This window comes from Pseudomonas sp. SWI44, from assembly GCF_002947915.1.
Classification (GTDB): Bacteria; Pseudomonadota; Gammaproteobacteria; order Pseudomonadales; family Pseudomonadaceae; genus Aquipseudomonas; species Aquipseudomonas taiwanensis.
In genome coordinates this window covers 1,065,427-1,121,277 of the sequence record NZ_CP026674.1, presented here as the reverse complement: position 1 = coordinate 1,121,277, position 55,851 = coordinate 1,065,427, and the positions used below count along the sequence as shown (strand labels likewise).

Here is a 55,851-nt window from a genome sequence, read left to right as displayed (position 1 = left end):
GACGCCGGACAGCGAGCCGCAGGGGCGCTTGTGCATCGCCTCGACTTCGGCCTTCGGTCGTCATGTACTGGCGCCCCTGATTCCTGCCTTCAGTGCGCGCTATCCGCGGCTTTCGATAGAGTTGGTAACGACTGATCGGCGCGTGAACCATGCGCAAGAGGGTGTGGACGTGAGCGTGCGTATCGCCCCGCAACTGGAAGACCATTTGCTGGCACGGCATATCGCCCGGGTCCCGTTCATCTGTTGTGCCTCGCCTGGGTATCTGCAGCGCGCGGGGTTACCTTCAACGCCAGAGTCGTTGCGGGAACATCGGTGCCTGGTATTTCGCTACCCGGTCGATGGGCGCTTCTTGCGTTGGGGGTTCATCCGTGACGGGCTTCGTTTCGAGGCCGAATTCGGCACCGTGTTGATCAGCGACGATATCGATGCCCTGACCCAAATGGCCCTGAACGATGGTGGGATCACCCGGCTCGCCGAGTTCATCGTGCGGCCACACTTGGACGCTGGGGCGTTGGTTCCGCTGTTCGAGCAGGGGGAAGCGGGCCGGGCGTATGCCCAGACAGAGCCGATGGATGTCTATGTCTGCCTGGCTGACCGCTTTGCCATGACGCCCAAGGTGCGTGCGTTCATGGATTACCTGCAGGAGTGCCTGGGGGCTGACTGGCAGGTGAGTGCTTGAAGATCGGGGCTGCATAGCAGCCCCGATTCATGCAGCCGATGCGACTCAGAAGCGGTAGGTGAGGGAGGCACCGATACCGTGAGCGCTGTTCTCGTACTTAGCCTGGTAGCTGCCCTTCAAGGCACCTTCCGTCAGCGAGCTTGGTTGGTTGTTCACCTTGGTGTCCTCTTCCCACAGGTAGGAGTAGGCCACGTCGATGGTCATGTCGTCGGTCGGACTCCAGCCGGCACCAAGGCTGAAGACTTTGCGGTCGCCAGTCGGGATGCGCGGGGAGCGGTCATGATTGTTGGTAGGGGACTGGTCGACGGAGAAGCCTGCGCGCAGGGTCCATTCCTTGTTCACCTTGTAAGCAGCGCCAATGGCATGAGCCCAGGTGTCATGCCAATTCTGCTCTTCGGTGATGGTCTGGAGCGGGTACCCAGCAGGTGCGTCGTTCTTGACCGTGATGTTTTCCAGTCGGCTCCAGCGCGTCCAAGTGCTACCCGCGTACAGCGTCCAGTGGTCATCCAGTTCATGGGTGATCGAGAAGTCCACGGATTCTGGCGTCTTGATTTTCAGGCTGGCGTCGAACTTGCCGCTGAGGCCGAGCGCTGGAATTGGATAGGAAACACGGGTATCGCCTTCGAGCTTGTAGTCGACCATCGAGTGATAGGTCAGACCCAGGCGGGTGCGGTCGGTAGCCTGCACAAGCACGCCGATGTTGTAGCCGACGGCAGTGTCGTCGCCCTTGATCTTGACCTCGCCATCGGTGCCGGCTGGGCCCAGGAAGGCTTTGCTGCTCAGGTTCGAGCCCAGTTCACCCTTGATGCGGTTGATGGTCGGGCCGAAACCAACCGACACCTTGTCATTGAACGCATAGCTGACGGTTGGCTGGAAGGTGATCACCTCGACGTGGCTTTTCTTGCCCCAGTAGCGCGCAGCATCGTCGCTACCGTAGTCGGTGACCAGGCCAAACGGTACATAGACACCGAAGCCGACGCTCCAGTGGTCATCGATTGGCTTTACGTAATACCCCATCGGTACGCCAACCACAGGCACCATGTCGCCATCGGTTTCCCCCCCGTAGCTGCTACCTGGCCCTGAGATGTCGGTTTTTGCGATGACGGCGGCACCGCCCACGGTGATCTGCTCGCGTTTCAGGCGTGACATGCCGGCAGGGTTGCCGAACACGGTGCTGGCATCTTCGGCAGAAGAAGAGCGGCCAGCGAAACCTGTACCCATGCCACTGACGCTTTGTTCGTTGAGGGCAAAGCCGCTGGCGAACAGTTGGCTGGAAGCGAGAGCAACGGCTACGCCGAGGGAGGTTTTGAGCATTGCTTTTTTCATTATTAGAAACTCCTTGGTATCTCCGGGGCGGAAAGCTACCAACAATTCACGCGCCGCGCTATAGCCTCAATCACGGGAGATAGAGCGGTTTTGTAGGACAATCCGACCAAAATTCCGTTTTTTCCGGTAAATCTGTAAGGCCTTTCTCAGGAGGCTTGAGGCAATCTCTGATCTATGCAGGTGTGCCAAGCGTGAGTGAAGTCGCGCAGGCGACCTTGGGGGTGGAATATCTGCCGCCAGATGCGCGCCAACCCGAGCAGATCGTCAGCGGCTGGCAACGGCGTTGCCTGCTCTTCGATCAGCATCCAGGCGATGGCAGTGGAGTAACGCAGGTTGACCGTGAGTTCCAGGTGCGGACCACCCAGGAAGGCATGCTGGCTGGCCAGACCCCGTACCAGGCTGGCCAGTTCAGGATCACGCGCCAGGAACTGGTCCCAAAGGGCTTGGTGGCGGCTTTCGCCGATTCGGTACAGACCATGACCGCGTCGGTCATGCAGCGCCGAACCGAGCGCCGACTGGCTGGCGGCTATGCCCAGCAGCAAAGCCTCGGCACTGGCGCAATGACGGTTGAGGTAGACCAAGGTTGGTCGGATCACATACTGACACAATTCATTCGCCGCGATACCCATGATGCCCTCGAGCAATTAAGGGCCGACGGGCGCTGGAGCTTGGCAGCTGGTGGATGATCAGGCCCGCCGGAAGCGGCAAGTACCGCTCGAGTTGAAGTGTAGTGTGATAATCGTGGCGTAAAAGGCTGTTTTTAAATCGTTTGCTGCCTGAGGTCCTTTGCCATATGCCCTGTGGCAATTACAGCAAGAACGATCAGGCAGGCAAATGTCGCAATCATCGATGGGGTGAATACCGCAGTATTCGCCGCTCACGCGGTGAGCGATTGACGGGTCCGGGCGATTACCGCTTGCAGCGGTTCCGACGCGCTGTACTGCTCGGGGTACAGGCGCTCGGTGTGGCAGGCGACGCCATGTTCGTCCACCAGGGTGAAGCTGAAGCTGCCCTTGCGGGGGGCAACGATAAGGCACTTCAACGGCGAGAAGGCCTGGGAAAGGGTGCCAATGGCAGCCTGAATTTGAGGATGAGTATGCATATTGTTGGATGTTCCTGCTTTAAACACGGAAGTTAGGATCCGTGCATGATAGAAACGTTCCAGTGACGCCTTTATTAACGGACGAATGAACCTGACTGGAACAGGGCAGCCAGAGGGGCGCGATCAAAGGTTTGCGCTTGGGCTGACTGGTAGGTACTTCAGAAGGCAGGCAGCACACCGGGGCCAAGGTTCGAGGCCATCGGAGTGGAATCCTGATCAATCTGTCGCGTGATTCGTGCTTGGGCAGCCTTGGCTGGCGAGTGAATCATCGAGGGGGCCGGTCCTGGTTTCAGCAGCGATCACTCGGGAGAGGAAAGGCTGCAAGGACATTTTGGCCAGAATTGACTTTCAGCTTGGTACTAACGAGGCGCACCTTAACGTAAACGAGCACGCTTGGCAAGCGTTGCTGCTTTTCATCAGGCGAGCCGCACAGTATGGCGTTTCTTTTCCAGGCTGTGAAGGGGGGGAAAGTGCCAGCAATCTCCCCGGATGTCCTAATTTCGTGCAGGTCACTGCTGGTTTACGGTGCACTTGTTCACAATTGAGGCAGGCCTTGTAACAGCGTACTAACACCCCGGGAAGGCTTCGCCAATGCCTTGACTGACCCCTTAAGTCAATGAAAAAAAACACTAATTTTTGCTGGTGAAAAAATCGTCAGTTTGTTCGAAAGCCCCATTTCATAGGGGTTTGCGGGGTCTGTAATAGGGTTGTCCACCGAGTTATCCACAGGAATTGTGGATTGTCCCGAGCGCTTGCTCTAGGACGGGCGTGCCAGCAGTTTGTGGAACTGTCCGACAATTGTCGGGCAGTGAACGACCCACGGGTCACTTCTTCGAAACGTCAAGAAAAGAACACCGAAATTTTTTTTCAATACACCATGAATCGACAGGTCATGGGGCAAAAAAAAGAGTAGAGTGGCGCGCTTTTCGAGCTGCCTTCTCCATGGGTCATGAAGTTTCGCGGTAAACACCTCGCCAGCACCGCTGACGCCACGTCAGTGCCTTCCCCAAAACGCTTTTCCCTGAAAGTGGCCCTCTGGCTGCTGGACAGCCCACGCCTGGGGCACAAGCCACAGGTCAAGCACCTGGCCGGACGCCTGCTCAAGCAACCGGCGCGCCAGGGCGTGGTCGTGGCGCAGAGCCGTCTGGGGCAGATGCTCTGCCGCGACTGCGGCAATGCCCGCGATCGGCGCATCGGCCATGAGTTGCTGCGCCAGGCGGCCCGGGCGGGCGACCGCCGTGCCCAACTGGAGTACGCCCGCTTGTGCCAGGCGAACGAGCCGGATCAGGCCCGGTACTGGTTGGAGCTCGCAGCAGGGCAGGGCTCGCAAGAGGCCCGTCGCCTGCTTCGGCAGTGGTTCCCGGATTGAGCCTGGCAGACGCCATGTTCAGCAGGCTGATAAGCTGCGCAGTAAGTGCACAAGACGGATCGGGGAAACCATGGCAGTGGATCTGACCAGCATTCTGCTGGGGTTGGTGTTGGGGGCGGTGCCGTGCCTGGGGTGGGTGATGCAACTGCAGCGGCGTCAGGGGGCCCGCCAGGGCGAGCAGGCCTTGCTGGAGGAACGCCTTGCCAGTGCGCGGCTAGCCCAGGAAGGTTTGCAGGCCCAGCTCGATGGCAGCCGTGACGAAATCAGCGATCTCAGCGAAGCCAACACCCTCAAGCAAACCCAGTTGGCCGCCCAGGGCCGTGAGCTGGAATTGCTGCAGATCGAGCGCGACAATGCCCGCGATGCGGCCCATGCCTGGAGCCTTGAGCGTGCCAATCGCGAAGCCGAGCTGCGCCGTCTGGAATCGCAGACGGCACGGCTGGAGGCCGAGCTGCGTGAGCAACAGGAAAGCCATCAGCAGCGTCTTGATGACCTGCAGGAAGCTCGCGATACCCTGCGGGCTCAGTTCGCCGACCTTGCCACCAAGATCTTCGACGAGCGTGAGCAGCGCTTCGCCCAGACCAGCCAGCAGCATCTGGGGCAGTTGCTCGACCCACTGAAAGAACGCATCCAGGCCTTCGAGAAACGTGTCGAGGAAAGCTACCAGCAGGAAGCCCGCGAGCGTTTCTCCCTGGGCAAGGAACTGGAGCGCTTGCAACAGCTCAACCTGCGCCTGTCCGACGAAGCCACCAACCTGACCCAGGCACTCAAAGGCCAGAAGACCCAGGGTAACTGGGGCGAGCTGATCCTGGAGCGGGTACTGGAGCACGCCGGCCTGGAGAAGGGACGCGAGTACCAGACCCAGGTCAGTCTGCGCAGTGCCGATGGCGAGCGTTTCCAGCCCGATGTGTTGATCATGCTGCCCGGCGATAAGCAGGTAGTGGTCGACGCAAAGGTCAGCCTCACGGCTTACCAGCAATTCGTCAGCGATACCGACAGCGAACGTGCCCAGGCCGCGCTCAAGCAGCACGTACAGTCGCTGCGTAGCCATGTAAAAGGCCTGTCGAGCAAGGATTACAACCGCCTCGAAGGCTTGCATAGCCTGGACTTCGTGCTGCTGTTCGTGCCGATCGAAGCAGCATTCTCGGCGGCCTTGCAGGCTGAGCCGAACCTGTTCCAGGAAGCCTTCGACCGGCAGATCGTGATCGTCAGCCCGACTACCTTGCTCGCCACGCTACGGGTGATCGACAGCCTGTGGAAGCAGGAACGCCAAGGCCAGAACGCTCGTGAAATCGCCGAGCGCGCCGGCTGGCTGTACGACAAGTTCGTGTTGTTCATCCAGGATCTGGACGAATTGGGCAACCGCCTGCAGCAGGTCGACAAAGCCTACGCGTCGGCGCGCAACAAACTCTGCGAAGGACGCGGCAACCTGGTCAGCCGTAGCGAACAGCTCAAGCTGCTCGGCGCCCGGGCCAGCAAGAGCCTGCCCGCCGATCTCCTTGAGCGAGCGCTGTCCGACGAAGCCCTGGCGGACGAGGTGCTTACTGAACCTGGCTCAGATGGCGGTTGAGCAGGGCTCGTAGTGCTGCCGGCTTGACCGGCTTGGCCAGGTAGTCGAGGCCGGCGGCATGCACTTGGGCGATGGTTTCGTTGCGCCCGTCGGCGCTGATCACGACCCCCGGCACTGGCTCGCCCAAGTGGGCGCGTAGCCAGCCCATCAGTTCGGTACCGGTTTCGCCATCGTCCAGGTGGTAGTCCACCAGCGCCAGGTGCGGGCGCATGCCCTTTGCCAGCAGCGCTTCGCATTCGGCGCGGTTGCGTGCCGTCCACACCTGGCAGCCCCAGCGGCTGAGCAGGCTGTTCATGCCGATCAGGATGCTGTCTTCGTTGTCGACGCACAGCACCTGCAACCCGGCCAGCGGCTGGCTGGCCTGTTCCGCAGGGGCCACGGGGGCCGCCACGGCCTGACGGGCGATCGGTACGCTGACACGAAACACCGTGCCCTTGCCAGGCCACGAGCGCACTTGCAGCGTGTGCCCGAGGACGCGACACAAGCCATCGGCGATCGCAAGCCCCAGTCCCAGACCCTTTTCGGCACGGGTCTGATGGCTGTCCAGACGTTTGAACTCTTGGAAGATCACCTGCAACTTGTCGTCGGCGATACCCGGGCCGCGGTCCCAGACCTCCAGCCACAGGCGCTCGCCCTGACGCCTGACACCCAGCAGGATCGGGCTCTTGCCATAGCGCAGGGCGTTGGTCAGGAAGTTCTGCAGCACCCGGCGCAGCAGCCGCATGTCGCTGTCGACCCGCAGGCGGCTGCCGCGCAGGCGGAATTCCAACCCTTTTTCCGCGGCCAGTACCTTGAACTCGGCGCCCAGTGTGTCGAACAACTCGCTCAGGTAGAACGGCTTGGGGTCCGGGGTGATCTTGCCGTTTTCCAGGCGCGAGATGTCCAGCAGGTCGCTGATCAGCTCTTCGGCCGAGCGCAGCGAGCTGTCCATGTGCTGCACCAGTTGCTGTGCTTCTTCGTTCATGCCCTCGGCCTGCTGCGACAGGGCGGCGGAGAACAGTCGCGCGGCGTTGAGCGGTTGCATCAGGTCATGGCTGACCGCGGCCAGGAAGCGTGTTTTCGACTGGCTTACCGCTTCGGCCTGGCTCTTGGCTTCGCTCAGTGCCTGGTTCAGTTTGGAGAGTTCCTGGGTGCGCTCGGCGACCCGTTGCTCCAGCCCTTCGTTGGAATCGCGCAACGCCTGTTCGGCCTCGCGGAACGGGGTGATGTCGGTGAAGCTCATGACGAACCCGCCGCCGGGCATCGGGTTGCCAATCAGTTCGATCACCCGGCCGTTGGGGAACAATCGCTCCGAGGAGTGCGCTCGGCCCTGGCGCATCCAGTGCAGACGCCGGGCTACATGCACCTGTGCCTCACCCGGGCCGCACAGGCCACGTTCGGCGTTGTAGCGGATGATGTCGGCGATCGGCCGACCCACGCTGATCAGCCCGTCGGGGTAGTTGAACAGTTCCAGGTATCGGCGGTTCCAGGCCACCAGATGCAGGTTCTGGTCGACCACGCTGATGCCCTGGTTGATGTTTTCGATAGCCCCTTGCAGCAGAGCGCGGTTGAATTGCAACACCTCGCTGGCTTCGTCGGCGATGCGCACGACGTCCTCGAGTTGCATGTCACGGCCTTCGATGGCGGCCTTGACCACCGCCCGGGTCGAGGAGGTGCCCAGCACACCCGCCAACAGGCGTTCGGTGTGCTCGATCCAGTCACCGTCGGCGTTTTGGTTGGGGTTGAAGCCCTTGCCCTGGCGGTACGCGAAGCGGATGAAACTCTGCCGTGCGCGCTCCTCGCCAACGAAGCGCGAGGCAAGGTTGAGCAGGTCGTCGATCTGCACCGCCAGCAGCGGCTTGCTGCTGGGGCGGGCGCTGGTCTGCTGGCCAATGAAGCGGCCGGCCTGCCAGTGTTCCGAGACCCGGGTGCGCGACAGCATCGAGACCCAGACGAACAATGTGAAGTTGCCCGCCAGTGACAGCACTACGCCTTGGGTCAGCGGGGTGATCGGCAGGTTCAGCGGGTTGCCATGCAGCCAGGCCAGGCCTGGGAACAGCTCCAGCGACCAGCCGACGCTGTGAGCGGCAATGGGCAGTACCAGGGTGTAGAACCACAGGAAGATGCCTGCGGCCAGGCCGGCGAACACGCCACGGCGGTTGGCCTGCTTCCAGTACAGCGCGCCGAGCATGGCGGGGGTCAACTGGGTGACGGCGGCGAAGGCAATCTGGCCGATGGTCGCCAGGCTCGCCGTTGAGCCCAGCAAGCGGTAGCTGACATAGGCCAGCAGCAGGATGACCACGATGGTCACCCGGCGTACCGACAGCATCCAATGGCGGAACGCCTCGAACGGCCGCTCGGCGTTGGTGCGGCGCAGCAGCCAGGGCAGCAGCATGTCGTTGGAGACCATGGTCGACAGTGCCACGGCTTCGACGATGACCATGCCGGTAGCGGCCGATGCGCCACCGATGAACGCCAGCAGGGCCAGGCTCGGGTGGGCTTCGGCCAGTGGCAGGCTGATGACGAAGGAGTCGGAAATCACCGTGCCCGGCAGCAGCATCTGCCCGGCCAGCGCAATCGGCACCACGAACAGCGCCGCCAACGCCAGGTACATTGGGAACACCCAGCGCGCCAGGCGCATGTCCTGGGGCTCGATGTTCTCCACCACGGTCACATGGAACTGTCGCGGCAGGCAGATGATCGCCATCATCGCCACGGCGGTCTGCACCACCATGGACGGCCAGTTGATGGTCTCCTGCCAGTAGTCGCTCAGGTGTACCGACTCGCGCGCCTGGCTGAACAGGTCGTCGAAACCGTCGTACAGGTTGAACACCACGAACACGCCGACGGCGAGAAATGCCAGCAACTTGACCAGCGACTCGAAGGCAATCGCCAGCACCATGCCACGGTGGTGCTCGGTCACATCCAGACTGCGGGTACCGAAGACGATGGCGAACAGCGCCAGCACCAGCGATACCACCAGCGCGGTGTCCTGGACGCGGGTGCCGGTGGCGTCGGCGTTGGCGCCGATCAGCAGGTTGACGCCCAGCACGATGCCTTTGAGCTGCAGCGCGATATAGGGCAGCACGCCAACCAGGCAGATCAGCGCCACCACGACCGCCAGGCTCTGGGACTTGCCGTAGCGTGCGGCGATGAAGTCGGCGATCGAGGTGATGTTCTGCTGCTTGCTGATCAGCACCATCTTCTGCAGCACCCAGGGCGCGAAGATCAGCAGCAGCACCGGCCCCAGGTAGATCGGCAGGAACGCCCAGAGCTGCTCGGCGGCCTGGCCGACTGCGCCGAAGAAGGTCCAACTGGTGCAGTAGACGGCCAGCGACAAGCTGTACACCCACGCACGCAGCCGCGGCGGCAACGGTGTGCTGCGGCGGTCGCCATAGAAGGCGATAGCGAACATGATGGCCATGTAGGCCAGGGCGACCACAGCGATCAGCCCGCTGGACAACGACATGAAAACTCCAGAGCGAAAAAGGTAACGCAGTCCCGATCAACCAGTTTGGCACGCAGGTGCAGCTTCGTCAGTGCAGACGATGGTCGCAGCCCAGCATGATATCCCTGCAGGAGCGGGGTCGCTCGCGAGTGGGCCAGTCCAGCCAACATCAATGACGGCGGGTACCCAACCCGTAGAACACCCCCGCCAGTATCACCGACAACACCAGCAGGTAGAAGATCGCCCCCGGCCACAGATGCGTCAGGGCAAACCCCACCATTACAGGCCCCAGCGCCGCCCCCAGGTTCGACAGGTTCTGCGCGCCGTAATAGACCCCGCGCAGATGTTCGGGAGCGATCAGGTCGATGAACATGTACTCGGCCGGTATCACGATGATCTCGCCTAAAGTGAACACCAGCATCGCCAGGCACCAGGCCAGCACCGAGCCGGCCAGCGCGAACCCCAGCAGCCCAGCGACGAACAGCGCCATGCCGGCAAGCAGCCACGACATCAGGTTCTGGCGGCTGATGCGCCGACCGATCAGGTACTGCAGGGCGATCACCGTCACGGCGTTGGTGGTCACCAGGTAGCCAACCAGGCGTGCGGCCTGCTCAGCGCTCGTGGTCACCACCAGATACTGTGACAGGTAGGCGGTGAACTGGCCGAACACCACGGCGCTGAGCACGCCCCCCAAGGTGAAGTACACCAGGCGGCGGTCGCGTGCCAGGCCCATGGCTACCTGGGCGAACCCGCTGCGCTCCGGGCTTGGGTCTCGGGTCTGCAATCCACGGTCGCCCAGCTGCCAGTAGGCCAGGCTCATGCCCAGGCCAATCAGCGCCGAGGCCAGGAACGGCAGGTGATCGTCGAATTCCAGCAAGGCTACGCCAAGCAGCGGTCCTGCAGCGTAGCCCACATTGCTCAAGGTGTACTTGATGGCGAACACCTCGGCCCGCTCGTCCACCGGTAGCAGGGCACAGAAGCCAGCCTTGGCGGCGATGTCGACCACCGCCAAGGCTAGGTTGATCAGCACCAGGCACAGGAAGAACAGTGCGCTCGAGCGGCTGGCGATGGCGCCGATGAAGGCGAGGGCGAATACCAGGGTGCTGGCGGTGACTACCGTATGGTTGCGCAGGATATCGACCAGGTGCCCGCCGTAGAGGCTCAGCAGCGAAGCGACGATCAGCGCGCCACCGATCAGCAGGCCGATATGGCTGATCGACAGGTGGAAGGTGTGCGCCAGGTAGATCACCAGGTAGGGCAGGGTGAGGGCGCGGGCCACGGTCAGGGTGAAGGTGGTGCTGAGTAGCAGGCGTACGGCAGTGGGGTAGCGCTTGAGGGCGGCGAGCATTGCCACGTCCTTGTCAGGGTGAAGTTGCCGGTGCCTGAGCATAAGGGAGCCCAGGCGCTTGTGTCGCCTGTGTCTGCTGTTTCGTCGCCAGTTCACCTTCGCTGAGCAACGCTTCGGACTCGGGCCAGAGCTGACCGGTGGAGGATTGACATGCCAGCACCCACCGGGAATACTCTCGGAAAAATTCATATATATGTTTATATAACAAGACGAGAGCGACCCATGCACCCACTGTCCGGTGATGCTCGACTTCCCCGCTATCAACTGCTGCGCGACCACCTCGTGGAGCAGATCGCCAACAACCGCTGGCGTCCAGGCGAGGCTATTCCCACCGAAGCGGCGTTGTCGGCCGAGTTCGACATGTCTGTCGGCACCGTGCGCAAAGCCGTCGATGCGCTGGTGGCCGAAGGCGTGCTGGAACGCCAGCAGGGCCGGGGTACCTTCATCCGCCGCCCACAGTTCCAGTCCTCGCTGTTCCGATTCTTCCGCTTCGAAACCGTCAGTGGCGAACGGGTGATGCCGGAAAGCCGAATTCTGTCCATCGAGCCGGTCCTGGCGCCTTCCGCTGTGGCCCAAGCGCTTGGACTGCCGACCGAGGCCGAAGTCATCCGTATCATCCGTACCCGTCTGCTGGGGGCCCAGCCGGTGCTGGCCGAAGAAATCTGGTTGCCGCGCCAGACCTTCCAGCCCTTGCTGGAGGTCGACCTCAACCAGAAGGGCCCGCTGCTTTACCCCATCTATGAAGCGCTATGCGGCCAGGTCGTCGCCTCCGCTGAAGAGACCCTGACCGCCGAAGCGGTCGATGCGGTGCATGCGCGCGTGCTGCAACTGCCGGTCGACAGCCCGGTAGTGGTGATCGAGCGCCTGGCCCGTGATTACGCCGGCAAACCTCTGGAGTGGCGCCGTTCACGCGGCCATGCGCAGCACTTCCGCTACCGCATCGACATTCGCTAAGCCGGTTTCATCCCGTTACCCGTCTGTGCCCTGGCGTCAGGGCGCAGTGGCTTCGCCTGCCCGGTCGACGCGTGCCAAGCGCTTCGGCGCGCCCGACCGTCACACACACGACTAGAAGGATAACAATCATGTTCAGCTGGTATCGCCAGATCACTTCACGGGAACGCAAGACGTTCTGGGCCTGTTTCGGTGGCTGGTCGCTCGATGCGCTGGAAGTGCAGATGTTCGGCCTGGCGATTCCCGCCCTGATCGCCGCGTTTTCCCTGACCAAGGGCGATGCCGGCCTGATCAGCGGCCTGACCCTGGTCACTTCGGCAATCGGTGGTTGGCTGGGCGGTACCCTGTCGGACCGCTATGGCCGCGTGCGTACCCTGCAGTGGATGATCCTCTGGTTCTCCTTCTTCACCTTCCTCTCGGCCTTCGTTACCGGCTTCTACCCGCTGCTGTTCGTCAAGGCCATGCAAGGCTTTGGCATTGGCGGTGAGTGGGCTGCCGGCGCGGTGCTGATGGCCGAGACCATCAACCCGAAATACCGCGGCAAGGTCATGGGCACCGTGCAAAGCGCCTGGGCCGTGGGCTGGGGGCTGGCGGTGGCGCTGTTCGCGCTGATCTATTCGCTGGTGCCGCAGGAATTCGCCTGGCGGGTGATGTTCTTCGTCGGGTTGCTGCCGTCGCTGCTGATCATTTGGGTGCGCCGCAACGTGCAAGAGCCGGACAGTTTCCAGCGCTTGCAGAAAGAGAAGGCCATCCCCGGCAGCTTCTTCACGTCCATGGCCGGTATCTTCCGCCCGGAACTGCTGCGCGTGACGCTGTTGGGTGGCCTGCTGGGCCTGGGTGCCCATGGTGGTTACCACGCCGTCATGACATGGCTGCCGACCTTCCTGAAGACCGAGCGCAACCTCTCGGTGCTGAACTCCGGCGGCTACCTGGCCGTGATCATCTTCGCCTTCTGGTGTGGCTGCGTCGTGAGTGGCCAGTTGATCGACCGTATTGGCCGTCGCAAGAACATCCTGCTGTTCGCGCTGTGCTGCGTACTGACCGTGCAGGCCTATGTGTTCTTCCCGCTGACCAATACCCAGATGCTGTTCCTCGGTTTCCCGCTGGGCTTCTTCGCAGCGGGTATTCCGGCCAGTCTGGGGTCGTTCTTCAACGAGCTGTACCCAGCTGATGTGCGCGGTGCCGGGGTGGGCTTCTGCTACAACTTCGGGCGTGTGCTGTCGGCGGTGTTCCCGTTCCTGGTCGGCCACATGAGCGAGTCCATGTCCTTGGGGTCGGCCATCGGTATCGATGCGGGCATCGCCTATGGCGTTGCCGTGATCGCCGCGCTGTGCCTGCCGGAAACCCGTGGCCGCACCCTCGAAGCCGAACCGGCACCGGCGCTGTCTGGCGCTGTGACCAAGTAATTTCGATCAACCCGTTTCGATGAGAGCCATGCCCGACGTTCCCGCTCCAACCCTGACCGCCATCGACAGCCATGCCCACGTGTTCAGCCGTGGGCTGAACCTGGCCAGCGAGCGGCGTTATGCGCCCAGTTATGACGCCCCCCTGGGCGATTACCTGAGCCAGCTTCAGCACCATGGTTTCAGCCATGGTGTGCTGGTCCAGCCCAGCTTCCTGGGCACCGACAACCGCTACCTGCTGAGCGCCCTGCAGACCGTCCCGGGGCAATTGCGAGGCGTGGTGATGCTTGACCGGGACGTCGAGCGCCAGACGCTCGATGACATGACTCGCCAGGGCGTGAGGGGTGTTCGCCTGAACCTGATGGGCCAGGCTCTGCCAGACCTGACGGATGCGCAATGGCGCCCGATGCTGGAACGCATTGGCGAGCAGGGCTGGCATCTGGAGCTACACCGGCCTGTGGCGGACCTGCCCAGGCTGGTCCGCGCCTTGGAGCCCTATGGCCTGGATATCGTCATCGATCACTTTGGTCGGCCCGATGCCCGTGGCGGTTTGGGCCAGCCAGGTTTCGCCGAGATGCTGACCCTGGGCGGCAAAGGCAAGGTCTGGGTGAAAGTGTCCGGTGTCTATCGACTGGAAGGTTCGCCCGAGCAGAACCTGGCGTTCGCCCGCCGGGCGCTGGTTGCGCTTGAAGCGCACTATGGCGCCGAGCGTCTGATGTGGGGCAGTGACTGGCCGCATACCCAGCATGAGTCGGCGGTGAGCTTTACCACGGTGATAGAGCAGTTCGAGGCGCTGGGTTGTTCGACCGAGTTGCGTCGGGCGTTGTTGGTGGATACCGCTCGATCGCTGTTCGGGTTTGCGTGACCGGTGGGCTGTACTGGCCTTCGCGGGTTCACCCGCGAAGAGGCCAGAAGCCTTACACCCGCATCACAGCCGGAACCGGCTGATCATCTCCTGCAATTGCCCGCCCAACCGCGCCAACTCGACACTGGATGCCGATGTCTGCTGACTCGCTTCTGCCGTTTGCTCTGAAATGTCCCTTACCGTCACCACGCTACGGCTGATTTCTTCAGCCACTGCGCTCTGCTGCTCCGATGCCGCAGCAATCTGCTGGTTCATCGACTGGATTCCGGAAACCCGCTGGGTGATCCCTTCCAGCGCCAGACCTGCTTCGCGCACCAGTGCAACGCTGCTCGCGGTCAAGCTCTGGCTCTCTTGCATCAGCTCACTGACCGAGCGAGTGCCTTGCTCCAGGCTGCCGATCGCCGATTCGATCTCTTCGGTGGACGCCTGGGTGCGCTGGGCCAGGCTGCGCACTTCATCCGCCACAACCGCGAAGCCACGGCCAGCTTCACCAGCGCGGGCGGCCTCGATGGCGGCGTTGAGCGCCAGCAGGTTGGTCTGCTCGGCCACCGCCTTGATCACGTCCATCACCTTGCCGATGCGCTGGCTTTCGCTGCGCAGCGCATCCATGGCTTCACCGGTGGCCGCCACTTGGCTGGCCAGGCGATCTATCTGCACAACCGCGCGGCTCACTACGTGGTCGCCCTCACGGGCTTCCTGGTCGGTGGCGCTGGCGGCTTGCGAGGCTTCACCGGCATTGCGCGCCACTTCATGAACAGTGGCTGCCATTTCCTGCATGGCGGTGGCCACCTGGTCCGTTTCCACTTTCTGGTGAGTGGCGCCAGCGCTGGTTTGCTCGGTAATGGCCGACAATTGCTCGGTGGAACTGGCGATCTGCGAGATGCCGTCACGAACACGGGCAATGAGTTGGCGCAGGTTCCCGGTCATGGTCTTCAGGCTGTTCTGCAACTGGCCCAGTTCATCGCGGCGCTGGCTGGCCGGTTGCTCGCTGAGATCGCCCGCAGCCACTTGCTCCATGGCGCGCAGCACACGCTGCAGCGGCTGGCTGATCTGACGGGCGATGATGACCGCCGCCAAAGCACCCAACAGCAGGGCGAGGGCGGTGGTGACCAACTGCAAGGTCCTGGCGAACTGGCTGTCGTCTCTCACCGACGCCGCCTGGGCATCGAGCAGTTGGCCAATCACGCTGTTCAGGGTTTCGACGTTCTGGCCCATGGCGTTGCGGTAGTCCACCAGTTTGCTTACCTCGCCCCGGAAGGCTTCCACGGCCGCGGCGTAGGCATGTACCTGGCCGTTCAACTGTTCGAACTGCGGGCCAAAGCTGCCGTTGAACTTCGCCACCAGCCCTGGCAGATCATTCACGGTGGTAGCGATCTGCGCGTTCATCAACTGTTCGGTGTCGGCATTGGTGTTACCGGTATAGCCACGCACGTGGTAGCGCAGCAGGATCAGGTTTTCGCGGATCTGGTTGATCGCTTCGCTGCGCTCGAAACGCTGTTCGGCATCCGGCAGCGCACGCACCTGCTGGCGGATTTCTTCGATGCTGGCGAATGAGCGGGTGGCCAGCGCGCCCATTTCCTTCTGCGCTTCGCGCATCTTCTGATAGGACTGGAAGCTCAGCGACTGGTTGTGCGCATAGGCCTGCAAGGTTTGCTCGGCATCGTGCAGCCGCGAGAGATTGTCGCTCTTGACCAGGACGGCCCGCAATTTCGCCATCGGCGCCTGGAAAGCCTCCAGCGCGGCCTGCAACGCCTTGGCCTGGCTTTCCTCGCCATTGGCCATGGCATGGCGCAGGCGGGCCTCGCGCAAGTCGCCGAGCACATCGTTCAGGCGTGAGACATCGTTGACCACCTCGCTGCGGCGCACCAGGCTGCCGAGTCCGTTCCAGCTGATCAATGACTGGGCAAGGGTCAGGCACAGCACCAGGCCAAAACCAAGGAAGAGTTTACTGGCGATCTTCAGGTCGCCGAACCCGATAAACATAAACTGCTGCGCTCCTTTTCTTATGTGTTGGAGGAGACCGGAGGTCCATTCCCGCTACGAGATGTAGTCATCTATATGAATTATCGTCATATGTATCAAAATCTGAACCAGGAATGCATTAAATTTGCTGTCACATGGCCATCATTCTGTGATGAAGCGCCCAAATTCACGGCCTGGCTTGCCAACCCGAGGCTTTCCCGTGCAGATTTGTGGCCTGCCGCGTTGAACGTGCCTCCAATGACAAAAGCACTTCAGGAACATGGACGATGAGTCACCCCTCGCAATTCACCTTGCTCGGCAAACGGCGCTTCCTGCCGTTTTTCGTCACCCAGTTGCTGGGTGCTTTCAACGACAACCTGTTCAAGCAGTCATTGATCCTGGCGATCCTGTTCAAGCTCAGCCTCGGGGACGACGACCGCTCGATCTGGGTCAACCTGTGCGCGTTGCTGTTCATCCTGCCGTTCTTCCTGTTCTCGGCACTGGGCGGTCAGTTTGGCGAGAAATTCGCCAAGGACGCGTTGATCCGCGCGATCAAGCTGGCCGAGATCGGCATCATGGCGATCGGTGCGGTCGGCTTCGTCACCGATCACCTGGTGCTGATGTTGGTGGCGTTGTTCGGCATGGGGACCCACTCGGCGCTGTTCGGCCCGGTAAAGTATTCGATCCTGCCCCAGGCCCTGCGTGAAGAAGAGCTGGTGGGCGGTAACGGGCTGGTGGAGATGGGCACATTCCTGGCGATCCTCGCCGGCACCATCGGCGCTGGGGTGATGATGTCGACCGACAGCTATGCCGCGGTGGTGGCGGGCGGCGTGGTCGGTACCGCGGTGTTGGGTTACCTGGCCAGCCGCTGGATTCCGCGCGCCGCTGCCGCCTCCCCGCAGATGCCGCTGGACTGGAACATCTTCAAGCAGTCCTGGGCGATCCTGCGCCTGGGCCTGGGGCAGACGCCGGCGGTATCGCGCTCGATCGTCGGCAACTCCTGGTTCTGGTTCGTCGGCGCCATCTACCTGACCCAGATTCCGGCCTACGCCAAAGACTGGCTGCACGGAGACGGCACGGTCGTGACCCTGGTGCTGACCTTGTTCTCGGTGGGCATCGCCCTGGGTTCACTGCTGTGCGAGCGCCTCAGTGGGCGCAAGGTGGAGATCGGTCTGGTGCCGTTCGGCTCGTTCGGCCTGACCCTGTTCGGCCTGCTCTGGTGTTGGCATTCAGGGGATGTACCAGCCGCAGCCCCCCCCCACGACTGGTTGACCTTGCTGGGCATGAGCCAAGCCTGGTGGATCATGCTGTCGATCGTCGGGCTTGGTGTGTTTGGTGGTTTCTACATCGTGCCGCTGTACGCATTGATCCAGGCCCGCACGGCCGAAGACCAGCGCGCTCGGGTCATCGCCGCCAACAACATCCTCAACGCCTTGTTCATGGTGGTTTCGGCGATTCTCACCATCCTCCTGCTGGGGCTGGCGGAGCTGACCATCCCGCAGCTGTTCCTGGTGGTGTCGTTGCTCAATGTCCTGGTGAACGCTTACATCTTCCGCATCGTGCCGGAATTCACCATGCGCTTCCTGATCTGGTTGCTCAGCCATTCCATGTACCGGGTGGAGCACCGTGACCTTGAGCGTATTCCTGACGAGGGCGCGGCGCTGTTGGTGTGCAACCATGTCTCGTTCGTCGACGCCTTGCTGCTGGGTGGGGCCATTCGCCGGCCAATACGGTTCGTCATGTACTACAAGATCTACAACCTACCGGTGCTCAACTTCGTGTTCCGCACCGCAGGCGCCATTCCCATTGCCGGGCGCGGCGAGGACGAGGTGATCTACGAGCGTGCCTTTGCCCGCATTGCCGAGTACCTGAAGGCGGGCGAGGTAGTGTGCATCTTCCCCGAGGGCAAGCTGACCGGTGACGGGGAGATCGACGTATTCAAAGGTGGCGTCAGCCGTATTCTCGATGAAACCCCGGTGCCGGTGATTCCCCTGGCACTGCAAGGGTTGTGGGGCAGCTTCTTCAGCCGTGATCCGGCCAAGGGCTTCTTCAAGCGCCTGTGGTCACGCGTGACCATCGTGGCTGGCGCCGCCATCCCGGTGGAGGCGGCGCAGCCGGAAGCCCTGCGTGAGCAGGTCAGTCGCTTGCGAGGGGAGGTTCGCTGAGATGCAGGGGGAAGGTCAGCTGGCGCTGACCTTCAGGCCGACCAGGCCAGTGACGATCAATGCCACGCTGGCCAGTCGCACCAGAGCCATGGATTCGCCGAACAGGATGATGCCAGCGATCACCGTGCCGACTGCGCCGACACCGGTCCAGATGGCGTAGGCGGTGCCCAGGGGCAGTTCCTTCATCGCAAGCCCCAGCAGACCGAGGCTGATGGCCATGGCCGCGACGGTGAGCACGGTGGGCAAGGGTTTGCTGAAGCCGTCGGTGTACTTGAGGCCGACCGCCCAGCCGACTTCGAACAAGCCGGCGAAGAACAGAATGATCCAGGACATGAGTGTGTCTCCATCGTTTGAAAGATGGGGCCGTCCCCGGAATGGTCACGCGGTGCGTCGTGAGGCCGTCCTCACAGTGGGCACTATAGTGCACATTTGCGCGGTTCCGGGCAAGCCTGTGCCGACGTGATCGCCCCCTGTCCGACTGCAGCAGACAACCTGTGTGAACGGGGTTACCCGCGAAGAGGTCGGCACAGGCACGCTGTCAATTCCCGGCCGGTTCAATGTCTCCAACCGCAGGCTTCGGCGCTTCCAGGCGGCGGAACCAGGTGGACAGCAACGCCCCGGAAATATTGTGCCAAACGCTGAACAACGCACTCGGCACTGCCGCCAGCGGGGAGAAGTGCGCCGCAGCCAACGCCGCGCCAAGCCCCGAGTTCTGCATGCCCACCTCCAGCGCCAGCGACTTGCGCTGGGCCAGTGGCAGTTTGCACAGCTTGCCGGTGAGGTAACCCAGCAGGTAGCCGAAGCTGTTGTGCAGTACCACCACCGCCATGATCAGCAGGCCGGACTCGGCAATCTTCGCCTGGCTGGCTGCCACCACGGCGCAGACGATCATCACGATGCTGATCACCGACACCAGCGGCAGTACCTGTACCGCCACTTGGACCCGCGCACCGAGCAGGCGCTGGGCCAGCACGCCGAGCACGATCGGCAGCATCACCAGCTGCAGAATCGACCAGAACATGTCCATGAAGGACACTGGCAACCAGGCCGAAGCCAAGAACCAGATCAGCGCCGGGGTGAGCAGTGGCGCGAGCAGGGTGGTTACCGCTGCGATCGCCACCGCCAAGGCAAGGTCGCCCTTGGACAGCCACACCATCACGTTCGAAGCCGTGCCACTGGGGCAGCAGCCAACCAGGATCACACCCACCGCGATTTCGGCGGGCAGGTGGAATAGCTGGCAAAGCAACCAGGCCATGCCTGGCATGATCACGAAATGCGCCACCACCCCGAGGGCAACGCGCCACGGCTGGCGAGCGAGGGCGGCGAAGTCGTCGAGCTTGAGCGTAAGGCCCATGCCGAACATCACCACACCCAGGAGCGGCACGATGGCCACTTTCAGCGCGATGAACCATTGTGGTTGCAGGAAGGCCAGGCAGGCGAACACCAGTACCCACAGGGCGAAGGTGTTGCCGACGAAGCGGCTGAGGGCGGCGAGTGCACGCATGGGCAGGTCCTTGTTCTGTTAAACGCTGTTTTTTGCAGGCCCTATCGCCGGCTTGCCGGCGATAGGGCCGCTACTGACCCAGACTGAATTCCCGGCCAGCACCGCCAGTCGATGCGACTCAGACCCCTTGTGGGATCTCCTCGCCACCCAGTGCCTCGAACAGCGCCGGCAAGAACTCGGTGAAGGTCATCATCATCAACGTGAAGCTGGCATCGAACTGTTGCTGGGCTTCGTCGCCACCGTCCTGTTCGGCCTGCTCTTGCAGCAACTCCTCGAACTTCAGGCGCTTGATCACCATCTTGTCGTCGAGCACGAACGACAATTTGTCCTGCCAGGCCAGGGCCAGTTGGGTAACCACCTTGCCGGTGCTCAGGTGCAGCTGGATTTCCTCACCGGTCAGGTCCTGACGCTTGCAGCGCACGATGCCACCGTCTTCGGCGGTGTCGCGCAGCTCGCACTCGTCCAGCACATAGAAGCCTTCGGCCGCCTGTTGCGACTTGACCCAGTCGGTCATCGTCGCGGTCGGCGCGATCTTCACGGTCGCCGGGCGAACCGGCAGCGAGCCCATGACTTCACGCAGGGTCGACAACAGGTCTTCGGCGCGCTTGGCACTGGCCGAGTTGACCAGAATCATGCCCAGGCGCGGGGCGATGGCGGCGAAGATCATCGAGCGACGGATGAACGCGCGTGGCAGGAACGCCTGGATGATGTCGTCCTTGATCTGGTCGCGCTCCTTTTTATAGACCTTGCGCATTTGCTCGGTCTCGATCTCTTCGACCTTTTCCTTCACCGCATCGTTGACCACGCTGCTAGGCAGGATGCGCTCTTCCTTGCGCGCGGCAATCAGCAGGAATTCGCCGCTGACGTGCACCAGCGGGGCATCCTCGCCCTTGCCGAACGGCGCGACGAAACCATAGGTGGTCAGCTCCTGGCTGGCGCAGGGGCGGGCCGGCTTGCTGGCCAGGGCAGCTTCCAGCGCTTCGGGCTCGAACGGGACATCCTGGGTCAAGCGGTAGGTCAGCAGGTTCTTGAACCACATGAGGGGGAATCTCTCCTTAGTGCATAAGGCGGGCATTATTCTCCGAGGGGTGGTCCCAGGCCAACCCTGTCATAGGGCCAGTAGCTATATAGAGAGAAGGAAAAGCCAGCTGCTGCTAGGTCTTTGAAAGGCCTGAAAATTTTTTTTAAAAAAGTCGAAAAAAGTGCTTGCCAGGGTGGGAGGTCATCCGTAGAATGCGCGCCACACCGAGACGAAAGGGTGATTAGCTCAGCCGGGAGAGCATCTGCCTTACAAGCAGAGGGTCGGCGGTTCGATCCCGTCATCACCCACCACTCGATGTATAGCGCAGCGGTAGTTCAGTCGGTTAGAATACCGGCCTGTCACGCCGGGGGTCGCGGGTTCGAGTCCCGTCCGCTGCGCCATATTCCAGCTTCCAGGGCCCACTGAACACCCGGAAGCCACAAAGAAAGCGACCTTAGGGTCGCTTTTTTTGTTTCTGCGCCGGCTGAATCGGCGTGGCGGAAGGTGTCGCCGCCGATTTGCCCCTATTGGACGGCATCGCCACCTCGCCAGTCTCAACGATTGCGCTCTTCCTCCCGTAGCGTCAGTACCTCGACGCCGTTTTCAGTCACCGCCACGGTATGCTCCCACTGCGCCGACAGCGTGTGGTCGCGGGTAATCACTGTCCAGCCATCGCGCAGCGTTCGTGTTCCCCGCCCGCCCTGGTTGATCATCGGCTCGATGGTGAACACCATCCCCGGTTGCAACTTCATGCCCATGCCGCGTTGGCCGTAGTGCAGCACTTCGGGCGCCTCATGCATCTGCTTGCCGATACCATGCCCGCAATACTCGCGCACCACGCTGTAGCCCGCCGCCTCGGCGTGGGCCTGGATGGCGTGACCGACATCGCCCAGGGTGGCCCCGGGGCGTACCTGCCCGATGCCTTTCCACAATGCCTCATAGGTGGTGTCGACCAGGCGGCGGGCCTCGTCGCTTATGGCCCCGATGCTGTACATCTTCGATGAATCAGCGATGTAGCCACCCTGTTCGAGGGTGATATCGACATTAATGATCGAGCCTTCCTGGAGCACCTCCTCCGCCTTGGGCATGCCATGACACACCACATGGTCCACCGAGGTGTTGAGCGAGTAGGGGAAGCCGTACTGGCCTTTGCTGGCCGGGCGTGCCTTGAGGGTCTGGGTGATGAAGGCCTCGGCACGGTCGTTGATCTGCATCGTGGTAATGCCGGGGCGAATAAAACAGTCGAGGTCGGCGAACACCTGCGCCAACAGTTGGCCTGCGTTGCGCATCAGGTCGAGTTGGGCGGGCGTCTTGAGGATCACCTTGGACATGGGACAGGAAGCGGCTCTTGATGAAAAGTGCCCCAGCATAGCGCTGCGGGGCTTGATCACGCCACCGCGTGGTGCGCTGCCTGGCCGATACCGGCAGGCGCCGGCTTGCCGGCGATGGTGCCGGTCCAGCTGGCCCAAAACTTGCTCAGCCACTGCCTAGAGGGCCATCAACGTCGATGCCCCCCGACATTCCACGACAAAGGCGCCGTGTTGCCCCCCGCTTGCCAAGCAAGCTCGGGGCAGCCGGCGCCTTTTTCGTTTCTGCCTACAGGAGACTACCCATGACCCGCAGCGAAGTACGCAGTGTCTGCCCGTATTGCGGCGTCGGCTGCGGCATTGTGTTGAGCGTGGCCAATGGCAAGGTCGGCAAGGTCAGTGGCGACAAGCTGCACCCCAGCAATTTCGGTCGTCTGTGCACCAAGGGCCTCACCGCCCATGTGCCGCTGAACGCTGCCGGGCGTATGGAGGAGGCCTTCGTGCGCCAGCAGCGCAACCAGGAGCCAGCCCGCACCCCTCTGGACCTCGCCATCGAACAAGCAGCCGGGCGTTTGCGTGGCATCATCGACCAGCACGGCGCCGATGCCGTGGCACTGTACGTCTCTGGGCAAATGTCGCTGGAAGCCCAGTACCTGGCCAATAAATTGGCCAAGGGTTTCATCCGCACCCGCCATATCGAATCAAACTCGCGCCTGTGCATGGCCAGCGCCGGCAGCGGCTACAAGCTTTCGCTCGGCGCCGATGGCCCGCCCGGCAGTTACCAGGATTTCGAGCATGCCGAAGTGTTCCTGGTGATCGGCGCGAACATGGCCGACTGCCACCCGATTCTGTTCCTGCGCCTGCTTGACCGCGTCAAGGCCGGGGCCAAGCTGATCGTGGTCGACCCACGCCGCACGGCCACTGCCGACAAGGCCGACCTGTTCCTGCAAGTGCGTCCCGGCAGCGACATGGCGCTGCTCAATGGCCTGCTGCATCTGCTGCACCGCAATGGTCATACCGACCCGGATTTCATCGCCCGCCATACCGAGGGTTGGGACGAAATGCCCGATTTCCTCGAGGACTACAGCCCCGAGCGCGTTGCCGCCATCACCGGATTGGCGCAAGCCGATATTCGTCAGGCCGCCGAGTGGATCGGCTCGGCCGGGGAATGGATGAGTTGCTGGACCATGGGCCTGAACCAGAGTGTCCACGGCACCTGGCACAGCAATGCCCTGTGCAATCTGCACCTGGCCACTGGCGCCATCTGTCGTCCAGGCAGCGGGCCGTTCTCCTTGACCGGGCAGCCCAATGCCATGGGGGGCCGCGAGATGGGCTACATGGGGCCGGGCCTGCCGGGGCAGCGCTCGGCACTGGTGGACGCGGATCGGGCCTTTGTCGAGCACCAGTGGGGCCTGGCCCCAGGCAGCCTGCGCAGCGAAGGTGCAGAGGGCACGGTGGCATTGTTCGAGCAGATGAAGGCTGGCGAGGTGAAAGCCTGCTGGATCATCTGCAGTAACCCCGTGGCCAGTGTCGCCAATCGCCAGCAAGTCATCGAGGGCCTGCGCCAGGCTGAACTGGTCATCAGCCAGGATGCCTTTCTCGACACCGAGACCAACCGCTACGCCGACATTCTCCTGCCTGCCGCGCTCTGGGCCGAAGGCGAGGGTGTGATGATCAACAGCGAGCGCAACCTTACCCTCATGCCTCGCGCTGTCGAGCCGCCGGGGCAGAGCTTGCCCGACTGGCAACTCATCGCCCGGGTGGCCTGCGCCATGGGGTATGCCCATGCCTTCGACTACCGCGACGCCGAGTCGGTATACGAGGAGATCCGCCAGTTCTGGAACCCCACCACAGGCTACGACCTGCGGGGTATCGGCTACCCCGAACTGCGCCATAGCCCCCGCCAGTGGCCCTGCGCGCCAGGCGACGAGGGCGATCGCAGCCCAGTGCGCTACCTCAATGACGGTCGCAGCCAGCACCTGGTGAGCGACGCCGAAGGCCTGCGCCCCGCACTGGCTTTTCCTACCCCCAGCGGCAAGGCGCGTTTCTTCGCCAGGCCGTGGCTGCCGGCACCAGAGCTGCCGGATGCCGATTATCCCCTGGTGCTCAACACCGGGCGCGTGCAGCACCAGTGGCACACGCTGACCAAGACCGGCAAGGTGCCGGCGCTGAACAAGCTGGAGCCCGGCCCCTTCGTCGAGCTGCATCCGGAAGATGCCGAGCGCCTGGGCATTCGCGACAAGGACCCAGTGGCGATCCGCTCGCGCCGTGGCCAGGCCGTGTTGCCCGCACGGGTCAGTGACCGGGTCATGCCTGGCAATTGTTTCGCGCCATTCCACTGGAACGATGTGTTCGGCGAGCACTTGGCAATCAATGCCGTGACCTGTGATGCGGTCGACCCCCTGTCGCTGCAGCCGGCCTTCAAGCATTGCGCGGTGGCCCTGGAGCGGGTCGCCGGTGAACGCATCGACGCCCTCGACCTGGGCGCCGCCACCCGCACTTCGGAGCCCGCCACCATGCCGACCGCCACGCTGTCCCGTCTGCTTGGCCTGGATGCGCTGCCTGCCCCGGTTCTGGCCGACGATGAGCGCCACTACTTGCAAGGTTTCCTGCTCGGCCTGGACCAGGCGCGCATTGAAGGGGTGCCGTGCCTGCCAGCCAACGCGCCGCTGGCGGCGGCCCAACGTCTGTTCGTCGATGGGCTGCTGGCGGGGCTTTACGCCCAGTCGGCGCCTGCGCAGGTCGATGTCCCCCGGCACCAAGTGCTGTGGGCATCGCAGACCGGCAATGGTGAAGCCCTGGCCGAGCGTTGCGCTGGGCACTTGCGCAGCGCCGGCCTGGCGGTGCAGTTGAACTGCATGGAGGCGGTCACCCCACGGCAGTTGCAGGGCGCTGCGAGCGTTGTGCTGATTGCCAGCACGTTCGGCGACGGTGATGCGCCCGATACCGGTACTGCGTTCTGGAATGCGTTGCAAGGCGAAGAGGGGGGGCATTGCGCCGATCTGCCCTATGCCGTGCTGGCCCTTGGAGACTCGAGCTACGACCAGTTCTGCGGGTTTGGCCGCAAGCTCGATCAGCGCCTTGCCGAGCTGGGCGGCCGACGCCTGTTGCCGCGTGTCGACTGCGAGCCGGATTTCGACGAAACCTTCGCCAACTGGCTCCAAGCCCTGCTGCCCGAGCTCGGGCCTGCCACCACGCTCGAACCAGCCAGGGAAGCCCTGCCGGCGCCGCTCTACAGCAAGCAACGACCATGGTCGGCGACCCTACTCGAAAACCGCGTGCTCAATGCCCCAGGAGCCAGCAAGGAAACCCGTCAGCTGGTATTCGACCTCGCTGGCAGTGGCTTCACCTATGAGGCCGGTGATGCCCTTGGGGTGTGGCCACGCAACTGCCCGGCATTGGTCGAAGAGCTCTTGGCGTTGATGCACCTCGATGGCCAGGCGTTGGTCGAACTCAACGGGAAGCCAGCCATGCCCTTGGTTGAGGCCCTGGCGCAGCACCTGGAGATCGCGCGGGTCACGCCGCAGCAGTTGCAGGTATTCGGTCGCCACCAGCCGGCCTTGCAGCGTCTGTTGCAACCGGAGCACAAGGCCGAATTGCAGGAGTGGCTGTGGGGCCGGCAGTTGGCCGATGTGCTGCGCGAGTATCCTCAGGACTTACCGCTGGCCAGCTGGCTTGAGTTGCTCAAACCACTGCAACCGCGCCTGTATTCGATCAGCTCGAGCCCGTCCGCTCACCCCGATCAGGTGCACCTGACCGTCTCGACCGTACGCTATGGTCAGCGCAAGGGCGTTTGCTCGGCTTTTCTCGCCGACCGCGCGGACACCTTGAAGGTGGCGATTTTCCCGCAGGTATCGAAGCACTTTCGCCTGCCGGAGGACGACAACGCGCCTGTGATCATGGTCGGCCCCGGTACCGGCATCGCACCGTTCCGGGCGTTTCTGGAAGAGCGTGAGGCTCGCGGTGCCTGTGGCGAAAACTGGCTGTTCTTCGGCGAGCAGTACGCCGCCAGTGATTTCTATTACAAGGAGCAACTGCTGGCCTGGGTGGCAGCCGGGCATCTGCGTCTGGAGACCGCGTTCTCCCGCGACCAGGCCGAAAAGATCTACGTGCAACAGCGTCTGCGTGAGCAAGGCGCGCAGGTGTGGCGCTGGCTTGAATCAGGGGCGTACTTCTATGTGTGTGGCGATGCCCAGCGTATGGCCAAGGATGTGGACGGCGCCCTGCGCGAGGTCGTGGCGGTGCATGGCCAGATGAGCAACGAGGCGGCGGAGGCTTACGTTGAAGCGTTGAGCAAGGCCAAGCGCTACCGGCGAGATGTGTATTGATTGCACTGGGATGGTGAGGGATGCACTTCGGTGGTGCGGTTTTCAATGCCTTATCGCCGGCAAGCCGGCGCCTGCGAAGACCGCACCGAACCTGTGGGCGCCGGCTTGACGGCGATGAATCCAGCGCAGTCACCCCATCGGCAGTGGTCCAGCAGCATTTGGCACACTCCCTGCTACATCCGTTTCACAACATGCCCCACTGATCAACGGCGATCAATCAGGGGCCCACCGTGATGAGTACAGGCAAAGGCGCCTGGAGCTTCGGCTCCAGGCGCTTTTTTTTTGATCGAGGATCGGCTATGAACGCAACAGCGAACGGCGGGCAACGAGAGCGAGTGGTGATTGTCGGCAACGGCATGGTCGGCCATCACTGCGTCGAGCAACTGATCGAACGTGGCGCCCTGGCGCGCTTCGAGGTGCGGGTGTTCGGCGAAGAGCGCCAGCGTGCATACGACCGTGTGCACCTGTCCGAGTACTTCGGCGGCAGCTGTGCCGAAACCCTGGCCCTGTGCGAACACGGGTTCTACGGCGACAACGGTGTGCACCTGCATCTGGGCGAGGCGGTGCTGCAGATCGACCGCGAACGCTGCGAAGTGGTCACCGCCGAAGGCCGTTACGGCTACGACCACCTGGTCCTGGCCACGGGCTCGTATCCCTTCGTGCCACCGATCGAAGGTTCCAGCGGCAATGCTCGACTGGTCTATCGCACCCTCGACGACCTGGACGCCATTCGAGCCGCCGCCAGCGGTGCCCGTCGTGGCGTGGTGGTGGGGGGCGGCCTGCTTGGCCTGGAAGCGGCCAATGCACTCAAGTCACTGGGCCTGGAAGCCCATGTTGTCGAGTTCGCCCCACGGTTGATGCCGGTGCAACTGGACGGCGAGGGCGGTGCTGCGCTCAAGGCACGGATCGAAGCGTTGGGCGTGGGCGTGCACCTGTCCCGTGCCACCCAGTCGATCAGCGCCGGCGAGGCTTATCGCTACCGGATGAACTTCGATGGTGGGGAACACCTGGAAACCGACCTGATCGTATTTTCTGCTGGTATCCGCCCGCAAGATGCCCTGGGGCGGGCCTGTGGCCTCGAGATCGCCCCACGCGGTGGGGTAGTGATCGACAGCCACTGCCGCACCAGCGACCCGCGCATCTTCGCCATCGGCGAGTGCGCTTCGTGGAATGGCAGCATCTTCGGTCTGGTTGCCCCCGGTTACAGCATGGCCCGTAATCTGGCGGCGCTGCTCACCGGTGAGGCGGCCGCCGAGTTCGGCGGTGCCGATATGTCGACCAAGCTCAAGCTGCTGGGGGTCGATGTCGGCTCCATCGGCGATGCCCACGGCGCCACCCCAGGGTCGCGCAGCTACCGCTTCATCGACGAGGCCACCGCCGCCTACCGCCGTCTGGTGGTCGATGCCAGTGGCAAGCGCGTGCTCGGCGCGGTGCTGGTTGGCGACAACAGTTACTACGACACCCTGTTGCAATACGCCCAGAACGGCATTGCCCTGCCAGCGGACCCCGCGGGCTTGATCCTGCCGCAAAGTGCCGGCGCCCCAGCGCTTGGGGCCGACGCCTTGCCTGACAGCGCGACGATCTGTTCCTGCCACAATGTCAGCAAGGGCGCGGTCTGCGCAGCCATCGACAGCGGCTGTAGCGACCTGGCTGCCCTCAAGGGTTGCACCAAGGCTGCGACCGGTTGTGGCGGCTGCGCGGCCCTGCTCAAGCAGGTCTTCGAGCATGAGTTGACTGCCCGTGGCGTCACCGTCGACAAGCGTCTGTGCGAGCACTTCGCCTACACCCGCCAGGAGCTTTACGGTCTGGTCCGCGTCGAAGGTATCCGCACCTTCAATGAGTTGCTCGAACGCCATGGCAAGGGCCATGTCGGCTGCGACATCTGCAAGCCGACGGTGGGCTCGATTCTCGCTTCCTGCTGGAACCAGCCGATCATGGACCCGGCCCTGGTGCCGCTGCAGGACACCAACGACACCTTCATGGCCAACATGCAGAAGAACGGCACCTACTCGGTGGTACCGCGCATCCCGGGCGGCGAGATCACCCCCGACAAGCTGATCGTGATTGGCCAGGTGGCGAAGAAATACGACCTCTACACCAAGATCACCGGCGGCCAGCGTATCGACCTGTTCGGTGCCCAGTTGCACGAACTGCCGCTGATCTGGGGCGAGCTGATCGACGCCGGCTTCGAGACCGGCCATGCCTACGGCAAGTCGACCCGTACGGTGAAGTCGTGCGTCGGCAGCACCTGGTGCCGGTATGGCGTGCAGGACAGTGTGGGCATGGCGCTGCGCCTGGAAGACCGCTACAAAGGCCTGCGATCGCCGCACAAGCTCAAGTTCGCAGTGTCCGGCTGCACCCGCGAATGCGCCGAAGCGCAGAGCAAGGACATCGGCGTGATCGCCACCGACAAGGGCTGGAACCTATACATCTGCGGCAACGGCGGCATGCGACCACGCCATGCCGAGCTGTTCGCCACCGACCTCGACGACGAGACATTGGTGCGCCTGATCGACCGCGTGCTGATGTTCTACATTCGGACCGCCGACAAGTTGCAGCGCACTTCGGTGTGGCGCGAAAGTCTGGAAGGCGGCCTGGACTACCTCAAGCAGGTGATTCTCGACGACAGCCTGGGGCTGGCCGCCGAGCTGGAGGCGCAGATGCAGCATGTGGTCGACCAGTATGAGTGCGAATGGGCCAACGCCCTGAACGACCCCGAAAAGCTCAAGCGCTTCCGTACCTTCGTCAACGACCAGCGGCCCGACCCGGACGTGCATTTCGTTCGTGAACGCGATCAGCGCCGGCCTGCCGCACCGTTGCATCTGATCCCCACCGCCGAGGAGGCTGTCTGATGAACCTGTCCAATGCTGCTGTCGCCAAGCAACCGAACTGGCAAACGGTCTGCCAGGCCAATGACCTGGTCGCCGATTCCGGCGTTGTGGTGTGGTTCGACGGAGCCCAGGTGGCGCTGTTCTATCTGCCAGGCCAGGCACAGACGTTGTACGCTGTGGACAACCGCGACCCACGTTCCGGGGCCAACATCATCGGCCGCGGACTGGTGGGTAGCCTGCAGGGGGAGTTGGTGGTGGCGGCACCGTTGTACAAGCAGCATTTCAGCTTGAAAAGCGGTAGATGCCTGGAAGACGACGACCAGCGGTTGCGGGTATGGCCGGTACGCTTGAACGGTGAGGCGGTGGAGTTGGCGGTGGCCTGACGGTCGATTGCTGGCTGCGCTGGGGCGTTCGCGGGTTATCTACGTTCGTCAATGCGGTAAGCTTGCCGCATGAACCTCGATACCCGCATCAAGTACCGCCACCTGCTGTGTTTCCTGGAGATTGCCCGTCAAGGCAGCCTGGCTAGGGCTGCCGACATTCTGGCCATCAGTCAGCCGGCGATCTCCAAAACCCTCAAGGAGCTCGAAGACCTGCTTGAAACGCGGTTGTTCGAACGTAGCCGCCAGGGCGTCGAACTGACACCGGCCGGCGCACGCTTCATGCGTTACGCAGGCCCCAGCGTGCAGGCGTTGCGCGATGGGGTTAGCAGCCTTCGCGGTGAGGCGCGGGCACCTTCGCAGGTGCGTATCGGCGTCTTGTCCACGGTCGAAGGGCTGTTGATGCCCGAAGTGCTGTGCCGGTTGCATCAGCGGCACGAGGCGCTGGTGATCAGCGTGGTTACCGGGGTCAGCGCGCAATTGCTGGGGCAATTGCACCTGGGCGAGCTGGAACTGGTGGTCGGACGCATGACCGACAGCCCGCAGATCCAGGGCTTGTCGTTCGAGCATCTGTACAGCGAGTCGATGAGCCTGGTGGTGCGGCCCGGCCATCCGCTATTGGCTACAGCCCCGCTGGAGCGCTCGCAGGTCGGGCGTTATCCCTTGGTGTTGCCGCCGGCAGGCACGACCATCCGCCAGCACGCCGACAGCCTGTTCGTGCAATGCGGCATCCAGATGCCGGCCCAGCGCCTGGAAGCCCTGTCGCTGGCGCTGAGTCGGCGTTATCTGCTGGGTAGCGATGCGGTCTGGGTGGCACCGCGCGATGCGGTATTGCTTGACCTGCGCCGTGGCGAACTGGTCGAACTCGACCTGGGCGTGCGCGAGCCGGGCGGCTCGGTGGGCATCTGCCGTAATGCCGCCTTGCCGCAGAGCCTGCCGGGGCAGTGGGTATGCGAGGTGTTGCGAGAGGTGGCGGGGCAGTATCGGGAGGGTGAGTATCCCTGAGGCTTGCCGGGAGGTATTGAGCGTCATTGAGATCGAGCGCCGCCGGGGCGGCGCATCGCGAGCAACGCTCGCTCCTACGGTTATCCGGATGCACCAAACCCTCTTACAGATCCGATGACGAGCACTCTCGGAATCCCTGGAAACATATCGCCATAAAAATCCGGCAGAACCGGTGCAACGGGTCAATACTGGCCATTTACCGCACCCCCATGATGAAGATGTTTTTAATCACTGAACTTCCAAGGCCAAACCCGCTCTTATGCCGGTAGCCATTGGTCATGGCCGCCTGCTAAGCTCGCGGCTTTACCCTGATTGCCCTCATGGCGCATGAACAAGGAAATAGCATGAAACAGCATCGTCTGGCGGCTGCGGTTGCCCTGGTAGGCCTGGTACTGGCTGGCTGCGACCAGCAGGCCAGCACGCCCGAGCTGAAGACTCCGGCACAAAAAGCCTCCTACGGTATCGGCCTGAACATGGGCAAGAGCCTGGCTCAGGAAGGCATGGAAGACCTTGATTCGAAAGCCGTTGCCCTCGGCATCGAAGACGCCGTCGGCAAGAAAGAGCAGCGCATCAAGGACGAAGAGCTGGTAGAAGCCTTCACCGCGCTGCAGAAGCGCGCCGAAGAGCGCCTGGCCAAGGCCAGTGAAGAAGCTGCCTCCGCTGGCAAGAAATTCCTCGAAGAGAACGGCAAGAAGCCAGGCGTAATCACCACCGCTTCCGGCCTGCAGTACGAAGTGGTCAAGAAAGCCGATGGCCCGCAGCCCAAGCCGACCGATGTGGTTACTGTCCACTACGAAGGCAAGCTGATCGACGGCAAGGTGTTCGACAGCTCCGTCGAGCGTGGCAGCCCCATCGATCTGCCGGTCAGCGGCGTGATCCCAGGTTGGGTCGAAGGCTTGCAGCTGATGCACGTCGGCGAGAAGTACAAGCTGTTCATCCCGGCTGAGCTGGCTTACGGCGCTCAGAGCCCGAGCCCGCTGATCCCGGCCAACTCGGTGCTGGTGTTCGACCTCGAACTGCTCGGCATCAAGGACCAGAACCAGCCGCAAGGCGAGGCTCCGGAAGCTCCGGCTGAAGAGCCTGCCAAGTAAGAGCCTTCGCGCTACGAACAACGCCCCGTCCTGACGGGGCGTTTTCGTTTGAGTGGGGGCGAACCTCGTGCCGGGTGAACGGTCCGAGCAAAGGCGAGGGAACGAAGTGGGATGCGTCTGACGCAAATCGTTTGCGGATCTGAAACGACTGTGTAAAAAACGCCCGATCTGAGTGCCGCCCTTGCCTCATGGGCACCTGACGTCGGAAACTTCGCCCTGTTCACAAGGTTATCCACAATAAATGTGGATAACCCATTCGCTGTTGGAGGCTCCATGAGCGCACCTTGGAATTTCGCCCGTTTCCTGCCCCTGGCCGAGCGCCTGCTCAGCCGTGGCCGGTTACCTGCGCTGCTGTTCGCCGTGGCCCGGAAGGGGCCGCGCCTGGGGCAATTGCGTGAGGACGTCAAACTCTTGCAGTCGCTGTGCCTGGCCTGGTGGCGCGGCGAGTATCGCGCTATCAGTCCCAGGGCTTTGGTCACGGTGGTGGCGGGGCTGCTGTACTTCGTCAGCCCTATCGATGCCATTCCGGACTGGCTGCTGGGCGTGGGTTTTCTCGACGACATCGCCGTGCTGGGCTGGGTGCTCAAGACCGTGGCCGATGAGCTGGCACGCTTCAAGGCCTGGCGTGACAGCCAGTCACCCGAGCGCCTGAGGGTGCTCGAACGCTTGCCAGATACCCCGCAAGCGCTGCGCCTAGAACGGAATAAGCACTGAAATCAACCTGATCTGCACAGACTCCCAAGCTTGGTAATATAATTGGCATAAGGATTATGCCTACGGATTACATGCCGTAATCCTACGTGAGGGGGTTGTAATGGGTATTCAGGTTATCAGCCGGGACGGTCAGCCCGAGTACGCAGTCGTTCCATGGGAGCAGTATCAGGCGCTGCTCAAGGCCGCCGGGCAGGCGCCAGCGGTCGCCAGCGTCGCAGCCAGCGAGGACGACAAACCGAGCGCCAGGCTGCCGGATTTCAGTGAGGTTGCCCAGTTGCGCCAGGCCAAGGGCCTGGCACCTGAGCAGTTGGCCCGTAATGTCGGCGTCAGTCCGGCGTATCTGGCCATGATCGAGTCGGGAGAGCGCCAGCCAGACGCTGCGATTCGCCGCGCTCTGGCCTGGCATCTGGGGGTGGCCGGCTGGAGCGAGCCATCATGAGTCAGGTCAGGATCAGCCGCCAGAATTGGGATCACCTGCTGAGCGAGCTTGACCTGGCCCGACGACAGCGCCACTTGCTCACCTACCGCGCCCTGATCGAGCGCCTGCAATTGCCCAGCCCGGCCATGCAGACACTGACCGCCGCGCTCGAGTACCTGGCCGTGCTGGATGCTCGCGCCGAGCAGCCGCTGCGCAGCTCGCTGGTGATCAGCCAGGGCGCCAGCCGACTGCCGCGTACCGGGTTCTTCGAATGCGTCGAGCGCCTGGGGCGGTTTTCCGGACCGGTAGATGGGATGGAGGCAGCCTCCTGGCATGCCTCGGAGGTGGTTCGGGTGTTCGAGTACGCTTACCCCGAAGAGGCGTGAGGTATCGGTACTGGCGCTATCGTCGGTACCGACATCACACTGCGATGAATCTGGCCGCAGGGTTTGCCATCCCCATCGAGCACCGCCAGTGTTTCAAGGTGGGCATGGCGGCGGAACGCATCGAGCATCTGCCCAACCGTCGCATTCAGGCTCACGCTGGGGCGTTCGCTCGGGCGCGTGTGCAAGGGCACCGGCAGGTTGTCCTTCATCCCAAACTCCAGCGGTCTCCCCAACAGATACCCCTGCACCAGGTCCACCCCCATCTCCATCAACACCGCCAGCTCTTCGGCCAGTTCTATACCCTCGGCGATCACCTGCGCCTTCGAGGCGCGGGCGATTTGCAGAATCGAACCGACGAATTCGCGCTTTAGCGGGTCGCAGTGGATACCGTCGATGAAATGGCGGTCGATCTTGACGTAGTCCGGGCGCAGTTCCGACCACAACCGCAGGCTCGAATAACCGGCCCCGAGGTCGTCCAGGGCAATGGAAAAGCCCATGTCGCGGTAATGGTGCAGTGCATTGAACAGCAGCTGGAAGTCATCGGTGGGCGTTTGCTCGGTCAACTCGATCACGACCCGGCTGGGCGACAGCCCCAGCTGTTCCAGCAGCTTGAGGGTACGGCCGGACGGGTAGTGCGGTTCAAGCAGTGACTCCGGCGAGATGTTCAGGAACAACTTGCCTTCAAGGTTCTGCTCGCTGAAGCGGCGGCAGGCGCTTTCCCGGCAGGTGGCTTCCAACTCGGTCAGGCGGCCTGCCTGGCGGGCGATGGTGAACAGGTTAAGGGGCGAATGCAGCGGGCTGTTGGACGGGCCGCGGCTCAAGGCCTCGTGACCGAAAATGCGTCCATCGTTGGGGCTGATGATCGGCTGGAACAGGCTGTGAATACTGCGATGAGCCAGGATGGCGCTCAAGGCACTGAGCTGTTCGGCGACGGTCATGAAAAGTTCCTGAAAAGATTAAGGTCAGGCGTTGACGCGCCAGACTCTGTCATTTCACGACAGGACGATGTCCGTTTGATGACAGGGTGCGTCAATCTGCTATCAATGCAGAGCGCTGATCTGATTGGGTGATATTGAAATGCCATTGATTACTGTGATCCAATCCTCCGAATATTCATGTGTTACTTCATTTTTCGTTCAGGGACGAACGTGACCAGGCTACTTGCCTGCCAGTCGGCCCGAGCTCGTGAATCACTCAGGAGACTGGTTTGTCGCTTTCATCCTTTTCCCCTCGTCCGCCGCACCTGCGAGCTACCGTCCTGGCTGTGTCCGTTGTTTTAGGGATGAGCGGCTGTGCCAGCATCGAAGAGTTCTCCCATCGCCAAAGCCGGACGGTCAACTGCCTGGTCGGCGGTACGGTCGGTGCCCTGGCAGGTGCGGCTGCTGGCGCCCTGACCAACAAGGGGGATGGCGCGATTATTGGTGGGGCACTGGTAGGTGCCGCTGCCGGCTGCGGCGCCGCACTGGCCTACAAGGACCGTATCGATCGTCTACGCAAGCTGGCGGAGGAAGAACAGCTCACGCTTGAAGTGGAACCCCTCAACACGCCAGCGAGTAACCCCAAGGCGGCTCCACAGGAGGCCGGCTTCGTCGCCCAAGTGCAGGACCAGGGCATGTTCGCGGTGGGTAGTGCGCAACTGAGTGCCGACGGTGAACGGCAGGTGCGTAAGCTGGCGAGCGCTTTCACTGGGCAACGAGAAACCGCGATTCTGGTAGTTGGCCATACCGACGCCAGCGGCAGTGCCAGCTTCAATCAACAGCTATCCGAGCGACGGGCCCGGGCAGTAGCGAGCATCCTCGCCGAACAGGGGATTGCACCCCAGCGCATGTATTTCCAGGGCGCCGGTGCCTCCCGACCGGTGGCGGATAATAGTGACCCGCTGCAGCGTGGTAAGAACCGCCGCGTCGAGTTCGTCGAAGTCAACGACACTGCGACCTTGGTTAAACGCATCAATGCCGAGCAGAACAACCCCAAGTATCTTGCCCATGGCACTGCCACGGTAGCCAAGGCCCATGTCGCGCCACCCGCTGCCAAGCGGGCTGCCGCCGTGAAGCCCCGCACAGAGGATGCGGGCAAGTCTGCCAGCGTTGCCAGCGCTGCACCCGCCACGTCCAAGATTGCGCCACATAAAGGCGTTGTGGTCGATTTTGGAGGTCAGGCCGTCTCTGATACCCAGTGGACGCTTGGACAGACCATCACCCCGAAATCAGGTGGTTTCGCGATTATTTCCCCTGCCTATGCCAGCAGCATTCCGGTCAGCAGCTGCGAGGCCGACCAGCCGCGGGAAAGTGGCAAGGTGTTCAATTTTGCCAGCGGTCAATCGCTCGACACTCACCCGACTACCGATTACCTGCCTGGTTACAACAACCGTGTTTGGGCCCAGACGGTCAACGGCCATCTGGTCACCATCTCTCCTGTATCGATCCTACGCGTCGACGCAGCCGTAGATCGGCAGCCGTTCATTCAGGTGGTTACGGACTACAACCAGGGCAATCGCAAGGCGCTGATCAAGGCCGATGCAGTGGCCAACACTTATGAAGGCGAGGACCGGGTGTTGTACAGGGTATTCCTCAAAGACCCGCAAGCACCGGTCTCTTGCATGGACGTCGTGTTCAGCAAGGGGAGTGCGCAAGCCACCGACGGCGCGTTGTTCTATCCGTTGCGCAATGGTGAAACCTATACCGCCCGGTTCGTACCGGTTCGCACCTGAGACAAGGAACCCACATGCAAGAAATGAGTTTCAACGCCTTGATGGCCCTGGCGTGGGCCAACAAGCTGATCAGCGCCGGCGTGTTGTCGGCATTGCTGACCGTCATCCTGATCAAGGTCTACTGGGAACAGGTTGCTTACTTCGCAATGCGTGTCTGGCACGGCCTGCCGTTTATTGGCACTGTCGCGCGCCTGGCCCGGGCCAGCACTACGGCCGACAACCGCAAGTGGCTGCTCAGTGAAACTACGCTGTGCAATGACTACTACGACTACTACCAGGAGGTTGGCGACAAGAACGCCGAGTACTACAACAAGTGCGAGGCGTATTTGGACGCTATAGGCGAAAGCGATCGTCGTGAGCGTCCACTATGGGTGTTGGTGCTGATTTTCCTGTTGATTCTGTTCGAGGCCGTGGGTTTTGCCTACGTGCTAGTACCGTTCATTAACCAGAACTTGTCCAGCAATGACCAGACTTACCTGGGCTGGATGGCCGCCTTCCTGCTGTCGATCATCTCTGCTGGGTTCGCCGAGGCTGCTGGCCGAGCCATTCACCACAATAGTCTGGTGAACAAGGCCCGGCACTGGTGGGAAAGCGATCCTGATCGGGGCAGTCAAGCCCTCAAGCAGCTGCCTGGCATACGTATCAAGGACACATACAGCGACCTAAATGCGAAGGACTACAATCGCATTCTTGCTCGCCTTAACACTAACCATACAGTCACTCCCAAGCGTGGCTGGATAATTGGCTGTGCTTTGGTGGTCGTGATCATGGCCTGTGCGGCGTTCGGCATTCGTGCCTATCAGCTCAAGAGCATTGAGACCGAAATGGTCGGCAACCCCGATGTTTTCGCTCAACAGAGTTTCGAGAGCAACGCCAGCCCGTTCGAGCTACCCGATGAGTCGGCCAGCCTCAACCAGCAGGCAAGCGACAGCACTTTGACAGACAAGATGGACGCGATCCGCAGTGCCTCGCTGATCACCTTCGTGGTGCTTTCGGTGATCTATGTCGCCATCCAGGCAGTCAGTGTGTGGCTCGCTTCGATCTTCGGTTTTGCCGGCGTCGAGTCGAAGAAGGCCTGGGAGTATTCCCATTCCTTCAACAACGCCGCGGAACTGGAACGTTGGATGGAGAACCAGCGCATCAAGATCAGCGCCCATGCCGATCACAAGTTGCGCAAGCTGCAGATGAAACTGTCGCGCCGACCTACTACCGACCCGGATGTCGCTGTTGCCATCAACGGTGCGCAACACCGCGATTTCAATGCCTACGTGCGGCGTATGCAGGAGGACAACATCACCCATCGGACGGTGGCCAGTGAGGCTCCGGTCGTCGCTGTAGCTGCACCTTCGGTGGCGGCTGAACATGCGCCTCAGCCGGAAGCTGCAGGGACTTCCCTCGATGCGCTGCGCAGTAAGGACCTGACGGCCTACACCGAAGAACAGTTGCGTATGGTATGCCAGAGTAAAGGCTACGATGTGGCCGCTGTGCTCGCGTTGCGCGCCGAACAGAAACTACTGAAAGATTTCGAAGGCGTGTAAATGAACTTCAAGACCTTGTGCGCCTTGCTGCTTTGCTTGCCTTCCATTGCGCAGGCAATTGAGCGCAACGATGTTCCTGATTGCTACGGCTACGCAAAGATCGACTCGTTTCGCCAGAAGGGATCCGGTCGTGAGCTGACAGTGATCATCGATCAGACCATTCCAATGCCTGAAGGCATCCAGAAGGCGGCTTGGGCGCAGATCAATCGGTTTGTCGGCCCTGGCGACAAGTTGCGACTCTACAGTTTCTCGGCTTTCGTGCCAGGGCAATACATGCAGCTGCGTTTTGCCGGTGAGCTGAACAAGCCTCTGGCGGGAAAGGTACGTGACGAAGTTGGCATGCAGTCCCTGCGTACGTTCGACAAGTGTGTTGCACAGCAACAGACATTCATGCAAAAGAAATTTGGTCAGGTGTTCGTGCAGACCTTGCGTGAGGCGACCGAAGATATCCCCCGCAGCGAGATTTTCCACTCGCTGCGTGAAATCGGTCATGACCTGGCGACCCGGCCGTCCGAGGAGCGTGTGATCCTGCTGCTGTCAGACATGCTGGAAAACAGTGACTTCGGCAGTTTCTACGCCAACAGCCGGATCCGCGATCTTGACCCGTCTGCTGAGTTGAAGCGGGTTGCCGAGCGGCACCTGTTCGCCGACTTGCAAGGCGCAAGGGTCTATGTCGCGGGTGCTGGACTGGTGACCAAAGGCGTCAAGCACAGTTACCGTTCAGGCAAGACCATGGAGCAGTTACAGCGTTTCTGGAGCGGTTATTTCGAAGGTTCAAATGCCTCCCTGGCGGCATTCGGCACACCCAGCCTGAATGTGGATTTGCAGTAGTCGGGTTGAGCAATGAAAAAGGGGGCCGAACATGAAGATGTTCGGCCCCCTTTTTCATTGCGGCCATGGGGTAGTAGGCATCACTCAGTGCTTGGCCACCGCCGAGCTCAGGCTCAGGTAGTCGAGCAGGATGCGACCGGTTTCGGACAGGTAGGCGTCATCTTCCGGCTTGGTGTTCTCCTCCTCGGCCGGCAGGGCGTCTTCATCCTCTTTCTTCAGCTCCTTGAGCGGTTCCTCACCCTTGGCCTTGCGGCGGATGTTCTCCAGCGCCAGTTGCTTGCCCTCGATCTCGTCGTGGCGGGCACGGCGTGTCTGCTCATTGAGGCTGACGGTTTTCTCGTTCATCAGCTTCTGGGTCAGCGCCAGGCGGTCACGGATATAGGTGAACTCCGCATCCTTGGCGCTGCGTGCTTCATGCTGCGCCTTGAGCTGGGACAGGAACGGCTTGAACGGGTCGGCAGCAGGCCTGACCACCGGACGGATGGTGTCCCACGGCATAGCCTCGGGCAGGGCGCTCTCGCCAATTTCCTTGGTGTCGATGATCGACGGGTAGTCGATGTCCGGCAGCACGCCCTGGTGCTGGGTGCTCTGCCCGGAAACCCGGTAGAACTTGGCCAGGGTCAGCTTGAGCTCGCCATGGTTGAGCGGCTGGATGGTCTGTACGGTGCCTTTGCCGAAGGTCTGGCCGCCGATGATCAGCGCACGGTGGTAGTCCTGCATGGCGCCGGCGAAAATCTCCGAGGCCGAGGCCGACAGCCGGTTGACCAGCAGCGCCAGCGGGCCTTTGTAGAAAGCACCTGGGTTCTCGTCCTCGAGCACATCGACGCGGCCGTCACTGTTACGCACCAGCACGGTCGGGCCTTTCTCGATGAACAGGCTGGTCAGCTCGGTGGCTTCCTGCAACGAGCCACCGCCGTTGTTGCGCAGGTCGATGACCACGCCGTCGACTTTCTCTTTCTGCAGTTCGGTGAGCAGTTTCTTCACGTCGCGCGTGGTGCTCTTGTACTCGGGGTCGCCTGCGCGGTAGGCCTTGAAGTCCAGGTAGAACGCTGGGATCTCGATGATGCCCAGTTTGTACTCACGACCGTCCTGCTTGAGCTTGAGCACCGACTTCTTCGCCGCCTGCTCCTCGAGCTTGACCGCCTCGCGGGTGATCGAAACGATCTTGCTGGTCTGGTCGTTAGGCGCGTTGCTGGCCGGGATGATCTCCAGGCGCACCACCGAGCCTTTCGGGCCACGGATCAGCTTGACCACTTCGTCCAGGCGCCAGCCGACCACGTCGACCATTTCCTTGTTGCCCTGTGCTACGCCGATGATCTTGTCGGCCGGGGCCACCTGCTTGGTCTTGGCCGCGGGGCCAGCCGGTACCAAGCGCACGATCTTGACCTGGTCGTTGTCGCTTTGCAGCACCGCACCGATGCCTTCGAGCGACAGGCTCATGTTGATGTCGAAGTTCTCCGCGTTGTCCGGCGACAGGTAGTTGGTATGCGGGTCGTAGGACTGGGCGAACGTATTGATGTAGGCCTGGAAGATATCTTCGGCACGGGTCTGATCCAGACGCGCCAACTGGTTCTTGTAACGCTTGGTCAAGGTTTCCTGGATCTGCTTGGGATCCTTGCCGGCGATTTTCTGGCGCAGCACTTCGTCTTTCACGCGCTTGCGCCACAGGTCATCGAGCTCGGCCTGGTTCTTCAGCCACGGTGCATCCTTGCGATCGACCAGCAAGGATTCGTTGGCAGTGAAGTCCATCTTGTCGACACCTTTGGCCAGTTCGGCCAGGGCGAAGTCCAGACGCTGTTTCACGCGGTCCAGGTAACGCTTGTAGATGGTGAAGCCTGGGTCGAGGTTGCCGCTCTTGAGGAAATCGTCGAATTGCGTTTTCCATTTGTCGAATTCGGCAATATCGGCCGCGGTGAAGTAGCTGCGCGCAGGGTCCAGCAGCTTGATGTAGCTGTCATAGATGATGACCGAGCGGGCATCATCCAGTGGCGGTTTGCTGTAATGGTGCCGCTTGAGCAGCTCCACCACGTTGAGGCTGGCGACGATTTCGTCGCGGTCCGGCTGCAGGCTGTCCCACTTGTTGGCGGCCGCCGCATTGCCGCCGAGCGTAAGGCTACCCAGGCCAATCATCAGGGCCAGGGCGGTGCTTGGAAGGAAATGCTTCATGCTGATTCGACGTGGAGGCAATTGATCACGCATAGTAGGCCGTCTTTTCCGTTCGCCGGTTCCATCAGAGCCGGACGCATACTGCAAAAAGCCTGGGAAATGCTTGCCCAGGCTCAGTCATATGATTCAACTATGGAGGCACTGTGAAGGCATTGCAAGGCGTTGACGGACATGTGGCCTGGGTCGAGGCGCAGCGCCCGACCTGTGACGCCGGTCAGGTACGTATTCGCGTGGCCGCTGCGGGGCTGAATCGAGCCGATTTGCTGCAAATGAAAGGTCTTTACCCGCCACCGCCAGGCGCCAGCCCCTACATGGGCCTGGAGTGCTCGGGTGTGATCGAGGAAGTGGGTGCCGGCGCCGACTGGCGCATCGGTGACCGGGTCTGCGCGCTGTTGGCCAGTGGTGCGATGGCCGAGGAAGTGGTGGTCGATGCCCGCCATGTGCTGCCGGTACCCGAGGGCCTGAGCCTGCATGAGGCGGCGGCCCTACCCGAGGTGTACGCCACGGCCTGGCTGAACATCTTCCAGCTCGGTGCGGCCAAGGCCGGTGAGAAGGTGCTGGTGCACGCCGGGGCCAGTGGTGTGGGTTCGGCGGCAATCCAGTTGGGCAAGGCGTTCGGCAACCCTGTCTGGGTCAGCGTTGGCTCCCAGGACCGCCTGGCCTATTGCCAGGCGCTGGGCGCTGCAGGTGGCGTCGTGCGCAACGCGAACCTGGAAGACCTGGAAGGCTTCGGGCCGTTCGATGTGATCCTCGACCCGGTGGGCGCCAGCTATGGGGAGTTGAACCAGAAGCTGCTGGCCCGCGATGGTCGATGGGTGATCATTGGCCTGATGGGCGGGCGCAAGGTCGAGTTCGACCTGGCATTGGTGCTGGGCAAGCGTCTGCAGATCACCGGTTCCACGCTGCGTAACCGGGACGATGGCTTCAAGGCCGAGCTGCTGCGTGAGCTGCAACAGCAGGTGTGGCCGCTGTTTGCCGAAAAACGGTTGTCGCCGCAACTGGTCGACACCTACCCCGTGGAGTTTGCCCAGGCGGCCTATGCCGAGCTTGAGAGCAACCAGGTATCGGGCAAGCTGGTCATGGTGATCGACCCAAGCCTGGCCTAAGCAGGCTCTGCCCTTTCGCGGGTAAGCCCGCTCCCACAGGATAAACTGCGGTCCCTCTGGGAGCGGGTTCCACCGCGAGGAAGCTGGTACAGCTCACCTGGCGCTTCAGGCCCAGCTCAGTACCGGCCAGCCATTGGTCTGGGCATGCTCCCGCAATACCGAGTCCGGGTTCACCACGTGCGGGTAGTCCACCTTCAGCAGCAGCGGCAAATCGTTGCGCGAGTCTGAATAGAACGTCGCTCCTTCAAGATTCTCCTGCTCCTGGTCCAGCCACTCCAGCAGCCGCGTGATCTTGCCCTCGCGGTAGGTCAGCACCCCATGGGTCTTGCCGGTATACACCCCGTTCACCGCCTCCAGTTCGATCGCCAGGTATTCGTCTACCCCCAGCCGCGCCGCAATCGGCCCGACCAGATGGGTGCCCGAGGCGGAGATGATGAGAATACGGTCGCCACGCTTGCGGTGCTCGGCAATGCAGCGGCACGCATCGCCGAAGATGATCGGCTCAATCACGTCCTCGACCCAAGGCTCGACCAGGTGCTCGACCTCTTCCAGGGTGCGTCCGGCAATCGGCTCCAGGCTGAAGGCCATGTAGTCCTCCATCGCCAGGTGGCCTTTGCCGTAAGCCTCCATCAGTTCATGGTCGCGCTTGAGGAACGACGTGCCGTCGACCCAGCCGAGGCGGGCCATCTGCTCGCTCCATAGCGACGCACAGTCGCCGTGGATGAGGGTTTCGTCCAGATCGAAAATTGCCAATGCCATAGCGGTAATCTCCTAGGCCACTTCGCGCAGCGCCGTGGGGTCGATCGACAGCGAAACACGCTGGCCGTCGGCATGCAGATCCGCCGACGAACGATTGAGCACGTCCACCACCAGCTCCACATCGCGTACCTGGACCCGGTAGCGGATTACATTGCCGAGCAGGCTGTGGCTGCGTACCTCGCCGTCCAGATCGCCATCTGTGCCCAGGGTGATGGACTCCGGACGGATCGCCAGGCGGCTGTTCACCGGGCGCTGCAGCAGGCGGCTGGCGCTGTCGGCGTCCAGCAGGTTGTAATTGCCAATGAAGCCGGCGGCGAACAGGTCCACCGGCGCGGTGTAGAGGGTCTCGGCATCGCCGCTCTGGACGATGCGCCCCTGGTTCATCAGGAAGATGCGGTCAGACATCGTCAACGCTTCCTCCTGGTCGTGAGTGACGAAAATCGTCGTCAGCCCCAGTTCACGCTGGATGGCGCGGATCTGCTCGCGCAGGTGCTTGCGGATGCGCGCATCGAGCGCCGACAGCGGTTCGTCCAGCAGCAACAGGCGCGGCCGGGTCACCAGCGAGCGGGCCAGGGCCACACGCTGGCACTGACCACCGGAAAGCTGGTGCGGGTAGCGCCCGGCGAAACTGCCCAGCTCCACCAGCTCCAGGGCTTCGCGCACCCGAGCCTGGCTTTCTTCGGCGCGGACCTTCTGGATACGCAGGCCGAAGGCGACATTCTGCTCCACGGTCATGTTGGGGAACAACGCATAGCTCTGGAACACCATGCCGATCCCGCGCTTCTGCGGGCTCAAGGGCACCAGGTCCTGGCCATCGAGCAGGATCTTGCCGCTGTCCACCGGGGTCAGCCCGGCAATGCAGCGCAGCAGGGTGGACTTACCGCATCCGGACGGACCGAGCAGGGTGACGAACTCACCACGTTCGATCTGGCAGTCGATGTCGTGGAACACCGGGCTGCCGGCGTAGCTTTTGTGCAGTTTCTGTACGCTGACGAAGCTCATGTCAGGTTTTGTCCTTGTTCAGTCGGTTGGCGACCCAAGTCAGTACCAGCACGAAGGCGAAGTACGAGATCACCAGCGCGCTGTTGAAATGGCCGCTGCTGTTGCGCATGTTGTTCAGGTATACCTGCAAGGTCTCGTAGCGCGTGCCCACCAGCAGGTTGGCGAACACGAATTCGCCGAACAGGAACGAAAACGACAGCAGCAGCGCCACCATCAGGCCTTTGCGCAGGTTCGGCAGTACTACCAGGAACGCCGCCTGCCAGGTACTGGCACCCAGCAGTTGCGCGGCGTCCATCAGGTCGCGCAGGTTGATGGCCTGCAGGTTGTTGGTGATGGCCCGGTACATGAAGGGCAGGGCGATGGTGAAGTAGCAACCGATCAGGATCCACGGCGTGCCGACCATCGCCATCGGCCCGCTGCCATACAGCTGCAGCAGCCCCACCGAAGACACCACCGGCGGCACCGCGAACGGCAGCAGGATGAGGATGTTCATCAGCGCGTCGAGCTTGGGGAAGTGGTAATGCACCACGAACAGCAGCGGCAGGATCAGCACCACCGACAGCACCAGCGCACCGATGCACACCAGCAGCGACTGGCCGAAGGCGGCCAGGAAACGCGGTTCGCTCCACAGCGCCACGTACCACTTCAAGGTCAGGCCACTGGGCAGCAGGCTGGCCGACCAGCTGGTGGCCAGCGAGTAGAGCAGGGTGCCGGCCAGCGGCAGCAGCAGGATGAGAAACAGCAGGTACACCACGACGCGGTGGTAGAGGCTGCCGCGGGCAGATTCAGCGCGCATGGTAGCTCCTTTTCAGCAGCCATTGATGGACCACGGTCACAAGGGTCATCAGCCCCACCAGCACCATCGCCAGGGCACTGGCCAGGTTCGGGTCGAGGGTGATGTCACCGGCCACCAGCGCCGCGATGCGGATCGGCAGCACGTTGAAGTTGCCGGTGGTCAGGGCATAGACCGTGGCGTAGGCGCCCAGGGCGTTGGCCAGCAGAATGACGAAGGTGCCCAGCAGTGCCGGGGTCAGCACTGGCAGGCCGATGTGTCGCCAGTACTGCCAGGGGCTGGCGCCGAGCAACGCGGCCGATTCGCGCCAGTCCTCGCGCAGGGCGTCGAAGGCGGGGTAGAGCAGCAATACGCCCAGCGGGATCTGGAAGTAGGTGTACACTAGGATCAGGCCGCTCTTGGAATAGATGCTGAAGTCCTCGAGCAACCCGACCTGCTTGAGCAGCAGTGTCAGCGCACCGTTGAAGCCGAGCAGGATGATGAAGGCGAAGGCCAGGGGTACCCCGGCGAAGTTGCTGGTCATGTTGGCGAACGCGCTGACGAAGTCGCGCAGGCGCGAGTCCACCTGGCGCAGCGAGTAGGCACCGAGTGTAGCGACAACGATGCCGAACAGGCTCGACCAGAAGCTGATTTCCAGGCTGCGCTGCAATGCTTGCAGGTAGAACTTCGACGCGAACACTTTGCTGAAATTCTCCAGCCCCCAGCCGGCTTCCGATTGCACGCTGTTGAGGGCGACCCAGCCCAGCGGGGCGATCTGGAACACGATGAAGAACACGGCGAACGGCAGTAGGCAGAGCAGGGCCAGGTAACGGCCGCGATGGCTGGCATTCACTTGAGAAGCTCCCGGCACACGGGTTTGTCGTGGGGGGCACCCAACAGTTCGCAGAGGGTTCCGCACAGCTCGGTCTGCAGCGGCTTGGCCGCCGGGTCGAGGCTGAAGGCTTCGCCGAAGACGAACAGCGGCACTTCGCGTTCCTCGGCCAGCAGGCCATTGTGCGAGCGGTCGTTGTTCATGCCGTGGTCGGCGGTGACCACGACCTGGTAGCCCTCTTCGAGCCAGCGTGGCAAGTAGTCGGCGAGCAGGATATCGGCCGAGCGGGCAGCGTTACGGTACTGGCTGCTGTCCAGGCCATGGCGGTGGCCGGCGTCGTCGATGTTCATCGGGTGCACCAGCAGGAAGTTGGGCGCATGGCGGCGGCGCAGGTACTCGGCGTCGGCCAGCAGGTGCGAGTCAGGGTAATGGTCGGCCCAGTAGAACAGGCCGTGCTGGATCGGCAGCTTCGGCGCATGGGTGTGGCGGTCGCGCAGCGGGTCGAACGGCGAACGGTTGTACAGCTCGCTTATCCAGTGGTAGGCCGCCGCCGCCGTGCCCAGTCCCGCCTCGCGGGCATAGTGGAACACACTGCGCTGGTTGGACAGCCGGTTGACATTGTTGTGCACGATGCCGCTCTCGATGGGCGGAACACCGGTGAGGATGCACTCGTACAACGGCCGCGACAGCGAGGGCAACTCGCATTCCACGCGGTACAGCGCGGCGCGGTCGGCTTCGACGTAGGCATGCAGGTGACCCATGGCATGGTAGGCCACCTGATGGTTGAGGCCGTCGAGCAAGACCAGTATGACGTTGTGGTTCATTCAACACTCCAGGCAAGGGACCGGGGAGGACCATGCCCTCCGATCGCCGCTCCCACAGGCTTCCCGTCGTCCGCTGGGGCGACGCAACGACCTGTGGGCGCGGCCGTGCGTCGCGACGGGCCGCATAGCGGCCCCAGACAGCGAGTGCCTCACTCCATCTCGATGATCACTTGTTCCTGCCACATCTGCGGCAGTTTCTTCGAAGTCGCCTCCCAGGCCTCGGCGTTCTTGATTGGCTGGGCCGCCTTGTACTGCTCGTTCGGCAGCAACTTGGCCTGCACATCTTCCGGCAGCTTCAGGTGCTCGGCACGGATCGGCCGTGCATGGCCCTTGGCCAGGTTGATCTGCCCGGCATCGCTGAAGATGTATTCACGCGCCAGCTTGGCGGCGTTGGGGTGCTTGGCGTACTTGTTGATGATCGTGGTGTAGCCGGAAATCACCGAGCCATCGGACGGGATCAGCACTTCGAAACGCTTGGGGTCGATCTGCTCGCGGTAGCTCAGACCATTGAAGTCCCATACCACGCCCACTTCCACCTCGCCCTTCTCCAGGGTCTGGATGGTCGGGTTGGCCAGCGACAGGCGTTTCTGCTGGGCCAGCTTGGTGAACAGTTGCAGGCCTGGGGCCAGATTGCTCTCGTCGCCTTTGTAGGCAATCGCCGCAGCCAGCACGCCGTTGGCCGCTTGGGCCGCGGTACCGACATCGCCGATGGCGACCTTGTACTTGCCTTTTTCCAGGTCATGCCAGGAGGTTGGGCGTTCGCCTTCCTTCACCAGGTCCTTGTTGATGATGAACGCGATGGTGCCGGTATAGGCCAGGGCCCAGTGGCCGTCCTTGTCCTTGGCCCACTCCGGTACCTGGTCCCAGGTGCTTGGTTTGTAGGGTTGGGTTACGCCCTTGGTGGCGGCGATGGGGCCGAAGGCGGCCCCGACGTCACCAATGTCGGCGCTGGCGTTGTCCTTTTCGGCTTCGAACTTGGCGATTTCCTGGGCCGAGCTCATGTCGGTGTCGCTGTGCTTGAGACCGTACTTGCTGGCCAGGTCTTCCCAGGTGCCTTTCCAGTTGGCCCAGGCATCGGGCATGCCCACGCTGTTGACGGTGCCTTCCTTGCGGGCGGCCTCTTCCAGGGCCTTGAGGTCCGCGGCCATGGCCGAGGTGCAAAACGCGATGGCCGAACCGAGCAGTGACGCCATGAAGAACTTTTTCATCCGAAGCTCCTTGGGTGAGTGCTTAAGCGATCGTTGTTATGAGTGAAACCTGTGCTTGAGGACCGTTGGTCTAGGTCAGCAAACCTTGAGCCAAGGTAGGCTGCTTGCGTGACAGTTTGATGTTGGGGAAGGCCGGTTTGGGCTGGCGTGGCTTCCTGGAACTACAGCGTAGACCAGATGGCGGCCCTGAATTTGCTGGCTTGGCCCGGATCTGGCAACGCGCTGTCAAAGCCTTTGTCACAGGATGTTCATCAGCCCTGCCTAGGCTTGCACTATTCTCCAGATGCCCTGTTATGGGGCTGGACTAGTCCAGATAGGTAACCATTTGATGCAGTCGACGCCACCGCGTGCGGTAACAGCCATCTGTCACGCCCTGCAGGAGCAGATCGAGCACGGCCTGCTGGCGCCGGGTGGCAAGCTGCCGGCGGAACGCAAGCTCAGCGAGGTGTTTGCCACCACCCGCATCACCCTGCGCGAGGCCTTGGTGCAGCTCGAAGCCCAGGGGCTGATCTACCGGGAAGAGCGGCGCGGCTGGTTCGTCGCCCCGGAACGACTGACCTACGACCTGATCGAACGCAGCCACTTCCACGCCATGGTGCGGGAGCAGGGCAGAGAGCCGCGAACCGAGTTGTTGTCGGCACGCTTGCAGCCCGCATCGGCCGCCATCTGCGCCCGCTTGCGCTTGCCAGCGTTGTCCAGTGTGGTGCGCATCTGCCGTTTGCGGCGCATCGATGGGCGTGCGGTGCTGTATGCCGAGCATTACCTCAACCCCAAGTACTTCCCCGATATCCTCGAGCAGGACCTGGCCCAGTCGCTCACTGAAATCTACGGGCGGGTATACGGGATCCGCTATGGGCAGGTCTGCTTCGAGATCTTGCCAACGGCCTTGCCAGTGGATGCGGCCAGCGCGCTGAAAGTGTCCGCGGGCAGCCCGGGGCTGCACATCACCCGGGTCAACAGTGACCAGCATGGGCACCTGATCGACTGTGACCTGGAGTATTGGCGCCACGATGCGATTCGCATTCGGGCGCAGGCGGGGTAGGCGGTGGCCCTTTCGCGGGTTTACCCGCGAACAGGCCCTAACTGGAAGCGCTGGCCTCGCTGACGCCACCCCCGCCTGCCGTCACCACCTGTACCGATAGCCGCGGCGTCGCCAGGTCCAGCCCCGCCTCGTCCAGTTGCCGTTTCAACGCCAGGTTGAATGCCCGCGACACTTCCCACTGCTTGATCGGCGCGGTCTTGAACCGCGCCCGTAGAATCGCCGAGCCAGACTCGAAGCTCTCGACACCCTGCAACTCCAGCGGCGACCAGATGTTACGGCGCATCAGCGGGTCGTTGCGCAGCTTCTGGCCTACCTCGCGGATCAAGCTGATGGCCTGGTCGATGTTCATGCTGTGGGGAATGGCCACACGGAAAATCGCATAGCCGAACTCCCGCGAGTAGTTCTTGATGCTCTTGATCTCACTGAAGGGAATGGTGTGCACGATGCCGTCGATGTCCCGTAGGCGCACGGTGCGGATGGTCAGGCCTTCCACGGTGCCCAGGTGCCCGCCGACGTCCACGTAGTCATCGATGGCCAGCGAGTCCTCGATGATGATGAACAACCCGGTGATCAGGTCGGCCACCAGCGATTGGGCGCCAAAACCGATGGCCAGGCCAATCACACCGGCACCGGCCAGCAGCGGGGTGACGTTCATGCCCATGTTGGCCAGGGCCACGATCACCGCGATGATGAAAATGGCCACGAACATCACGTTGCGGATCAGTGGCATCATGGTTTGTGCACGGGCGTTGGCCATGCCCCGGCGCGAGCGTACCAGCGCGTGGTGCACGGCGGTATCGGCCAGGATCCAGACCAGCCAGGCGGCAATCAGCGTACCGGCCAGGCCCAGCAAGCGCAGGCTGACCTCGTGGCCCTCGCCCTCGGCGAACCCGATCATCGACAGGCCCCACACCCGAAGGCCCAGCTCGATGAACAGCAGCCAGATGAACAGATGCACCAGGGCATAGCCGAAATTGCGCAGTCGCTCGGTGTAGACGGCCTGGCGTTTGTTGGCGCGTTTCGGGTTGGCCGCGTGGCGGCGCACCAGGCCGTTGAGCACCATGCATACCACCACCAGTACGGTGCACATCAGCGACTGGCGCAAGGCAGTGCTGGTGTCGCCGGCCGAGACGAAGGTGGCGAACAGCGAAATGGCCACCAGGATCAGCGCCGGGATGAACCAGAAGCTGCCGAGGATCTCGATGGTATCGCTGAGGGTGCGCCGGGTCAGGCGCCGGGACAGCGGTTGGTTACGGATCAGGTGGGCGATCGGGCGTCGGAAGCGCAGGATGAACAGCCCGGTGCACAATGCCGCGATCACGTTGGCCAAGGTCGCCAGGGCGTGGGCCAGGTGGCTGCCCAGGGCGGCGGTCAGGCGAGGGTCGCTCATCGCCTCGCCGAACGCGGCGAAACTGCCGATCAGCCACAGCGGGCGGAAGGCCTGGTGACGCAGGATGTGCAGCGCGCGGTGGCGGTGCGGGCCGTCGAGCAGCGAAAAGGCGATGACGCAGATGGCCGAGAAACAGGTGCCTACCACCAGTGCGTAGGCCAGGACCATGGCCATCGACTTGCCCAGCGAGGGGGGCAGGGCAAAGCTCAGGTAGACGGTGAAGATCAACGCGACCAGCCAAGGTCCGAGTTTGCGCAAGGCAAAACGCACCAGGTCCCAGGTGCGCGGGTGGTGGGGCAGCTCCTCGGTCAGGCCAAAGCGCACGCGCACGCGGTGGCCAATCCAGTTGAAGGCATAGGCCAGCAGGCTCCACACCGCGATGACGGCGGCAAAGCCAAACAGGATGGCGGGCCACTGGTGCACCGGCACCATCAGTGCCGTCAGCTCGGCCTGGGCCTGGTCGATCTCCTGGGACCAGCGATTGAACGGGCTGGCATCGCCGCTGAACTGCTTTTCCAGATCGTGCAGCGCACCGCCAATCAGCCCCAGCACGCCTTGTTCCACGGTGGGTTGCGACTGTTTCGTGGCATCGCGCAGTTTTTTCAGGTCGGCCAGCAGTTTGGCCCGCTGCTGGTCGTTCTCCAGGTTCTTGATGACCTCGTCCAGCGACTTGGCCAAAGGTTCGCTGGCTTCGGGTTGCGCGCTCGCGCTCGAACCCAGCAGGCCGGGAAGCCCAGCGGCCTGGACCGGGGTGATGAACAGAAACAGCAGGAAGGTCAGGCAACGCAGGAGGGCAGGCACCGGTAAATCTACCTCAGGTCAAACGATTGACCGAGTGTAGAGGTTTATGACGGCAGTTGCTCCAGGATCTTCCAGCAGGTGAGGCCGAAGATGCCAAGGGTGCCGATCCACATCATCAGTACACCGATGTTGCGCTCGCGCAGGCTGAAGCCGATGGTCAGCAGCATCAGGAACAGGAAGACAGGGACGAACAGGGACAGGAAGGGGGACATGGACAGCAATCCTTGTGCTTTGGGGCATGTCTTAAGCATAGCGGTTCAAGCGGGTTGGGGCTTGATCTTGAGCAGGTCCGGGCTGATCGCCGACAAGCTTCGTCCTGTGGGATCGTGCTTGCCGGCGATGTGTCTGGCTCAGGGCAATTCGCGGCTGCGGTAGAACGCCGTCAGTACCTTCACCAGGTGCGCCAGGTCATGGCTGCCGCACAGCTCGCGGATCGAGTGCATGGCGAAGGTCGGCAGGCCGATGTCGACCGTGCGTACACCCAGATGGCTGGCGGTGATGGGGCCGATGGTCGAACCACAACCCATGTCGCTGCGTACCACGAAACTTTGTACCGGTACTTCCTCGGCCATGCACAGGTGGCGGAAGAAGCCGGCGGTTTCGCTGTTGGTGGCGTAGCGCTGGTTGTTGTTGACCTTGATCACAGGGCCGGCATTGAGTTTCGGGCCATGGTTGCCATCGTGCTTGTCGGCATAGTTGGGGTGTACGCCATGGGCATTGTCGGCCGAGACCATCAGCGAGCGCTGGAGGGTGCGCACATAGTCGTCACCGTCGGGCAGCAGGCGCTGCAGGGTCTGCTCCAGCATCGGGCCGTCAGCGCCGCAGGCCGAGCACGAGCCAACTTCCTCGTGGTCGTTGCACACCAGTACGCAGGTTTCGTCGCTGTCGGCGGCCAGCAGGGCCTGCAGGCCGGCGTAGCACGACAGCAGGTTGTCCAGGCGGGCACCGGCGATGAAGTCGCCGTTCAGGCCGACCAGTGCGGCGTCCTGGGTGTCGTAGAAGCTCAGTTCGTAATCCAGCACCACGTCGGCATTGAGGTCGTGCTCGCGGGCCAGCTGCTCGGTGAGTACGGCGCGGAAGTCGATACGCTCGTCGCCCGCCACCTGAGCCAGGATCGGCGGCAGTTCGTTCTGCGGGTTGATCGCCCAGCCCTCGTTGGCGGTGCGGTTCAGGTGGATCGCCAGGTTGGGGATGATCGCGATCGGCAACTTGAAGTCGATCAGTTGGCTTTCGACCTTGCCGTCGCGGCGGAAGGTGACCCGCCCAGCCAGCGACAGGTCGCGGTCGAACCACGGGGCCAGCAGGGCGCCGCCGTACACTTCGACGCCCAGTTGCAGGAAGCCCTGGCGCTGCAGCTCGGGCTGCGGCTTGACCCGCAGGCAAGGGCTGTCGGTATGGGCGCCGACCATGCGGATACCGCCCAGCAGGGGCGATTGCTTGCCCAGCTTGACGGCGATGATCGATGAGTCGTTGCGGGTTACGTAGTAGCGTCCACCAGGCACGGTGGCCCAGCTGTCGCGTTCGTCCAAGCGCTGGTAGCCGGCCGCCTCGAGGCGCTGGGCCAGGCTGGCGGTGGCGTGGAAGGGCGTCGGGGAGGCCTTGAGGAATTCGATCAGGCCGGCATTCAGGGAATCGCGCATAACTCACTCCAGACAGCAGTGGCGCGAGTTTAGCGCAGTTGGTCGGGAAAATGTGCCGGCCTCTTCGCGGGCAAGCTCACACAAGTTGACCTATGCCCTCAAGGCCAGTGGTGTTCCTGTGGGAGCGGGTTTACCCGCGAAGAACCCAGCACCGATGGATCAGAACGGCGCCGGACACTCGAACTTCAGGCGCTCGCCGGACACCGGGTGGGTAAAGCTCAGCATCGACGCATGCAGGCACAGCCGCTCATGGGCTGCCAGCGCCTCGGGGTTGGCGTACAGCCGATCCCCCAGCAGCGGATGGCCGATCGACAGCATGTGCACACGCAGCTGGTGCGAGCGCCCGGTGATCGGCGTCAGCTCGACCCGGCAATGATCACCGCAGCGCTCGACGATGCGCCAGAAGGTCAGGGCATGCTTGCCCTGCTCATGGTCGACCACGTGGCGCGGCTTGGTGGGCGGGTCGTAGCGCAGCGGCAGGTCGATGCTGCCGCTGTCCAGCGCCGGCTGGCCCCAGCACAGCGCGGTGTAGGCCTTTTCGGTTTCCCGGTCGTGAAATTGGCGAGACAACTCGCGATGGCTGTCGGCGTCGCGGGCCAGCAGGATGATGCCCGAGGTTTCCCAGTCGAGGCGATGAACGATCAGCGCCTCCGGGTAGCCGTTTTCCTGCAGGCGGGTGATCAGGCAGTCCTTGTTGTCCTCGGCACGGCCTGGCACCGACAGCAGTAGGGTCGGTTTGTTGATCACCAGGATGGCGGCGTCTTCGTGAAGGATCTGGATGTTCGACAGCGGCATTGCGGGGTCTCTGTGAAAGCGGGGAAACCATTGGGGCCACCTTGCGGCCCATCGCCAGCAAGCCGGCTCCTACCGGTTGGGTGTAGGAGCCGGCTTGCCGGCGATGGGCTGCAAAGCAGCCCCAATGATCACAACCCGATGCCGAATCAGCGATCCGGCAGGGTGATGTTCAGTTCCAGAATCGAGCAGCTACCCTGGTTTTCCAGCTCGATGTGCACATCGTCGTTGCCGATGTTCACATACTTGCGGATCACTTCGAGCAGTTCTTTCTGCAGGGCCGGCAGGTAATCCGGCTCGCTGCGCTGGCCGCGCTCATGCGCCACGATGATCTGTAGACGCTCTTTCGCTACCGACGCGCTGGTCTGTTTCTGTCTGCCACGAAAGAAGTCAAAAAGGTTCATGGTTTACTTGCCTCCAAACAGGCGCGCGAAGAATCCTTGCTTCGGCACTTCGATGAACCGCAGGGGCTTTTCTTTGCCCAGCAGGCGGTCGACGGTATCGCTATAAGCCTGGCCGGCATCGCTCTGGTCATCGAGGATGACCGGGATACCCTGGTTGGAAGCCTTGAGCACCGCCTGGGACTCGGGGATTACACCCTTGAGTTTGATCGCCAGGATCTCTTCGACGTCGGCGATGCTCAGCATTTCGCCTTTTTCCACGCGCTCGGGGTGATAGCGGGTGATCAGCAGGTGTTCCTTGATCGGCTCTTCACCGTTCTCGGAGCGGCGCGACTTGCTCGACAGGATGCCCAGCATGCGGTCGGAGTCACGTACCGAGGAAACCTCTGGGTTGGTCACCACGATGGCTTCGTCGGCGAAGTACATGGCCAGGTGCGCGCCTTTCTCGATACCGGCAGGCGAGTCGCAGATGACGAAGTCGAACTGCTCCTTGAGCTCCATCAGCACCTTTTCCACGCCTTCCTGGGTCAGCGCGTCCTTGTCACGGGTCTGGCTGGCGGCCAGCACGTACAGGTTCTCCAGGCGCTTGTCCTTGATCAGGGCCTGCTGCAGGTTGGCTTCGCCGTTGACCACGTTGACGAAGTCGTACACCACGCGGCGTTCGCAGCCCATGATCAGGTCGAGGTTACGCAGGCCCACGTCGAAGTCGACGATGACAGTCTTGTGGCCACGCAGTGCGAGGCCGGTACCGATGGCGGCGCTGGTAGTGGTCTTGCCCACTCCCCCCTTGCCGGAAGTAACCACGAGAATCTTGGCCAAGGTGTTTCACCCCTAAATAAGTCGGGACGCGGGTCCCTGCAAAATACAAAAAACGGCAACGCACAAAATGTTGCCTAAAAATGTCGGCAAGTATCCGTTAAAGACGGGTGATGTTCAACACGTCGCCAGACAGGCTGACCTGCACACCCGAGCCCCACAGCGGGTCGCGGCGCAGGTCTTCGCAAACCTTGTATTGGCCAGCGATCGAGACCATTTCGGCGGTCATTTGCTGGCAGAAGATACGCGCCTTGGTGTTGCCCTTGATACCTGCCAGGGCACGGCCGCGCATGGCGCCGTACACATGGATGTTTCCATCTGCGAGAAGTTCCGCACCTGGGCTGACCGAACCTGTGACCACCAGGTCGCCGCCCTGGGCGTAGATCTGCTGGCCGCCACGCACAGGCGAGGTGACGATGCGGGTCGGGCGCACCTCTGGCTCGGGCGGTGGCGGCGGGGCAGGGGCCGGCTCGGGCTTCTTCACTTCGGGCTCGGGCTCGAGCGGTCGCTCGCGGGCCCCGGAGGGCGGCAGCACCGGCAGGTCGATGGCGATCGCCGCGGCGATGTCCTCGATACGGCTGGCACGAATCGCCAGGGTACGCAGGCCATGGTGGCGACAGATGCGCATCAACCCAGGCAGGTCGATCGCCCCTTCGTCGGCCGGCAGCTTGTCCAGCGCCAGCACCAGCGGCGTGTTGCTGAAGAAATTCGGGGCCTGAGCCACTTTCGCCGCCAGCTGGCGATCGAGGGCTTCGAGGTCGTTGCGCCCCAGTTCCAGCACAGTGATGGCGAGCATGCTGCCCTTGAGCTGGAACACGGTGGGGGTGTCGGGTGTGTGGTTTGGGCTCATGGTCTGCATAGACGGCTTGTTGCGAAAAAAGTGCCCTGACTTATAACGATAAGACCGGTTGGCCGCAACCGGCGGCGAACCGATGTAGAATGCGCGCTCTTTGTCTTGCCGGAAGCTTCAATGGAACGCCCGCGTTTTCGACCCTATTTCCTTCACCCGCGATTCTGGGGCCTGTGGCTGGGCCTGGGCCTGCTGTGGCTGGTGGTGCAGCTGCCCTACCGTGCCCTGTTGTGGCTTGGCAGTGCCCTGGGCGCGCTGATGTACCGGGTGGCCGGTGAGCGCCGGCGCATTGCCGCACGCAATCTGGAGCTGTGTTTCCCGGAGTTGTCGGACGACGAACGGCGGCGTCTGCTCAAGGCCAACTTCGCCTCCACCGGCATCGCATTCTTCGAAATGGCCATGAGTTGGTGGTGGCCGAAGGCCAGGCTGGCTCGCCTGGCGCACATCGAGGGGATCGAGCACTTGCAGGCAGCCCAGCAGGCGGGCCAGGGCGCGATCCTGATGGCCGTGCACTTCACCACCCTGGAAATCGGCGCCGCATTGCTCGGCCAGGCGCACACCATTGACGGCATGTACCGCGAGCACGGCAACCCGCTGTTCGACTATATCCAGCGTCGCGGTCGCGAGCGTCACAACCTCGATTCGCTGGCCGTGGAGCGTGAGGATGTGCGCGGGATGCTCAAGTTGCTGCGTTCGGGCCGGGCGATCTGGTACGCACCGGATCAGGACTACGGCGCCAAGCAGAGCCTGTTCGTGCCGCTGTTCGGCATTCCGGCGGCAACCGTGACCGCCACCACCAAGTTCGCCCGCCTGGGCAAGGCGCAGGTCATTCCCTTCACCCAGAAGCGTCTGGAAGATGGCAGCGGCTATCGTCTGGTGGTGCATCCACCGCTGGCCGATTTCCCTGGTGAAAGCGAAGAGGCGGATTGCCTGCGTATCAACCAGTGGGTCGAAAGCGTGCTGCGCGAGTGCCCCGAGCAGTACCTGTGGGCGCACCGACGCTTCAAGTCGCGCCCTGAAGGTGCGCCACGGCTGTACGACAAGAAAAAGCGCTGACCTCCCGTGTGGCCAGTTCCGGCGATTAAAGTCAGAACAGACAGGATGAATCGATGACCTCAACCACAGGCCTGATCCTTTCCGGCGGCGGTGCCCGTGCCGCCTATCAGGTCGGTGTGCTGGCCGGCATCGCCGAGCTGCTGCCACCCGGTGCGCCCAATCC

General features: G+C 62.5%; 47 protein-coding genes, 2 tRNA genes and 1 pseudogene (2 of these 50 cut by a window edge). 24 read left to right on the top strand and 26 right to left on the bottom strand.

The window, feature by feature from the left end; genetic code table 11:
* Nucleotides 1-679: the 3' portion of a LysR family transcriptional regulator gene (locus tag C4Q26_RS05465; RefSeq protein WP_104882867.1), read on the top strand. Its footprint begins 251 nt before the window's first position; 679 of the gene's 930 nt are visible here — the last part of the coding sequence; its start codon lies beyond the left edge, outside the window; it ends in the stop codon at nucleotides 677-679.
* A 45-nt stretch (nucleotides 680-724) separates the two neighbouring features.
* Here the strand turns inward: C4Q26_RS05465 and C4Q26_RS05460 are convergent, their stop codons facing one another.
* The 3 genes from C4Q26_RS05460 to C4Q26_RS05450 all read right to left on the bottom strand — a co-directional run bounded on the left by C4Q26_RS05460 (nucleotide 725) and on the right by C4Q26_RS05450 (nucleotide 3,107).
* Nucleotides 725-2,005, bottom strand: coding sequence for an OmpP1/FadL family transporter (locus C4Q26_RS05460; RefSeq protein WP_023379188.1), 1,281 nt, complete (start codon nucleotides 2,003-2,005; stop codon nucleotides 725-727).
* Nucleotides 2,006-2,151: 146 nt separating this feature from the next.
* The gene (locus C4Q26_RS05455) at nucleotides 2,152-2,634 is read right to left on the bottom strand and encodes a hypothetical protein (protein ID WP_023379189.1); all 483 of its coding nucleotides are present in this window, start codon (nucleotides 2,632-2,634) and stop codon (nucleotides 2,152-2,154) included.
* Between the two features lie 248 nt (nucleotides 2,635-2,882).
* Nucleotides 2,883-3,107, bottom strand: a complete 225-nt coding sequence (locus C4Q26_RS05450) for a hypothetical protein (RefSeq protein ID WP_023379190.1) — start codon at nucleotides 3,105-3,107, stop codon at nucleotides 2,883-2,885.
* Nucleotides 3,108-4,056: 949 nt separating this feature from the next.
* On the opposite strand from C4Q26_RS05450, the gene C4Q26_RS05445 reads away from it, so the two are divergent.
* Both C4Q26_RS05445 and rmuC read left to right on the top strand, forming a co-directional pair.
* Nucleotides 4,057-4,476, top strand: coding sequence for a tetratricopeptide repeat protein (locus C4Q26_RS05445; RefSeq protein WP_023379191.1), 420 nt, complete (start codon nucleotides 4,057-4,059; stop codon nucleotides 4,474-4,476).
* Between the two features lie 184 nt (nucleotides 4,477-4,660).
* Nucleotides 4,661-6,046 carry a DNA recombination protein RmuC gene (gene rmuC / locus C4Q26_RS05440; RefSeq protein ID WP_177429856.1) on the top strand — a complete coding sequence of 462 codons (1,386 nt, stop codon included), beginning with the start codon at nucleotides 4,661-4,663 and terminating at the stop codon, nucleotides 6,044-6,046.
* On the opposite strand, the gene C4Q26_RS05435 is transcribed toward rmuC, so the two are convergent.
* Together C4Q26_RS05435 and C4Q26_RS05430 are read right to left on the bottom strand one after the other, a co-directional pair.
* Nucleotides 6,018-9,494 carry a PAS domain-containing hybrid sensor histidine kinase/response regulator gene (locus C4Q26_RS05435; protein ID WP_023379193.1) on the bottom strand — a complete coding sequence of 1,159 codons (3,477 nt, stop codon included), beginning with the start codon at nucleotides 9,492-9,494 and terminating at the stop codon, nucleotides 6,018-6,020. The genes rmuC and C4Q26_RS05435 overlap by 29 nt on opposite strands.
* Before the next feature lie 148 nt (nucleotides 9,495-9,642).
* A complete protein-coding gene (locus C4Q26_RS05430; RefSeq protein ID WP_104882866.1) occupies nucleotides 9,643-10,821 on the bottom strand; it encodes an MFS transporter in 1,179 nt (392 codons plus the stop codon).
* A gap of 222 nt (nucleotides 10,822-11,043) precedes the next feature.
* On the opposite strand from C4Q26_RS05430, the gene C4Q26_RS05425 reads away from it, so the two are divergent.
* From C4Q26_RS05425 to C4Q26_RS05415, 3 genes are all read left to right on the top strand, one after another.
* Complete coding sequence (locus tag C4Q26_RS05425) at nucleotides 11,044-11,775, top strand: GntR family transcriptional regulator (protein WP_023379195.1); 732 nt, start codon at nucleotides 11,044-11,046, stop codon at nucleotides 11,773-11,775.
* A 128-nt stretch (nucleotides 11,776-11,903) separates the two neighbouring features.
* Nucleotides 11,904-13,178, top strand: a complete 1,275-nt coding sequence (locus C4Q26_RS05420) for an MFS transporter (RefSeq protein WP_023379196.1) — start codon at nucleotides 11,904-11,906, stop codon at nucleotides 13,176-13,178.
* A gap of 28 nt (nucleotides 13,179-13,206) precedes the next feature.
* Nucleotides 13,207-14,040 (top strand): amidohydrolase, encoded by an 834-nt coding sequence (locus C4Q26_RS05415; protein ID WP_023379197.1) that lies wholly within the window; start codon nucleotides 13,207-13,209, stop codon nucleotides 14,038-14,040.
* A 63-nt stretch (nucleotides 14,041-14,103) separates the two neighbouring features.
* Here C4Q26_RS05415 and C4Q26_RS28685 read toward each other — a convergent pair whose 3' ends face one another.
* Together C4Q26_RS28685 and C4Q26_RS28680 are read right to left on the bottom strand one after the other, a co-directional pair.
* On the bottom strand, nucleotides 14,104-14,808 hold the full coding sequence (locus C4Q26_RS28685) for a methyl-accepting chemotaxis protein (protein WP_371919598.1): 705 nt from the start codon (nucleotides 14,806-14,808) through the stop codon (nucleotides 14,104-14,106).
* 198 nt (nucleotides 14,809-15,006) lie between these two features.
* Nucleotides 15,007-16,023: pseudogene (locus C4Q26_RS28680) on the bottom strand (methyl-accepting chemotaxis protein); the annotation flags it as partial.
* A gap of 266 nt (nucleotides 16,024-16,289) precedes the next feature.
* On the opposite strand from C4Q26_RS28680, the gene C4Q26_RS05405 reads away from it, so the two are divergent.
* Entirely contained in the window at nucleotides 16,290-18,167 is a 1,878-nt protein-coding gene (locus C4Q26_RS05405) for a 1-acyl-sn-glycerol-3-phosphate acyltransferase (RefSeq protein ID WP_104882865.1), read from the top strand.
* Nucleotides 18,168-18,182: 15 nt separating this feature from the next.
* Here the strand turns inward: C4Q26_RS05405 and sugE are convergent, their stop codons facing one another.
* From sugE to rdgC, 3 genes are all read right to left on the bottom strand, one after another.
* Nucleotides 18,183-18,500 carry a quaternary ammonium compound efflux SMR transporter SugE gene (sugE, locus tag C4Q26_RS05400; RefSeq protein WP_023379200.1) on the bottom strand — a complete coding sequence of 106 codons (318 nt, stop codon included), beginning with the start codon at nucleotides 18,498-18,500 and terminating at the stop codon, nucleotides 18,183-18,185.
* A gap of 205 nt (nucleotides 18,501-18,705) precedes the next feature.
* The gene (locus C4Q26_RS05395; RefSeq protein ID WP_023379201.1) at nucleotides 18,706-19,671 is read right to left on the bottom strand and encodes a bile acid:sodium symporter family protein; all 966 of its coding nucleotides are present in this window, start codon (nucleotides 19,669-19,671) and stop codon (nucleotides 18,706-18,708) included.
* A 118-nt stretch (nucleotides 19,672-19,789) separates the two neighbouring features.
* Nucleotides 19,790-20,710: a recombination-associated protein RdgC gene (gene rdgC, locus C4Q26_RS05390; RefSeq protein WP_027906891.1), complete on the bottom strand. Its 921-nt coding sequence runs from the start codon at nucleotides 20,708-20,710 to the stop codon at nucleotides 19,790-19,792.
* A 217-nt stretch (nucleotides 20,711-20,927) separates the two neighbouring features.
* Here rdgC and C4Q26_RS05385 point away from each other — a divergent pair.
* Both C4Q26_RS05385 and C4Q26_RS05380 read left to right on the top strand, forming a co-directional pair.
* A tRNA-Val gene (locus C4Q26_RS05385) sits at nucleotides 20,928-21,003 on the top strand.
* Nucleotides 21,004-21,016: 13 nt separating this feature from the next.
* Nucleotides 21,017-21,093: transfer RNA gene (locus tag C4Q26_RS05380), tRNA-Asp, on the top strand.
* Nucleotides 21,094-21,246: 153 nt separating this feature from the next.
* On the opposite strand, the gene map is transcribed toward C4Q26_RS05380, so the two are convergent.
* Nucleotides 21,247-22,023 carry a type I methionyl aminopeptidase gene (map, locus tag C4Q26_RS05375; protein ID WP_104882077.1) on the bottom strand — a complete coding sequence of 259 codons (777 nt, stop codon included), beginning with the start codon at nucleotides 22,021-22,023 and terminating at the stop codon, nucleotides 21,247-21,249.
* A 281-nt stretch (nucleotides 22,024-22,304) separates the two neighbouring features.
* On the opposite strand from map, the gene C4Q26_RS05370 reads away from it, so the two are divergent.
* The 8 genes from C4Q26_RS05370 to C4Q26_RS05335 all read left to right on the top strand — a co-directional run bounded on the left by C4Q26_RS05370 (nucleotide 22,305) and on the right by C4Q26_RS05335 (nucleotide 33,152).
* Nucleotides 22,305-26,327 (top strand): bifunctional nitrate reductase/sulfite reductase flavoprotein subunit alpha, encoded by a 4,023-nt coding sequence (locus C4Q26_RS05370; RefSeq protein ID WP_104882864.1) that lies wholly within the window; start codon nucleotides 22,305-22,307, stop codon nucleotides 26,325-26,327.
* Between the two features lie 299 nt (nucleotides 26,328-26,626).
* The gene (gene nirB, locus C4Q26_RS05365) at nucleotides 26,627-29,179 is read left to right on the top strand and encodes a nitrite reductase large subunit NirB (RefSeq protein ID WP_023379205.1); all 2,553 of its coding nucleotides are present in this window, start codon (nucleotides 26,627-26,629) and stop codon (nucleotides 29,177-29,179) included.
* On the top strand, nucleotides 29,179-29,541 hold the full coding sequence (gene nirD / locus C4Q26_RS05360) for a nitrite reductase small subunit NirD (RefSeq protein ID WP_104882863.1): 363 nt from the start codon (nucleotides 29,179-29,181) through the stop codon (nucleotides 29,539-29,541). Before nirB ends, nirD begins: the two co-directional genes overlap by 1 nt.
* A 69-nt stretch (nucleotides 29,542-29,610) precedes the next feature.
* Complete coding sequence (gene pcaQ, locus C4Q26_RS05355) at nucleotides 29,611-30,543, top strand: pca operon transcription factor PcaQ (protein ID WP_104882075.1); 933 nt, start codon at nucleotides 29,611-29,613, stop codon at nucleotides 30,541-30,543.
* 344 nt (nucleotides 30,544-30,887) lie between these two features.
* Nucleotides 30,888-31,634 (top strand): FKBP-type peptidyl-prolyl cis-trans isomerase, encoded by a 747-nt coding sequence (locus C4Q26_RS05350; RefSeq protein WP_023379209.1) that lies wholly within the window; start codon nucleotides 30,888-30,890, stop codon nucleotides 31,632-31,634.
* 273 nt (nucleotides 31,635-31,907) lie between these two features.
* Complete coding sequence (locus tag C4Q26_RS05345) at nucleotides 31,908-32,348, top strand: YkvA family protein (RefSeq protein ID WP_023379210.1); 441 nt, start codon at nucleotides 31,908-31,910, stop codon at nucleotides 32,346-32,348.
* Between the two features lie 100 nt (nucleotides 32,349-32,448).
* Nucleotides 32,449-32,787 carry a helix-turn-helix transcriptional regulator gene (locus tag C4Q26_RS05340; protein ID WP_023379211.1) on the top strand — a complete coding sequence of 113 codons (339 nt, stop codon included), beginning with the start codon at nucleotides 32,449-32,451 and terminating at the stop codon, nucleotides 32,785-32,787.
* Complete coding sequence (locus C4Q26_RS05335) at nucleotides 32,784-33,152, top strand: hypothetical protein (RefSeq protein ID WP_023379212.1); 369 nt, start codon at nucleotides 32,784-32,786, stop codon at nucleotides 33,150-33,152. The genes C4Q26_RS05340 and C4Q26_RS05335 overlap by 4 nt, the downstream gene beginning before the upstream one ends.
* Here the strand turns inward: C4Q26_RS05335 and C4Q26_RS05330 are convergent.
* A complete protein-coding gene (locus C4Q26_RS05330; RefSeq protein ID WP_027906888.1) occupies nucleotides 33,134-34,090 on the bottom strand; it encodes an EAL domain-containing protein in 957 nt (318 codons plus the stop codon). The two genes, C4Q26_RS05335 and C4Q26_RS05330, sit on opposite strands and share 19 nt — an antisense overlap.
* A 269-nt stretch (nucleotides 34,091-34,359) precedes the next feature.
* Here C4Q26_RS05330 and C4Q26_RS05325 point away from each other — a divergent pair, with 269 nt between their 5' ends.
* The 3 genes from C4Q26_RS05325 to C4Q26_RS05315 are packed head-to-tail and all read left to right on the top strand — an operon-like array spanning nucleotide 34,360 to nucleotide 38,231.
* Complete coding sequence (locus tag C4Q26_RS05325; protein WP_256583382.1) at nucleotides 34,360-35,862, top strand: OmpA family protein; 1,503 nt, start codon at nucleotides 34,360-34,362, stop codon at nucleotides 35,860-35,862.
* Nucleotides 35,863-35,876: 14 nt separating this feature from the next.
* Entirely contained in the window at nucleotides 35,877-37,400 is a 1,524-nt protein-coding gene (locus tag C4Q26_RS05320) for a hypothetical protein (RefSeq protein ID WP_023379215.1), read from the top strand.
* A 15-nt stretch (nucleotides 37,401-37,415) separates the two neighbouring features.
* Nucleotides 37,416-38,231, top strand: coding sequence for a hypothetical protein (locus C4Q26_RS05315; RefSeq protein ID WP_256583381.1), 816 nt, complete (start codon nucleotides 37,416-37,418; stop codon nucleotides 38,229-38,231).
* An 84-nt stretch (nucleotides 38,232-38,315) separates the two neighbouring features.
* Here C4Q26_RS05315 and C4Q26_RS05310 read toward each other — a convergent pair whose 3' ends face one another.
* A complete protein-coding gene (locus C4Q26_RS05310; RefSeq protein WP_023379217.1) occupies nucleotides 38,316-40,397 on the bottom strand; it encodes a carboxy terminal-processing peptidase in 2,082 nt (693 codons plus the stop codon).
* 143 nt (nucleotides 40,398-40,540) lie between these two features.
* Here C4Q26_RS05310 and C4Q26_RS05305 point away from each other — a divergent pair, with 143 nt between their 5' ends.
* Nucleotides 40,541-41,503: an NAD(P)H-quinone oxidoreductase gene (locus C4Q26_RS05305; protein ID WP_023379218.1), complete on the top strand. Its 963-nt coding sequence runs from the start codon at nucleotides 40,541-40,543 to the stop codon at nucleotides 41,501-41,503.
* A 105-nt stretch (nucleotides 41,504-41,608) separates the two neighbouring features.
* On the opposite strand, the gene C4Q26_RS05300 is transcribed toward C4Q26_RS05305, so the two are convergent.
* The 6 genes from C4Q26_RS05300 to C4Q26_RS05275 form a co-directional block, all read right to left on the bottom strand.
* Entirely contained in the window at nucleotides 41,609-42,262 is a 654-nt protein-coding gene (locus C4Q26_RS05300; protein ID WP_023379219.1) for an HAD family phosphatase, read from the bottom strand.
* 12 nt (nucleotides 42,263-42,274) lie between these two features.
* Nucleotides 42,275-43,264, bottom strand: a complete 990-nt coding sequence (locus C4Q26_RS05295) for an ABC transporter ATP-binding protein (protein WP_023379220.1) — start codon at nucleotides 43,262-43,264, stop codon at nucleotides 42,275-42,277.
* A 1-nt stretch (nucleotide 43,265) separates the two neighbouring features.
* Nucleotides 43,266-44,060 (bottom strand): ABC transporter permease, encoded by a 795-nt coding sequence (locus C4Q26_RS05290; RefSeq protein WP_023379222.1) that lies wholly within the window; start codon nucleotides 44,058-44,060, stop codon nucleotides 43,266-43,268.
* Entirely contained in the window at nucleotides 44,050-44,889 is an 840-nt protein-coding gene (locus C4Q26_RS05285) for an ABC transporter permease subunit (protein ID WP_023379223.1), read from the bottom strand. The genes C4Q26_RS05290 and C4Q26_RS05285 overlap by 11 nt, the downstream gene beginning before the upstream one ends.
* Entirely contained in the window at nucleotides 44,886-45,692 is an 807-nt protein-coding gene (locus C4Q26_RS05280) for an alkaline phosphatase family protein (protein WP_023379224.1), read from the bottom strand. The genes C4Q26_RS05285 and C4Q26_RS05280 overlap by 4 nt, the downstream gene beginning before the upstream one ends.
* Nucleotides 45,693-45,841: 149 nt before the next feature.
* On the bottom strand, nucleotides 45,842-46,900 hold the full coding sequence (locus C4Q26_RS05275; RefSeq protein ID WP_027906884.1) for an ABC transporter substrate-binding protein: 1,059 nt from the start codon (nucleotides 46,898-46,900) through the stop codon (nucleotides 45,842-45,844).
* 328 nt (nucleotides 46,901-47,228) lie between these two features.
* Here C4Q26_RS05275 and phnR point away from each other — a divergent pair, with 328 nt between their 5' ends.
* Nucleotides 47,229-47,942, top strand: a complete 714-nt coding sequence (phnR, locus tag C4Q26_RS05270; RefSeq protein ID WP_023379226.1) for a phosphonate utilization transcriptional regulator PhnR — start codon at nucleotides 47,229-47,231, stop codon at nucleotides 47,940-47,942.
* Between the two features lie 37 nt (nucleotides 47,943-47,979).
* On the opposite strand, the gene C4Q26_RS05265 is transcribed toward phnR, so the two are convergent.
* The 7 genes from C4Q26_RS05265 to minC all read right to left on the bottom strand — a co-directional run bounded on the left by C4Q26_RS05265 (nucleotide 47,980) and on the right by minC (nucleotide 54,641).
* Nucleotides 47,980-50,133, bottom strand: coding sequence for a mechanosensitive ion channel family protein (locus C4Q26_RS05265; RefSeq protein WP_023379227.1), 2,154 nt, complete (start codon nucleotides 50,131-50,133; stop codon nucleotides 47,980-47,982).
* Between the two features lie 44 nt (nucleotides 50,134-50,177).
* Nucleotides 50,178-50,345: a hypothetical protein gene (locus C4Q26_RS28075; RefSeq protein WP_023379228.1), complete on the bottom strand. Its 168-nt coding sequence runs from the start codon at nucleotides 50,343-50,345 to the stop codon at nucleotides 50,178-50,180.
* 138 nt (nucleotides 50,346-50,483) lie between these two features.
* Nucleotides 50,484-51,773, bottom strand: a complete 1,290-nt coding sequence (locus C4Q26_RS05260) for a M18 family aminopeptidase (protein WP_023379229.1) — start codon at nucleotides 51,771-51,773, stop codon at nucleotides 50,484-50,486.
* Nucleotides 51,774-51,932: 159 nt separating this feature from the next.
* Nucleotides 51,933-52,568, bottom strand: coding sequence for an RluA family pseudouridine synthase (locus C4Q26_RS05255; protein WP_104882861.1), 636 nt, complete (start codon nucleotides 52,566-52,568; stop codon nucleotides 51,933-51,935).
* 146 nt (nucleotides 52,569-52,714) lie between these two features.
* On the bottom strand, nucleotides 52,715-52,969 hold the full coding sequence (gene minE / locus C4Q26_RS05250) for a cell division topological specificity factor MinE (RefSeq protein WP_003252572.1): 255 nt from the start codon (nucleotides 52,967-52,969) through the stop codon (nucleotides 52,715-52,717).
* Nucleotides 52,970-52,972: 3 nt separating this feature from the next.
* A complete protein-coding gene (gene minD / locus C4Q26_RS05245) occupies nucleotides 52,973-53,785 on the bottom strand; it encodes a septum site-determining protein MinD (protein WP_023379230.1) in 813 nt (270 codons plus the stop codon).
* Nucleotides 53,786-53,882: 97 nt separating this feature from the next.
* Complete coding sequence (minC, locus tag C4Q26_RS05240; RefSeq protein ID WP_027906883.1) at nucleotides 53,883-54,641, bottom strand: septum site-determining protein MinC; 759 nt, start codon at nucleotides 54,639-54,641, stop codon at nucleotides 53,883-53,885.
* Between the two features lie 111 nt (nucleotides 54,642-54,752).
* Between minC and C4Q26_RS05235 the strand changes: the two genes are divergently transcribed.
* Both C4Q26_RS05235 and C4Q26_RS05230 read left to right on the top strand, forming a co-directional pair.
* Nucleotides 54,753-55,688 carry a lipid A biosynthesis lauroyl acyltransferase gene (locus C4Q26_RS05235; protein ID WP_023379232.1) on the top strand — a complete coding sequence of 312 codons (936 nt, stop codon included), beginning with the start codon at nucleotides 54,753-54,755 and terminating at the stop codon, nucleotides 55,686-55,688.
* 53 nt (nucleotides 55,689-55,741) lie between these two features.
* Nucleotides 55,742-55,851, top strand: the 5' portion of a protein-coding gene (locus tag C4Q26_RS05230; RefSeq protein ID WP_023379233.1) for a patatin-like phospholipase family protein. The gene runs 1,033 nt beyond the window's last position; the window shows 110 of its 1,143 coding nt (coding positions 1-110); it begins with the start codon at nucleotides 55,742-55,744; the stop codon falls past the right edge of the window.

What these genes read in the sequence shown, in the direction of transcription:
- C4Q26_RS05295 (WP_023379220.1), bottom strand. Translation starts at nt 43,264, where the DNA reads ATGAGCTTCGTCAGCGTACAGAAACTGCACAAAAGCTACGCCGGCAGC.
- C4Q26_RS05320 (WP_023379215.1), top strand. Translation starts at nt 35,877, where the DNA reads ATGCAAGAAATGAGTTTCAACGCCTTGATGGCCCTGGCGTGGGCCAAC.
- C4Q26_RS05310 (WP_023379217.1), bottom strand. Translation starts at nt 40,397, where the DNA reads ATGAAGCATTTCCTTCCAAGCACCGCCCTGGCCCTGATGATTGGCCTG.
- C4Q26_RS05405 (WP_104882865.1), top strand. Translation starts at nt 16,290, where the DNA reads ATGAGTCACCCCTCGCAATTCACCTTGCTCGGCAAACGGCGCTTCCTG.
- C4Q26_RS05425 (WP_023379195.1), top strand. Translation starts at nt 11,044, where the DNA reads ATGCACCCACTGTCCGGTGATGCTCGACTTCCCCGCTATCAACTGCTG.
- C4Q26_RS05370 (WP_104882864.1), top strand. Translation starts at nt 22,305, where the DNA reads ATGACCCGCAGCGAAGTACGCAGTGTCTGCCCGTATTGCGGCGTCGGC.
- C4Q26_RS05430 (WP_104882866.1), bottom strand. Translation starts at nt 10,821, where the DNA reads ATGCTCGCCGCCCTCAAGCGCTACCCCACTGCCGTACGCCTGCTACTC.
- C4Q26_RS05275 (WP_027906884.1), bottom strand. Translation starts at nt 46,900, where the DNA reads ATGAAAAAGTTCTTCATGGCGTCACTGCTCGGTTCGGCCATCGCGTTT.
- map (WP_104882077.1), bottom strand. Translation starts at nt 22,023, where the DNA reads ATGTCCAAGGTGATCCTCAAGACGCCCGCCCAACTCGACCTGATGCGC.
- C4Q26_RS05435 (WP_023379193.1), bottom strand. Translation starts at nt 9,494, where the DNA reads ATGTCGTTGTCCAGCGGGCTGATCGCTGTGGTCGCCCTGGCCTACATG.
- C4Q26_RS28075 (WP_023379228.1), bottom strand. Translation starts at nt 50,345, where the DNA reads ATGTCCCCCTTCCTGTCCCTGTTCGTCCCTGTCTTCCTGTTCCTGATG.
- C4Q26_RS05260 (WP_023379229.1), bottom strand. Translation starts at nt 51,773, where the DNA reads ATGCGCGATTCCCTGAATGCCGGCCTGATCGAATTCCTCAAGGCCTCC.
- C4Q26_RS05420 (WP_023379196.1), top strand. Translation starts at nt 11,904, where the DNA reads ATGTTCAGCTGGTATCGCCAGATCACTTCACGGGAACGCAAGACGTTC.
- C4Q26_RS05255 (WP_104882861.1), bottom strand. Translation starts at nt 52,568, where the DNA reads ATGCCGCTGTCGAACATCCAGATCCTTCACGAAGACGCCGCCATCCTG.
- nirB (WP_023379205.1), top strand. Translation starts at nt 26,627, where the DNA reads ATGAACGCAACAGCGAACGGCGGGCAACGAGAGCGAGTGGTGATTGTC.
- C4Q26_RS05300 (WP_023379219.1), bottom strand. Translation starts at nt 42,262, where the DNA reads ATGGCATTGGCAATTTTCGATCTGGACGAAACCCTCATCCACGGCGAC.
- rdgC (WP_027906891.1), bottom strand. Translation starts at nt 20,710, where the DNA reads ATGTGGTTCAAGAACCTGCTGACCTACCGCTTGACCCAGGATGTCCCG.
- pcaQ (WP_104882075.1), top strand. Translation starts at nt 29,611, where the DNA reads ATGAACCTCGATACCCGCATCAAGTACCGCCACCTGCTGTGTTTCCTG.
- C4Q26_RS05415 (WP_023379197.1), top strand. Translation starts at nt 13,207, where the DNA reads ATGCCCGACGTTCCCGCTCCAACCCTGACCGCCATCGACAGCCATGCC.
- C4Q26_RS05345 (WP_023379210.1), top strand. Translation starts at nt 31,908, where the DNA reads ATGAGCGCACCTTGGAATTTCGCCCGTTTCCTGCCCCTGGCCGAGCGC.
- C4Q26_RS05335 (WP_023379212.1), top strand. Translation starts at nt 32,784, where the DNA reads ATGAGTCAGGTCAGGATCAGCCGCCAGAATTGGGATCACCTGCTGAGC.
- nirD (WP_104882863.1), top strand. Translation starts at nt 29,179, where the DNA reads ATGAACCTGTCCAATGCTGCTGTCGCCAAGCAACCGAACTGGCAAACG.
- C4Q26_RS28685 (WP_371919598.1), bottom strand. Translation starts at nt 14,808, where the DNA reads ATGGCAGCCACTGTTCATGAAGTGGCGCGCAATGCCGGTGAAGCCTCG.
- C4Q26_RS05290 (WP_023379222.1), bottom strand. Translation starts at nt 44,060, where the DNA reads ATGCGCGCTGAATCTGCCCGCGGCAGCCTCTACCACCGCGTCGTGGTG.
- C4Q26_RS05280 (WP_023379224.1), bottom strand. Translation starts at nt 45,692, where the DNA reads ATGAACCACAACGTCATACTGGTCTTGCTCGACGGCCTCAACCATCAG.
- C4Q26_RS05460 (WP_023379188.1), bottom strand. Translation starts at nt 2,005, where the DNA reads ATGAAAAAAGCAATGCTCAAAACCTCCCTCGGCGTAGCCGTTGCTCTC.
- C4Q26_RS05450 (WP_023379190.1), bottom strand. Translation starts at nt 3,107, where the DNA reads ATGCATACTCATCCTCAAATTCAGGCTGCCATTGGCACCCTTTCCCAG.
- C4Q26_RS05395 (WP_023379201.1), bottom strand. Translation starts at nt 19,671, where the DNA reads ATGCGTGCACTCGCCGCCCTCAGCCGCTTCGTCGGCAACACCTTCGCC.
- C4Q26_RS05235 (WP_023379232.1), top strand. Translation starts at nt 54,753, where the DNA reads ATGGAACGCCCGCGTTTTCGACCCTATTTCCTTCACCCGCGATTCTGG.
- C4Q26_RS05455 (WP_023379189.1), bottom strand. Translation starts at nt 2,634, where the DNA reads ATGGGTATCGCGGCGAATGAATTGTGTCAGTATGTGATCCGACCAACC.
- sugE (WP_023379200.1), bottom strand. Translation starts at nt 18,500, where the DNA reads ATGTCCTGGATCATTCTGTTCTTCGCCGGCTTGTTCGAAGTCGGCTGG.
- minE (WP_003252572.1), bottom strand. Translation starts at nt 52,969, where the DNA reads ATGAACCTTTTTGACTTCTTTCGTGGCAGACAGAAACAGACCAGCGCG.
- C4Q26_RS05340 (WP_023379211.1), top strand. Translation starts at nt 32,449, where the DNA reads ATGGGTATTCAGGTTATCAGCCGGGACGGTCAGCCCGAGTACGCAGTC.
- phnR (WP_023379226.1), top strand. Translation starts at nt 47,229, where the DNA reads ATGCAGTCGACGCCACCGCGTGCGGTAACAGCCATCTGTCACGCCCTG.
- C4Q26_RS05350 (WP_023379209.1), top strand. Translation starts at nt 30,888, where the DNA reads ATGAAACAGCATCGTCTGGCGGCTGCGGTTGCCCTGGTAGGCCTGGTA.
- minC (WP_027906883.1), bottom strand. Translation starts at nt 54,641, where the DNA reads ATGCAGACCATGAGCCCAAACCACACACCCGACACCCCCACCGTGTTC.
- C4Q26_RS05330 (WP_027906888.1), bottom strand. Translation starts at nt 34,090, where the DNA reads ATGACCGTCGCCGAACAGCTCAGTGCCTTGAGCGCCATCCTGGCTCAT.
- C4Q26_RS05445 (WP_023379191.1), top strand. Translation starts at nt 4,057, where the DNA reads ATGAAGTTTCGCGGTAAACACCTCGCCAGCACCGCTGACGCCACGTCA.